Here is a 57,671-nt window from a genome sequence, read left to right as displayed (position 1 = left end):
ACTTCATCTTCAAATGTAGGTTGATGAACAAACCCTGCTAAGATTCTGTCGTAGCCGGTATATAAGTTGATCCAAAATCGTTCAGGTATCGCATAGGTTTGAGTATGACTCCATAATTCACTGAATTGCCCCAAATGCGCATAGGGCGCTGTTAATGCGACATTAAATAATGGTGCGGTGCGAAACTTGGCTCTGTCGTTAGAATTACCCGTGATCCGTTCACGTCCAAAATCTTCAAATCCTGAATTTCCATCCCCTTTACCCGGCCCAAATTGCGCCACCGATAAGCTGTGAAAATCAAAATCAGACATGACTGCACCTTTGTGACAATTCACACATCCAGTTTCAAAAAAGAAGTGAGCACCACGAGTAGTATCTTCATCGAGACGATCTGGATTATTCAATTCACCATTATCGGCGACATCAGCAATTACTGCTTGCCAAGGATTTCGTCTAAAATCAAACCCTCGGATCTCAAAAGCTGCAATGGCGTTGGCGGCATGAGCAAACGTCATATCCTTGAACTCAACACCGGGATAGGCTGTTTCAAACATTTCTACATATTGTGGAATATTGCCCAGCCTAGTCATTAAGCCTTGCCAAATCTCAGTAAAATCTTCGGCATCAAAGCCCGCCAATTCATTCCCGTCTTTGGCTTCACCTCTCATTTCATGGGTATCAGCTACTGGAAACATAGCTTGAGCTGCGACTACACCATATCCCTGAAACCCTTCTTCAGCTTGATTTGCAAAAAATACGGCCTCCATTTCTGGTGTCAGGTCGCCTGTTGCATCGGCGGGAGTGCTAAGCTTGTTTTGATCATCCATCTGCACTCGGCCATCCCAGAACATGTTTTTAAACAAGTCTAAATTAAACAAAGGTTGCGCATGGCGGGCGATCACTTCACCTCCTGTGCGATTTTGTCCAAGCCCTTGCCCACCAGCACCTAATGATAAGGCCCGAGCATCACCCGAGGCTAACAAAGGGTGATGGCAACTCATGCATGAAGTATCTTTATTACCACTCAATATTTTATCAAATGCCAACGCCTGACCAAGTTCAAACATACTATCCGTTACCAGTGGTGCATCGGCTAAAGGTTGCAGATTGTGTGATCGAATATGGTTAACCAGCTCTTGTCTGATCACTTCTATCTCTTTAATAATTGAGGTGGTTTTGATGGGATCGGCTTCTGGCAAAATCAATTGCGCATTATCGATGATCATACGGCGCACATTCGTACCTTGTAACGCACTATTGATAATGCTGCCAAACGCCGTAAAGTAATCGGCTCCCTCACCAATTTGTTGGCGTACATTTTCAGAGAATACTGAGCTATCACTAGAAAGCTGAGTTGCTAAATCCTTCGCTAGTCTCTGATATAACTCACCTTCATTATGGTGATTATGCAAATAAGCAATGAGTGCGAGAGTAAAACCGTACTCGGCTTCTGGGCTGCTCTCCCCTGCAACCTTCGTTATTAAATCTAAAGGCTTGAGTGTTGCTATATTAATTTCTGAGTTCAAACCAAAGGCCATGGTAACTTTTTGATAATATTGACCATTGATGACGCTGTTCAATCCACCCCCTTGCTCCACGGCCAATTGCACTGCGATTTCAGTTAATGGGGAGACAGTAAAGGCAAATTCTGAACCATCATCTCCTGACAAGTTTGCCATCATTCGCATAGGAGAAGTGTCTTGATTGGTTTGTCTTTCAGTAAACTCATCAACATAGCGCCCGCCTGAGCAGGTAATTAACACATCGCCTTGAAGTTGAATGTTATTGCCAAAATCGACAAAACCGACATCGTCTGTTTCAGCGGTTGCCACAGGCTCTCTTAACTCTCCACTACTGATTGACGCCAGTGTGCAACGCCCTCCTGACACAGGACCTTTTACAAAAGTGGCTGAAACTTGATATTTGGGTTGATTTTGAATGGGAGGTTCAGAGGGATTATTGTCGTTAGCAGAGTCACTACTGCTGCCACCACAGGCTGATAACGTAAAAAACAGTCCAAGATAAATTTTACGGAAATGTATCATAGGCAAGGTACCACCATTTTGTTGTTTTTTTGTTAACCGTAGTGGATTTAGCCGCTGATGTATTTAGTCTTTACATAGATTTACTTTTGGCATTACCTCGTTGAATATGGCAGTCTTTACTAATACTTCGAGTAAAGTAGGTTCTTATGGCTAATATCGTCTTTATTGCTACTAGTCTTGATGGCTATATTGCAGATAAAAATCGCAGTGTGGATTGGCTTCACACTGTTCCAAATCCTGATAACTTAGATATGGGGTTTGATGCACATATGGAAAGAATAGATGCACTGATAATGGGGCGAAATACCATGGAGTTGGTGCTGAGCTTTGACTGCGATTGGCCGTATAACAAACCTGTATTTGTGCTCAGTAACACCTTGGAACAAATACCTTCTGGATATGAAGACAAAATCCAGCTGATCAAAGGTGAACTGTCAGAGATCATCAAGCAGCTTAAACTTAAAGGATATGAAGATATTTATATTGATGGCGGCATCACTATTCAGCAATTTTTAAAACAAGATTTAATCGACGAAATGCTAATTACCACCATTCCTATCGTATTAGGTGGCGGTATTCCTCTTTTCGCAGAATTAGCCCACCCCATAGAATTTCGATGTGTTGAATCAATACATTTCAATAATGGCGTAGGTCAAAATCGTTTTGTTCGTTATCGTGGAAGTGAATGAGAGTAAATAAAACATAAACCAGAATAAAATATCACCACAAAGTATTTCACTAAACCTTTTGAATTTGAAAAAGTTAAGCGAAGTACTTTGCAAATCGGCACTTCCAATGGCTGTTCCTTCAACGTCTGCGAATCTGGACACGCGTTTTTTATCTGAGCTATGCGCTTATGAAAAGCCAAAAATGCTTATTCAAAATGGCCACCAATTTGAAGTGTCAGAGAGCAGTACTGGGGAGTTTAGCGTTAAACATGCCACATTCATGGAACAAAAAAGCAAACCTGCCAATCCATCAAATACCCGAAGGTTCGTTTTATGGGTGGTGAAACTTCTCCCCGATAGTCTTGCATCTAGACTTCCATTTCATCACAAAAATAGCCCTTTTAGTTTAGCGCACCAAGCTAAGCAACTTGAAAGGAAAATGAATCAACAACCTAACCTTTTATTGCGTGGTTGCCAGCAAGGCAACTTAGCTGACATACAAAAAGCCATCCGACTGGGCGTAAACCTCAACATCAAAAATAAACAAGGGGACTCACCCCTTAAACTTGCCACTATTCATAAGCATCACGGAGCCATTTTCATGCTTTTAAAGCATGGTGCAAATGTTGATATCACTGACGAAAAAGGCAAAACACCTTTAATGCTAGCAGCAAGGTGCGGCGAAACAAAAGCAATAGCCACACTCATAAACTATCGGGCTAATATCAATAAACAATGCAAATATGGGTGGACACCACTCATGGAAGCCCTTAAATATAATCAGCCTGAAGCCGCCAAGTTACTCATTTCGAACAACGTTAATCTTGATATACAAGCAAAAAATGGTTGGACTGCAATCATGGTTGCGCTGAAATATACCACTACTGAGGTTGTAAGGCTTATTCTGACGCGCCAGCCTAATCTTCGCCTAACAAATAATCATGGCTGGTCTCCCCTTATGATGGCATCAGTATACTTCACAACTGAAATTCCACAGCTTATTCTAGAGAACGCGCCTGAACTTCTTACTTTACAAAAAGATGATGGCTGCACAGCGTTAATACTTGCGGCTTCATTTGGCCATTTAGAAACTGTACAACTTTTACTATCAAAACACCCTGACCTCAATGTCCAAAATTCAAAAGGCATGACAGCGATAATGGTAGCTGCGAGATACGGTCAGATAGAAGCCGTTAACCTGTTATTGAGACAAAGCCCAAATTTAAATTTACAAAGTAATGCGAAATACACAGCATTAATGCTGGCCATAGATGAAGGTCACCTTGACATTGCTCAGGCTTTACTCACACAGCAGCAAGACTTTACTTTACAAGATATTGATGGTTGGTCAGCGTTTACATTTTCGGCTAAATATGGCCACACTGGCATAATGAGTTCAATACTCACACAGCAACCAGACTTAAATATCGATGAACCATGCACTGGTGGTTGGACAGCATTAATGATTGCTACACATTATGGTCGATTGAGTGTGGTCAATGATTTAATTAAATTGAATGCGAATAATAATCTGCAAAATTCAGAAGGAAAAAGTGCCTTGCATCTCGCTGTTGAGCAAGGCGATATCGATATTGTTGAGAGGTTACTCACTCGTAAGCCAAATCTGGCTCTCAAAGACAACACTGGGTTCACCCCGCTTCATCTAGCCGCCAAACATGGGCACCATAAAATAGTTAAAATGCTGCTTGAGAAAGGAGCAAATAATAATATAAAAAGTCCTTCAGGTTTAACACCTGAAGAACTCGCCTTCATTTATAGGAACTTTAAGTCACTCGCCTACATCACGACACACTGATATAGCTATAATGAGCTCTCAAGTTAAAACGTCTTTCCTAAAAAGAAATAGACCGTAGAATTACCACCATCGGCATAACCAAAACCTAACGCCGCAGGGCCGAATTGCGTTTGTGTCCCTAAAAATACACTGCCGCCATAAATCAAATCGCTAAATGAGACGTCACTGCGATTCAACCACACATTACCAGCTTCAACACTAGTGCCCAGATAGAGTGGCAAAGAGTTTAACCCGAGCACACCTCTGCCTAAATCATATTGGTACATCAATGCAGCGAATGCTTTATGGTTTCCAAGTAACGCATCACGATGATAGCCAGAGAGATTCAAAAAGCCACCTAGTTCAGCAGGCTCTGCTACCAACTCTCCTTTCGTATTATTGGCACTTTCAAAATCTAATTTACCTACAAAAATATGGTTACCAACATTTATCGCGCCTTTCCAGTTCAGTTGGTAATGCAAATTAAAGTCCGAAGAGAAATTTTCATCCTGACGAGTAACATCACTACGGCCAAATTCTACCCCTATAGTCAGCCTATCTCCCTCGGTTGGAAAACTGATACTGTCTAAATCATCATAACCTAGGCTAAAATAGCCACCATAGCCTCTTATATCAAAGCTTGATTTTAGAACTGCATTGCTAGAGATACGCCCATATAACGCTCTCATTCCTAGTTCAGCAAATCCAGTATACCCAAGAGTTACACCAATTCCTGACTCCACGTTATGAGTACGACGAGAGACATCAAGCGTAAGTTTATTGTTATCAAATACACCTTGCTTCTTTTTCGTAAAGGTATAGCGACTTCTGAAGTACAGGTTGTGTGAACCATCAATAGGTTGATAAAACTCGGTCAAAAATCGTTTGTTATCTCCCACTTTTAACTCATTGCGCCATTCCCCACCATTATCAGTGATATCTGTCAAGGTATAAGCTAAATCAACACTGACATATGAGCCAATCTCTAAATCATCTTCCCAGTTCAACCCAAACTGAAAATAATTCGGCCCCCACGATTTCGCTTTTGTTGTTAGAGTGAGGATTCGACCTTGTGGCGTATCGGAAAACTCGGTAATAACCTTTTCAAACTTGTTCAGTGCATATACCCGTTTAATGGCATTTTGCAACTGCTGCTTAGTAACGGGTTTCCCCTCATGAATATCAAAAGCGTTTAAAATGATATTCGCACTGGTTTGTGAGTCATTATTTAATACTATCTTGTAAATAGGTTGGGTTAATGGTGAAGCTATATTTTGTTTTATTTTAGCTTTATGAGCTTGATAACTGGCATATTGACTAGTTGGCATAGACAAACGCTTAAGCTTCACGAGTTGTGTTTTGGCTGCAGTTTCACCCAACTGATACACCTTGGGTAAGATACTAAAATCTGTTGTACTTAATGAACCAACTTTAGGGCGGATCAGTATGTCTTTCTCGTTCAATAAAGCGATTTGTTTTTGAGTGCTGGCATTGGTCATCATTGTCGATAGTTGGTTTAATACTGCTACCGCATCATTAAGCTTGGATTTCTTTGCTAATGACGAACCTATATCAACTGCAATAACAATGTCCGCTCCCATCGCTTTTACTACATCAACCGGCATATTGTTGGAAATTCCGCCATCAACCAGTAACTTGTCACCGTAAGAAAGCGGTTGCAATGCGCCAGGAACCGTCGCTGAAGCTTGCATCGCAAATACCAAACTACCTTTATCAATCACCACAGCATGACTTGTGATCAAATCAGTCGCGACAGCACGGTATGGGATCGCTAATTGATCAAAGCTGTCAAATTTATGGACTAGCCCTGTTGAGTTACGTAATAACTCTGACATGGTTTGCCCTAGCAATATACCAGCTGGGGATTTTAATTTGTCATCGCTGTAGCCCAAAAACAAAGGAACATTGAATTTATCTCGATTCTCTTTATCCCTGAAACTAAGATCCTGACGAGGAATAATGTCTGAATATCCCTTATCCCATTTGGTAGACAGCATGATTTTTTTTATTTCATCAGCACTGTAACCCAGTGCATACATGCCACCAACGTAAGCACCAATACTCGTTCCAGCAATATAATCAACAGGAATGTGGTTTTCTTCTAATACTTTTAAAACACCAATGTGGGCTGCACCTTTCGCTCCGCCACCACTGAGAACTAATCCAATTTTAGGACGGGCAGAAACAGACTGAACCATAAGACTAATGGTAAGCAATAGACCTATTATCAGTGTTTTTTTCATTGATTAGATTTCTCTTTCAAGTTCGTCGGCATGTTCAAGATATTGTTCGATACCTTTAATATCAAGAGGCCTAGAAAAGTAGTATCCCTGCATAAGGTAACAACCACGCCCTATTAGGTGCTCAAGTTGTTCGTACGTTTCAATACCTTCTGCCACCACTTTTAACTTCAAGTTACGCGCTAACTCGACAATACTGTTAACAATAGCTTGGTCAGCACGATTGTGGGCAATATCAATGATAAATTTACGATCGATCTTTAAGGTATTCACTTTAAAGTTTCGCAAATAAGCTAGGGACGAATAGCCCGTGCCAAAATCATCAATCGCCACTTCAACGCCCATGGCATGTAGCTCTGACAAATGCGATTGGGCAATATTCAGTTCATTCATCAACACACCTTCGGTAATTTCTAGGCCAACACTGCTAGGCGAAACACCTGTCTGTTCGATAGCTGACTTAACGGTTGCAACATAATCTGGCTGACGGAAATGTGCGGCAGAAACGTTAATAGAAAGCCTAAATTTACGTTGATATCTTCCCTGCCATTTTGCCAACTGCCTTAGTGAAGCAAACAGCACCCAGCGATCAATATCAACAATCAAACCACACTTTTCAGCGACAGGGATGAAAATATCAGGACGAATATAACCTTTTTGAGTATGATTCCAGCGCAACAGTGCTTCCATACCTACAATCTGATCGTCATCCAATACACTGATCTGGGGCTGAAAATTCAGTTCAAACTCATGCTTTTTAAACGCATAACGAAGATCATGCTCTAACTGCAATTGATATTGATTTTCTTGATAACGAGATAAAGAATAATATTGATGGTTACCGCGACCTTCATCTTTGGCATGATACATAGACAAATCCGCATTTTTGATCAAGCCTTCCGCGGTTAAAGCATGATCGGGAAACAAACTGATACCAATACTGGTGCTGATATAAAACTCACGACCATTAATAATAAACGGCGTTTCAATTTGTTTTAAGATAATGCTAGCCAAATGATCAAGTTGGGCGATGTCCGTCACTTGCTTAATCAAAACAACGAACTCATCACCACCAAAACGACATAAAATCGTATTTTTACCGATGGAGTCTATAAGCCGTTTAGAAGCTTCCATCAACACCGCATCTCCCATGCTGTGTCCATAGGTATCATTGATGTCTTTAAACCGATCAAGATCTAAGAACATCAAAGCTAACTGCTGACTTTCTTGTTTCGCTTCATGAATAGCTTGTGCAAGCTCACGATTAAACAAAGTTCGATTGGGCAAACCCGTTAAGCCATCGTAGTTTGCAAGTTGCCTCAGCTCTGCTTCAGTACGCTTACGCTCTGTAATGTCGGAGAACACAGCCACATAATGCGCTTCTGTTTGCATTCGAGACTGCATTGCTGACAAGTTTACCCAAACAGGACAAGATGGATTGCCATCGGTAATAAAGGCAAGTTCACCATGCCAGTATGGATTGTCTTCAAGCAATGCATCCATACAGTATTCTTCTCGCTCTAAGGCAAGCAAATCACAAAAGTTTCGATGTATTAGTGCCTTTTCTTCAACACCAATGATGGACTGTGCCGCTTTATTAGAAAGAATAACTTGTTGTTCGGAGTCAAAAATCAAAATGCCTTCAGAGGTATTTTCGAAAGACTCTCCTATCATACTTAATTTATTTTCAAGGTTTCGAGTACTGGTAATATCGGTTGAGATACCGGAAACAGTGTTAATCGTTCCGTCTTCAATATCTACTTTAGTTGGCCTACCTTTGGTTCGGATCCAACGCCAGCTGCCATCACGGTGTTGAAGACGATATTCCAGCTCAAAAGAATCTTGCTTGCCTGTGAGCATTCTCTCCCAATGCTCTAGTACATATGCTTTATCGTCTGGGTGTATATTAAGTTCATCTACTGAACGAATTGAATGATTCTGATCTTTATCAAAAATCTTGTTGTAGTTACCCAGCTTAACTTGCAGATTCTTGGGCTCCCACTCCCACAAAAATGAGTCACTGCTCTTCAATGCTTGATGCAAACGCTCTTGGGTATTCAGTAATTCTTGGTTCAATACCTTAGTTTTACGAGTTCGCGCTTGATGGCGCATTAAAAATATCCCTAACAGCACAAAGATGCTGAAGCTCACAACAGTCTTAAACTGCTGAGACTGCCACCAGTTTTGTAATATGGTAAATGAGTAAATATAAGGCTTTTTGTTCTGCATCCCATTTACATCACCATATAACTCTAAGGTATATTGTCCTGGTGCGAGGGAGGACAAATTAATGACAGAATGATTTGAGAGCTGAATAAATCCTTGTTTGCTTTCTACCCCTAATTTGTTAAACCGATAGGAAAGGTGATTTAAATTTGCTTCAAGGTAATCATGGGTGGCGAGCTTCAAACTCAATAAACTGACATCAGGTTCAAACACCTCAGTTTTTGTCGGGCTCAGTCTAATTTCTTCTCTATCGGGATAATACGCCGTAATTTGCGCTAGAAAAACACCGTCATTAATCAGTCGGTTTTTGATCTTATCAGGGTCAAGTAACATCACACCTTTAGTAGTACCGACATAAAAGCCAGCATCAGGGTGATAAAAAGCAGAGCCTTCATTAAAGTCAGCTTTCAACAAACCATCACTCTGTTCAAGCACTGTTACTTGTTGTGTATTGAGCATGTTGCTGGCAATCAATTTGTCATCACAGCCGACGAATAACCTTTCTTCTACCTTGCGAATAAAATATACCGCTTCGCAATGAGTACCCCAACGCTGATTTAATGACTCAGCCCGTGTATCATTTGTTTTATATTCAAATACGCCTCGGTTAAAAGTACCAAACCAAAGGGTATTATTATCGACTTGAATGATTTCACTGATGGTAGGAATCGTTTTAAAACCAAAAAAATCACTATCAAACTTCGTCACTTTATCATTTTGGATAAAACCAAACTGTTTGAATCGAGCAAACCATAGTTTGCCGTCTGCTGCTAGATGTAAGCTCCTGACTGATTCCACTTGATCAGGCAATTTTTGAAGTATGCTCGATTTAACAACTTGAGACGAATCAATATCCCAAAAGTACAAACCAGAAGAGGTTGCAAACCAATACCGACTTTTCTCGGGATCAAACACCACATCATAGGTGGTTTTGTTTTCTAGCGAGCTATCTGTTCCAGCCCAATCCGCGAATCGAGTGATGTGCTTGGTAAGAGGGTTTAGAATAAACAGGCCATCAGTACTGCTGAGCAATAATTGACTACCTTGAAATGGTTTAATAAAAAATACGGTTTCATTTGCTGCGAGCTCAGGCAACATTATGGGTTCAACTTGATGGGTTTTCCTATTAATGTGAACGACATAATTGGCGGTGGCCACCCATAATTCATCATTATCGCCATACATATTCCAAATGTCCTGAGACGGCAACATGTATTCGGACTTTCTAGATATTTCATCGGTAATAAAGTCTGGAGTCTCATTAAAAATAGCGACGCCACGATGATTACCAATACCCCAAATCAAATTGGTTTTGTCAGCAAAAAGTTTTTCTACTTGCTCGCCCTGCTCAACATCATGTAGGTGCTGTTCAGTTAAAGACCAAATTTTCATTCCCTTTTCGGTAACCAACCAAAGCTCATCGTGGGAATCAGAAGCCACTGAAAATACGGCTTGTTTCAAATGTTGTTTGTGGCTGATCTTACTATCATCATACTGCAGTCGATATAGACCATTATTGGCAGCTAACCATACATGCTGTTTTTTATCTGAAATGATCTGATTAATAACAGCATCTTTACCAGACCAAGATTGAATTGTGACTTTGAAGGTTTTTGTATCTATTACCGCAATTTGGTTTTCGCTGTATGCCAATAAATGCTGCTCATCCATTTGCACAAGACCAATAAATTTGAAGTCATCATTCGTTACTAAACGCGCAATTTCGGTTGCTGGCTTATCCAAACTTTCAACAAAATAAAGTCGTCCTTGTTGAGTTAATAGGTGAAAGCTACGATTTCCATATTTAACCACCCCAGCTAACCCATTTATCGGTTTACCTTGAAAAGCACGAAAATGATTGAGTTCGGTAAATCGATTCGTACGTTCATCAAAGACAAAAAGCTCGGATAACGTACTCACCAATATTTGTTTATCGTCTAAACAGGCACCATTTACAAAAAACTCGTTATAAAAGTGTTCTTGTTGTCTACTACCGACTTTTTCAATACCGGTGTTCATTGCTCTAAACAAGCCTTTTTCAGTTAACAGCCAGCTGAAACCATCACCATCAAAAATGACTTTTTGAACCATGGTATCTAAGCCATCATTTTCATTCATCATGCGCCGAGAAGCGTGCTCAGAATGAGCATTAGATAAGCCTGAAAAGACCATAAAAAATAAACAAAACAACAACGCAGGTATTTTGGTCATAGCGAGTCCGACAATCTTCTTCTCTGATACTCTTTAGGACAAACCCTAGTAGCACCACCTTTTATTCGTGCTCTCTGATGATACAGAAACAAACAGAATGAGACGATAATACGACAAATTTATTACAAAGGTTTTAAAAACTTGAGAAATCTTACAGCACAACATTCTATAAAATCAAAGTTTTATAGTTTTTGTCTCAATTTATTAAACAATCTTATTATATAAGACACTTTACAACCTGAAACTCTTCATCAGTAACATTGCTCATCACTAAAACAACTTGAGTGTTCGGAGTGTTTTTAGGGAGTTCTGATAAAAACAATTCTTGAATATGTAATGAATTGTTCTCTCCTAAATATTTTTCAATTTGTTCCCCGATTATTAGATAGATATTTTTCACTTTAGATTGCTTTAAAGCATCGAGCCATTGGACTGGCGGACTACAAACAAGGTAGAGATTCTTTAAATCATCTTTGCATAGTATTGTAAAAGCATTAAGTTCAGTTAGTTCTACGTTCCGCCACGCCTTTTTTTTGCCAAGGCCGTAGTCTGTTGTGGTCAACTGCAAAGAAGTTGAAGCTTCAATCAGAGAAGCAGACATCATTCCTTTACCCGCACACAATTCAACTATGGGTCGGTCAAACTTACTCAGTAGTATTGCCAATTCATCAGCAAAGCATTTTGAAGAAAACGTGAAAATACCCAGCTCGCGGTGAAGATGAAGCAACAGTTTGTAAAAGCATTGAATTTCAACTGGCTCAGTTAATTCATAATGTGAACATCCATGAGGACAATTAATCCACTTACCAACTATGCTGGTTTTTTGCGCTAAATCATAAAATCCATTAAAAGAATCTGGAATGTCACACAAAACCATTGCTTTAATGTTATCCAGATGCAGTGATAACACAGAGTAATCCAAATTTGATATTACTTTGCTTTCCAAAAGCTCTCTGAGTTCAACTACGGCATGTGAAAACATTGTCCAAAATTTTTTATGGTCTTGAATCAGGAGATCTTCTAAGGTGATGTTTTTACTTAACAAATTTTCGATTAACCATTGCCGTTGCTCACTAAGTATCGGTATTTGTTTGTAGCAGCGCTCAACAATAATTAACTTCTCAAGCGATTCAACCAAATCTTCAATGGTCTTAACATAAAATTGCACTTGCTCTGTCAGTAATATTTGAACTTCATATTTCTGCTCTATGCTATTGGTACCTTCTTGTGGTCCAATTGAAGGATGAGAATGAAACTCTTGGTTTTTCTGCGTTTGTTGGGGATTACCTTCTGATTGGCTAAAGCATTGCCCTTCTTTTGGTTCAAAAAGCGCTACAACTTCTTGAGACTGTTCAGGTAAAACTTGGGGTTGCACATTACTTGAGCCGAGAATCTCTGAAGTCATAATCATTCGACTGAGTTAATGATTTTTGACAAAATAACAAATTCATTCTTCATTATTAGTTAAATTTCGTTAATCTCAGGCATAAAAAAGCCCCGACTATGTCGAGGCCTTTAAAGTAAAGCTAATTATTAGTCTTCAGCAACAACTGAAACTTTAACGATAGCTTTAACTTCAGTGTGAAGTTGAACGTCAATTTCGAACTCACCAGTGTGACGTAGCGCACCGTGTGGGAGACGAACTTCAGCTTTAGCCAGTTCAACACCAGCAGCAGTAACTGCATCAGCGATATCGCGAGTACCGATAGAACCGAATAGTTTACCTTCTTCACCCGCTTTAGAAGCGATAACAACAGCTTCTAGAGCAGCTAGCTTTTCAGCGCGCTCATTAGCTACTGCTAATTCACCAGCAAGTTTAGCTTCAAGCTCTTGACGACGCTCTTCGAAGAATTTTTCGTTTTCTTCGTTAGCAACAACTGCTTTACCTTGAGGTAAAAGGAAGTTACGAGCATAACCAGCTTTAACTGATACTTTGTCACCTAGGTTACCTAGGTTAGCAATTTTATCTAGTAGAATTACGTACATTATCAAATCCTCTATATTTGACTGCTATTACTGATGTAGATCAGTGTATGGCAGTAGAGAAAGATAACGAGCACGCTTGATAGCGCGAGCTAGTTGGCGTTGATATTTAGCACTAGTACCAGTGATACGGCTAGGAACGATCTTACCGCTTTCAGTGATGTAGTTCTTTAAAGTGGCAATATCTTTGTAATCAATTTCTGTCACACCTTCAGCAGTGAAACGACAGAACTTACGACGACGGAAATAACGTGCCATATTGACAGTCTCCTAAGTTTTCAATTCGACTTGTTCGGCATGAAGTACGGTCTTTTGTTGACCATTGCGACTGGTTTGTAATGAAATAAAACCGTCGACTTTAACTTCCATGCCAGCTTCTAAACTTTCAGCGATGAGCGCAAAACGCTCGCCACTTAAAACCACCTTCATTTGCAGATAAATGTTACGGAGCATATCGGCTTCATAACGCTGCGATTTGTGTTCCAACAGAAACACCCAATGTGGAATACCTGATGGACTCTTTAAGCGTTTCAAGCGAGCAATTTCACCTGATAGGCTTAAGTGGTTAGTGGTCACTTAGAAAGTTACTCAGCGGCTGCTTCAGCGCTTTCTTTGGTTTCACTTGCTGGCTTTTCTGCAGCTGGAGCACGACGAGAATCACGCTCTTCTTTTGCTTTAGCCATTGGTGAAGCTTCAGTCACAGCATGCTTAGTACGCATTACCATGCTACGCAGTACAGCGTCGTTGAAACGGAAAGCTGTTTCTAGTTCTTCAATCGCTTCTGCAGTTGCTTCAACGTTCATAAGAACGTAGTGTGCTTTGTGCAGCTCAAGAATTGGGTAAGCCAATTGACGACGGCCCCAATCTTCTAGGCGGTGAACGGTACCGTTTGCAGCGGTGATAACACCGGTGTAACGCTCAATCATACCTTGAACTTGTTCACTTTGATCTGGGTGAACCATAAATACGATTTCGTAATGACGCATTTATTGCTCCTTACGGTTAATTAGCCTCTTGTTGGGATCAGTCAAACCAGTTTGAGGCAAGGAACGGATTATTTGGACTGAATTAGGCGCGAGATAATACAGAAACCCAGTCAAAAATACAAGGATAAAAATAATTCTTGAGGTCTTCTCAGATGCTTAGATAAGAGTTACTGAGTTATTGGAGGATCAAAAAGAATACCGGCATCCGCCCATAAACTTTCATGTTGAGGTCTGTAACTTTGCTGGATAAAAAGAATCGCACTGTCATCGGTCACCTGAACATACTCTATCGTCCATCTGGAGTCATCACAAGAACCGTTCTTACAACCCCATTGACCCACTTTCATGCGGGTTAATAGCTTTAATTCAATGTCATTACTTATCCCCAAATCATTTTCTAACACATCTTTTGGCAATATTAGCTTTAAACATTCGAACTCGTCTTTATCCCCTAAGCAGGTTTGTCCCTCTGGTGAAGTCCAAGAATAACTACTATTCCAGTGCACATCGATATCAGAAATTTTATATTTTTTTAAAGGGTTAAACATTGCTTTTAAATTCAATTGCTCACTTAATTGACTTGCAGCACTTTGAGCTATCTGAGCAGTTTGAAGATTAGAAAGCACTGGAGGGTTTCTGAAGCAAATGATCTAAAGCATGTTAATGCCAGCGGCATCAATAGCATTGGAACAAAAAGATATTCTCTAGACATATTCACCTCATGACTTTTCCTCGAACCTATAACAATTCACCATTGAGGTGTAATATTCATTTTTTATATCTCATTTAAGATAGAGCTAATCCTGTTGTAGCTATTGGATATTTTTTGATAACGAACTAGTTGACCAATGGCGGTAGAAATTCAATACCCGCAGGGAACCAAAACTGATTGGAGGTGTTACTGTCGCCATACAAATCAACGCTACCATCATTCACCTGAACATAGGCGATACGCCAAACTGGGACACCTTTTATCTCTTCATCAACCGATTGAGAGAATCGAGTATTTAACAGCAGCTTGAAATCAGTATCATTGGTAATATTAAGGCGTTGTTTTAACGTGTCTTTTGAAAACTCTAATTCACTGCATGCTTGAGTAACGCTAGGTGAAGATTGGCAAACCTGTCCATCAGGCGTCTTCCAGTCGTGCAGACTACTTTTCCAATCAATACCTTTTAAATCCTTAAAAATATAGGTTTTCAGGGGGTTGTATATCGGAGAAAGGGTTAAATCCTTTCGCAACTGGCTAATAAGTCCTTGTGTAATTTGAGCCGTCAGTTGATTCGACATCGAAGGCGTGGGTGCGGAGTAAACCGAAAAAGTATGACTCAATAACAAGATAAACAACAAACTTTTTTTAGTTAACATTCTCATTTTCACCTCGCTTACTTGTTCCAATTACTCCAAATTACAATGAGTCTTCATTGTGGTGAAAGATTTATTTTTTATATCTGATTCTAGAGTGGTTACTTCCTCAAAAGCTCAAAAGAGCCGAATACGCAACAACCAATTGACTCAGTTGCCGTTTAGCTTGTTCGATCTCTAGGCTATAATTACCATTTTTTTGATTTTGAATAAGAAAGTCGACGGTATCTTTCTGCTTAAAGCAGCTATTCAGCACTTCAGCTATTTTTCTCTGAATTTTTGAATAGTTTTCAGGCAGTAACACATTTTCAGGTGTGAGCTTTATATCACCCAGTTCATATTCTCCCTTTTTCAAACATTCGTAGAGCATACGGGCAGAAATCGGTTGTTTACGACCTTTGATAAACACAGGATCTCGCAATGAATAGTTTGAAGCACTATCTCGTAAAACCGTTGGAAAGCCCTGCTGGTCAAGCTGATTTAATGCTTTAACTAGATCTTCAAGAGTCTGATCTTTATTCATTTTAACTCGCATTACAATTTCAGCAGTAACGCTTATGCCCACCGCTAATACGATACCTCCAACGACACCGCCCGCCCAAGCAATCCCGCCGACAGCCACACCACTAAGGCCACATATTTCCGTTGGATAAAATATCATACCAACGGTAGTAACCAGCCCTCCCCATATAGGACAACCGATTGATGTGCCATAGGTACAGACACAGAGATCTTGATCCCCAAAAAAAGTATGTCGTTGATAATTTGACAAAGCTAAGCTGTATGCATGAAGTCCGCGAGGTAATTTATCATCCTGAGTCGGCTGCTGACTAATGACAGGGCTTTTGGTATCTGTACCTGAAAATTGGGCAAATGGAGAAAAAGGAGCAATTTGTGTAGCGTCATACTTTTTTTGAGTTGAACCAGCAAAAAAAAGATGTTGTTTTGCTTCCGAGTCAGATACAGCTAATCGTTTGTCTGCTGAGGTCAGTCTTAAAAAGTCACAACATATATTATATAAAGCTTGAGCCATAACGTTACGCCCAGTGAACCTTGATTCACTGGAATACCAAACAGCTTGGAAATCAATGTGTAGTTAAAGTTAATTCACTAAAAATTATGAAACTTTTTTTCAACTAGTGACTCAAACGCGCGCTTGAACGCTCATATTACTCAATTGCCGCTTGTCTTTGCCTTACTGCTTCAAACAAGCAAATACCCGTCGCCACCGACACATTCAAACTCGAAACCGTTCCCGCCATAGGGATCGAAATCAAACTGTCACACGCTTCACGAGTTAAACGACGTAAACCTTTACCTTCAGCGCCCATAGCAATGGCTAACGCACCTTTCATATCGGCATGATAAATATCGCTATCCGCTTCACCAGCGGTACCTAAAATCCAAACGCCTTGTTGCTGAATATGGCGCATAGTTCGGGCAAGGTTAGTCACCTGAAACACTGGTACCACTTCTGCCGCTCCGCATGCGACTTTACTCACTGTTGAAGTTATAGAAACAGAGTTGTCTTTTGGAATAATAATACCGTGTACACCAGCGGCATCTGCATTCCTTAAACAAGCACCAAGGTTATGAGGATCGGTGACACCGTCTAAAATCAATAAGAAAGGCTGCTCGGTTTTCTCAAGCAATATATCGAGGTCTTTTTCAATTAACGCTTTTGCAGGTTTAACCCTTACAACGATACCTTGATGTTGATGAGATTGCGCTTTGTCATCTAGCACTTTACGGGATGCACGCTGCAAAGTAATACCAAAGTTTTGGGCCAATTTAATCACTTTGTGCAAGCGATCATCGTCACGACCTTGTAGTAGCCAAAGCTCTAATACACGTTCAGGGGATTGTTTTAACAAGGATTCGACGGCATGAAGGCCGTACATGATTTCAGACTTTTTCATAAAAAATCGCTGCACTCAAAAAGAATGCAGCGATTGTAGTGTTTTTTTACTCGAATACCAAACGAAGTAACGACAGATTTGTATGTCGGTCAACGAAGTAACGACAGGTTTGTATATCGGTCAACGAAGTAACAACAGGAGTGTATCTCAGTCAACACATCTCTATTTTTTTTTCTTGCTATTAGTTAGACTATTCTTTTCTGCTTCAACAACCCACAAATATACAGTTCTCATTATTAATTCAAACTGATTTTGGGTCTGAACGCTTGATGGCCCTCGTTGGTAGCGAAGTTTCATCACGGTTTTGAAAACAATCTCTTGATAATTTTCACGATTAATTTCACCGTTCTCGAACTTACGATGAAGCTCTAATCCAGCGCAAAGGGTCATCGTTCTTCCAACCCCAGCACGGCAATGAATGATAAAGTTTTGATATTTATACTTCGCTAACTCTTTTATTAACTCGTCAAATTCTTCAGTTGAAACGGCACCGTGATCTCGCCATATTTTGCAATGAAATCTTCTGATTAGCTTGACTTCACGATTAAATGTCACTTTATACACACTGGTGCTTCTAACCTTTGATTCCGTAGGTTCAGTAGCAAGTTTTACAATCAGCTCAGGAGAAACTTTGTGATCTTTATTAGAAGGTTGGTCAATTTCATCATGAGCATTCTTCGGCTTTACACCAAAAGAGAAAGCAACTTGCGAATCCATGGCCTTTTCCCTTTCTTTCCTGGTTGCCTTTGCTTTCACATTTTTAGGAAGTGGGTAGTAAGGAACACAATCTTTGTCCCCCTTTTGTGTTAAGTCGATAATTATGTCGGTATTATTTTGCATCGCCATCAACCAGAAATGTGCTGCTTCCTCTTTATTAATAGGATACTGTGTAGCAATGTGCTTTTGTTGATCGAGCAAATCAACATAATTAGAATGCATTGCATTTTGTTTTATATCAAAACCATCAACACTATTTAATATCACATGAGTTTTAAGGGAACAGCTAATATCTGTGAATCGAGCAAATGGAGGATTTGGCAGGCAAACTTCCAATTGTTCCCTTTCACCAGATGCTTGGCGAACTAGATAACTAGTTACATCAGTGAGGTTCTCAAACAGCACTTTGATTCTTGGCTGTGTTGGCTCAAAATTTTTGGCTCCCCCACTTGTTTTGTAATTTTTAAATAGATCACTACCGACCATGTCTTCTGTAGTTAAAGGGAGCTGTAAAGATTTGAACTCTGGTTCTTCCGAATTTTGACGATGATATTTGACTAGTCCTGCGTGGCTCTCATTCTGTTCGCTGCATTGATTAACATCATGCTCAAATAATTTTTCATCCCTCTGCGAAGGTTCATCAGCAGAATCCAAACGTTCAGTAAGAGGAGTTAAATTCGGTGGCACCCTTGAAGCCATAACACATCCTATTTATAACATTTCAATAAACCTATACAAAAAGTTTATGTTACAAATATGGAAGTACAACTTAACAATTATTAATAAATAGTTAAAAGGCTGTGTCAGGGTCTGTTGAACCAGCTTATAACCATGCTAACCAGCAAAGTATATTGCGAAGGTGATTGAACCATGTTTGGACTTCGGTCGCATCTTAAAGACTGAATAACACCATCAATAAAATCTAAGTAATTCTCTTCGTTAATTTCGTGGTTTTGAAATTTCACTTTCACTAACTTTCGCACTCAATACTATGCCCTCAGCTTTAAGATTAACAATAAAAAATATGATGTAAATGTTTTACTAATTAATGATCAACTAGAGTTTTACATATTCTGTTTGGAAAAAGTAGTATTCATATGGCAACTCAATTCTCTCCCAATACACCTAACTTTACTGCTATTGTCGAGCAGTGTCCCGAATTAAGTGAATTAGCCAAAAAAGAAAGACACAACGCTGTAGTTACTGGTGTTTTTGACTCCCACGTAGAATTTGAACATAGTGATGCAACAAGCTGCACTTTTCGTTATCACGTGTCCTCAAAACAACTCTGCATGAATGGATATAACGAATCTAATCTAAAACTCAGCGAGTTTCATACCTATTCATCGGCCATAGAAATGAATGTTGATCGCCAGCGAGTCAGATTTTTCTTACACCGAAATAAAACAACCCCATTAGTGCTACTTTGCGATGCAGGATCTCATTATATTGATGATAGCAATTTATGTCTAAGTGATTCATTCGATTCTAATCGTCTTGACACCTTTCACTCCCCTGTACACTTAACTTCATCAAACACAATCTCCGAGAAAAAATCTTGGAATAGAAAAGTCCAGTGTGAACTCACATTAATAGGCAATTCAGATAAAGAGCTTGCCCATAAAGGCGACATTACCTTTGTCTATTGTTTAAATACATATCTATGGGGTGGTACTAGCATGGATGGAATATGGTTCCCTGATATGAGTCAACATAGAAGTCATTCAGCCGGATATCGGTATGAAGAAAAATGGTTTAAAGAGGGATATGCCAAACTTCAAAATCAATGGCTGACAGCCGACGATGAGGTATATCACGACCATCGAACACAAATAAAGGATTTCCTCACATCACATTGCAGTCATTGCCAAATAATTCTCAAGAGATATAGTGCTCTTAATCAGTTTCATAAGGAACTAGAGGATGCATACCAAAGACTATCTGAACAAGAGGAGCAAGATTTAGTTATTCGTTTTAAGGTAAATTTGAGAGTATAAATGAAGAAATCAAACAGCCAACCAATATTTACAAACGCTCTGGCCATGAATAGCTTACATCTCAAAAAATATCTAAATTAACAGCACTGTAAATACAATTTACTGTTTTTATTTAAATCAGATTGTTAGAAACTATGAAGGGCAGTTTTTCAACTACCCTTTAGTAATCAAAACACAGAGGTAAAATTATGAGCATTGTCCTTCATAGTTTTCAATAATTCAGTTACGCAAAGCTAAGGTTAACTAAATAAAACGTGGTGTAAACTATCTGTTAATGCTCATTAGCTAAAGTTAATTACACCTATATGACAAACAGCAGAGCCAACTCATGGCAATGACATCTGTAACTCACGAAGCTCTGAATAATTTAGATGATCCAAAATTTATGGCGTCTTTATCTGAAGGTGCAAGGCAAGCAGCAGAGCAACTATCTGGAATATTAGAAACAGGAAGAATTAACGCCCAGTATACAGGTGTATTTGAACGAGAAGTAACACAAACAAGTGCAAATTCCGCAAGCTGTACATTTTGCTATCGAGTATCTTCACACCAACTCTCTATGAATGGTTATGACAGCAACGATAGAATAGTTGCTGGTTTTCATGAAAAATCCACAGCCATTCAAATCAAAGTCGATAAAAAAACGTAACGCTTCTTTCTTCAGAGAACGAATGAGGGTGAACCGCTTTTACTTCTTTGTGATGCTCAATCTCATGGCTATTCAAAAAATTTTGCATATGATGAAAAGGCATGCTTTAACTCTCAGGTTCTTCCTACGTTTCACTCTCATAATACTTTGGTTTCATCCAGTCAAAGTCAAACAGAACAGCCATGGCAAAATAAAGTCGAATGCGTACTTGCCTTAAAAGATAGTCAAGGAAAAGTTTTAGCGTACAAAGCCAACATTGGTTTTCGACAACTCACAGATACTGTTTTATATGGCGCCAATGCGATGGATGGATTTTGGTCGATAGATGTCTTTGACCATCGGCCACACGATTCTAATTTAAAGAATTCAACTAGTGACTTTGGAGAGATAGTCGAAAAAATCCAAAGTGGCCAAATGACAGATGAGGAATATCTGAGCCCACGCTGCAAAATTTGCAAGGAAGAAATCGAACAAAACAAGCAGCTTATGCATTTTTTTGACACTGTAAACGCTCAGTATAAATTGCTGGCTTCTCAACCTGAGCAAGACGTGTTTATCGACTTAACTGTTAAATTAAAATCATAAGAAAAAAATTAAACCGCTAACCAATATTCAAAATGTTGGCTGTTTAAATTTATAGCTCCTTCCTTGGTTTTAGCCATACTCAATACTCTCAATGAATGAATTTAACCAAGCGTATCAATCCACCTATATCCCCGATAAAATAATAGTTCTTTATTAACAATATTAAACAATAACTCAATCTTTAGTTAATGGCCGTTTATTACAATTAATTTAAATATCTAGATTAGATTGAGATTCTAATATGGCATCTGTATCTGACTTAACAACACTAACTAGTTCACCAGCATATCAACAGCTGACACAAACGGATAAAGACGCTTGTATGGCTTTCTTGCAATTAGAAGCTATTGCTAAGAAGGAAAGGCAGCCCAAAATTGTTTCTGGTGTTTTGGATTTTAGAGTGAGGGAAGTAGAAAGCACCCAAACAAGCTGCCAATTTCTTTATGTTGTATCTTCAAAACAGTTGACGATGAATGGGTACCCTCGTGGAAATAAACTAAGAGATTTTCATGAAACATCAACAGCGATAGAAATGCATGTTGATGGAAAGCCAATACGCTTTTTCTTAAAGCGAGGTAACGGTATTCCACTTCTGCTTCTTTGTGACGGGAAAACCCACGGTTATATGGAGGGTAAATGTGTATCTTTTTCAAATGATAAATATAATACTGATGAGAACCCAGTTTTTCCTTCTTCTTACCACCTTACCTCTGGCTCACCTATTCAGAAGGGTTTGGCTTGGCATCAAAAAATAACATGTAATCTCAAGTTAACTCGTGCAAATGGAGAGGTTTTAGTAAGTGAAAACAACATTGGCTTTAAACTTCAAACTGACACTTACTTATGGGGTGGAACTTCAATGGATGGATTTTGGGATGCAAGCTTGGGTTCGCACTTGAGCCATGCACCAGCAGGAACGAGTAGAGACCCTGCATTCCGAAAAGTAGTCGAACAATGTAATGACGATCTACTCGATGAGACAGAATACCTCAATTCACATTGCCGTATCTGCAAAAGTCAAAACGATCAGCATGAGGTCGTAAAACAATTCCATCAAAAACTAGACACTGCATTTAAAAAGCTTTCTGAAGAGCCAAAGCAAACTGTTTTCATCGATTTGGCAGTAAGGTTGAGCTAAGCGACCTCAGCTCTCTATAAGCCAACTACAACTAATGGTAGTTGGCTTATAGATTTAGATGTTGATTACTTTCTTTGTCTTGTCTTAGTTTTCTTACGCTTACCCGTCTCTTTGTTGGATTTATTACTCTTGTTGCTAGCAGTGTTTCGTGCATTTGTGCCCGACTTATTAGTAACAGCTTTACGCTTGGAGCCTGACTTTTTGCTATCTCCTCGCTTAGCCCCTTCAATATTCACACGCTCTCTGGCTGTTAAAGGTTTACGTCTTGAGCTTTTACGACGTTTAGGTTGAGCCTCACCGTAAATCACAAGATCGATCATTCGATCGTCAAGATTGACACTGGCCACTTGTACTGTCACTTCATCACCGAGTTGATAAACTTGACCTGTACTTTCACCCACCAGCTTTTGACGTTCATGATCAAAATGGAAGTAATCATTACCAATGGTAGACACATGCACTAAGCCATCAATGAATAGATCGTTCAAACGAACAAACATGCCAAAGTGAGTCACTGACGCAATCACGCCGTCAAAGACATCTCCCACATGATCTTGCATAAACTCACACTTGAGCCAATCGGACACGTCACGTGTGGCTTCGTCGGCGCGGCGCTCGCACATAGAGCAGCTTTCGGCAAGCTTATCTAATTCGTCTAATTGATAATGGTAGCCACCTTCTGGTGTCCACTTTTCCTTAACATCACCTTGCTCTTTGGCGAGCAAATAGCGAATCACTCGATGCAAAATCAAATCAGGATAACGGCGGATTGGTGACGTAAAGTGTGCGTATTGCTCTAACGCTAAACCAAAGTGACCATTGTTATCTGGACTGTATACCGCTTGACGCATCGAGCGCAGCAACATCACTTGAATCAATTCTGCATCAGGGCGGTCGGTAATTCGCTCCATCAAGGCTTGGTAGTCAGCCGGTTGCGGCTCTGTTCCACCACCTAAGCTCAAACCACGCTCTGCTAGAAAGCTTTTGAAGTTGGTGAGTTTCATATCAGACGGTGCATCATGCACACGATATAACACTTCACCTTTGTGTTTTTTCACAAACTTAGCGGCGGCTACGTTGGCTAAGATCATACATTCTTCAATGATCTTATGGGCTTGATTGCGGTGGCGTGGCTCAATGCGCTCAATTTTACGTTGTTCATTAAAAATGAATTGGGTTTCCACGGTTTCAAAACCAATGGCACCGCGCTCTGCACGCTTTTCTTCCAGCTTGAGATATAAACTTTGCAAGCATTCAAGGTGAGGAAGTAAGGCTTGTTGTGGATGATCTGTCACCTCGCCCTCTAACATGGCAGCTACGTCGGTATAGGTGAAACGAGCATGGGAGTGCATCACCGCTGGATAAAACTTAAACCCAGATAAATTTCCGCGATCCGAAATGGTCATTTCTGCCACCATACACAAACGATCCACTTTGGGATTGAGTGAACATAAGCCGTTAGACAGCTTTTCGGGCAGCATAGGGATCACTTGTGATGGAAAGTATACCGACGTTCCGCGAGCCTGTGCTTCTTGATCAAGTGCAGAATCGGTACGCACATAATGGCTCACATCGGCAATCGCTACCCATAAACGCCAGCCCCCGCTTTTTTTGCGTTCACAATACACAGCATCATCAAAGTCACGGGCGTCTTCACCGTCAATGGTGACTAACGGCAACTGACGTAAATCGACTCGTCCTTGTTTATCGGCTTCGGTAACGTCATCGGGAATACGGCGCAGTTTTTTCTCAATCAAAGGTGACCATTGATGTGGTAGCTCATAATTGCGCAGGGCGATTTCAATTTCCATGCCCGGCGCTTTGTCTTTGCCGATAATTTCAGTGACTTTTGCGGCTGCCTTGACATATCGGCTCGGGCGGCGAGTTAGCTCCACCACCACGACATCACCGTTTCTAGCGCCATTTTTATCTTCAGGCGCAATCAAGACTTCTTGAGTAATGCGTTTGTCATCTGCGACAAAAAAGCCCATACCTGCATCAAGATAATAACGACCCACTAATGGTGCTGTGCGTTCTGTGGTTAGGCGTACAATACGGGCATCTTTTTTGCCACGGCCATGCTCTGCTGCTGGTTGCGCTAAGACTTTATCGCCATGAAAATACATCTGCATATCACGGGCTGAAATGTATAAATCGTCTCCCCCCTCATCAGGCTGAAAGAAGCCAAAGCCATCTTTGTGACCAAGGACAGTTCCTGAAAGTAGATCCATGCGTTCAGGTAAGCCATAACAACGGTTTCTGGTGAAAACCAACTGGCCGTCACGCTCCATGGCTCTCAGTCGTCTTCTTAACGCTTCAAGCTGTTCTTCATCAGTAATATTAAGTGCCGCAGCGATCTTTTCGCGGCTCATTGGGGCAGTTTGCTTTGTTAAATGGTCAAGAATAAACTCTCGACTTGGGATAGGGTTTTGATACTTTTCTTGTTCTCGCTTTAAATGCGGATCTTGTGTCATTCAGTTTCCTTTTTGGCGCTTATCTTCTTTTTTGCGCCCTTTTTACAATGCTGGCCGGCATTTTAGTGGCCAGTTGTTTCAATAGCTTTTCAGCTTTTACTTTACTTGCTTGGTTATCGAACACATTGTGATACAAGAGTCGATAACTGTGTTCGTAATCAAATGGACTACCGTAACCTTCGTTAAGTAATTTCACCAACAACATTTGCGCGGGTATGTATCCGCCAGATGCCGCAGGTAATGCATATTTTACTGCGGTTTCGTTATTTTCTATGACGCGTTCACCTTCATCATAGTATCGTGCTAAACGAAATAACGCCTCATTACTGCCTTGGTTTGCGCTGGCGGTGAGTTGCGTCATACCTCTGCGACTGTCTTGTTGTACACAAGTGCCTGTCAGCAGCATCTCTCCCCATAAAAACTGGTACAGGGGTTCTTTCAGCACTTCGGCTCTGGCTTCAATATCTTCAACTAACTGGCAATCATCAAGTTTCACTTGCTGCAAATATCGATTTTGATGGATCAGTTGACTTAACTGTTTTACCGAATAGATATCAACCGCTTGAATCTGGGCAAAAGCAGGTACTGTGAATATTAGTACTAGAATGGTGGAGATACTACGTAACATAAATGAATTTTTTTACAGTCATCATAATGAATGCATCGGCATTATATCCTATTTCTTAAGAGATGCTGTATATATTTGTGCATTTATCGTTCAGTGTACAAAATATCCGGCAGGGGCTAATAAGTCATAGTGAATTGAATTACCGTCCCGTTTATAAGCAAATGGAGATTGGGTGGCTAAAATTTGCTGATAACTCAGTCCTTGTTGAACAGCTATGCCAAGTTTGTTGATAATATTATGCGTAACGATATCGGCAAAGGTATTAGCAAACTCGTCTTCTTTAGTTACCCGCCTTATTTTATTTTCTTCACTCATTGCTGTTTCATTTGCTGAAGGGTTCAATCCCAGTACTCTTTGATAAACAGCACCAATACAATAAGTAAACTGTGCTTGTCCAAATGTCCGCTCGTAAAACGCTTCTGCCAGCGCTTGTGGCTGCTCAAATCGCCGAGCGTACTCTCCAATGTCGTTGACTAACCCAGATTCATAGACGAATCCTATCGACTCAACAAAGGCTTGTTTAATCAATGCTGTGCTCCCTTCTTGCTGTAATTGGTCAATCAGATTTTCTTTCGTTGTGTACTCCTTAGAACACCATGTTAAATCCTTGAGCTTAATGGCTAGGTGTGCACGAAATAGACACGCACCATCGTCTGACACAGAGTATTTATAGACTAATGTTGGGGTATGTTTATTTTGCTTGTAAGAAATGAAATCGATAATACAGGGTGGATCTGAATAGGAAACAGAATCCCTTTCTTGCCCTTCAATTGGAGGGAGATACTCTTGCTCATTTCTACCAGTCATTGTTTGTTGCTGTTCTCGCAGAGGGGCAGGAGCAAGAGTTGACATCGTTTCTAAGCGGCTTTTGTTGGCCTCAGCTTTATGTTTTGCCAAAAACTGCCTATATCCTTCTAATTTATTATCTGAATCACTAGAGTAATCTGGATCACTGGAGTAATCTGAATCATCCACAAGTTCAACAGTCCTATTCCTTTGCCATTGCCCAGCCTGTTGATGAGGAAGTGCTTGATTCTCTGTTGCTGTGAACAAACGAGAATCCACCGTTGCTTTCCCTGTTGAAGCCACTGTTTTTCTTCTAGGTAGAGGGATTGGTTTTTCTTTGATTGCAGGTAACTCTTGCTGTTGTATGGGAAGCTTGCTCGTAACTTGTGTTTTATTCACAACTTTGTATTTAGTACGCTTTTTAGGGACTGGGGGAAAAACTTTAACATCTTCTTGGTTCATTAAGGCAAATGCTGATTCATACGGTGCATACCAATGAGTCAGTAAAAAGCCACCTTCTACTCTGAGATACACACTTTGTTCTTCGGCATCTTTAAGTAAGGCATCAAACTCTTGTTTGACAGGAATGATAAGTGGGGTGGCATATTTGACGTATTCATTAAGCGCATAGTTGTGACGAATTAATTGCGTCTCAAGTTCCTTTAGAGCATGTGAAAATTGCTGTTTAAACGCTTCAGCATAAATCAATTCAGCTAGCTCTTCCCAAGCTGTCAATTTAGCTTGGGTTGTTGCAAAATTCTTTTCTTTCAGCAATCGAATTAAAGCGCTAACTTCCTCAGTAAATCGTTTTTTAGATTCATCACCATGGATAACAAAAACGCAACTATTGAGAAGCCCGTTCAAAGTATTTTTCATGGTTTCAAATTGTTTTAAATTAAAGACATAAGCAGCCTTACAAGCATCAATATCGGTTTTGCTTCCTGTAGGTTTAGTCATTCCCACCATACTCTGGATATGAGCAATAATGCGCTGCTCAAGCTCATCATCCCCATGAGGAGGGGCAATTGATTTTAATGTCTCTCTTATTGACGTTAGCTTTTTGTGTACTTTACGTAGAGTCAGCAACCCATTTTGCCGTCCCTTTAATACAATTCCTTCTTCTTCGATAGTTAAATGAGGATCGAATGACGTGGTTTTCCATTGATTGCTTTGCGTCGTTCGCATCGCTAAAGCAACATCAATTTTTGGCTTAACAGTACATGGACCAGCTTCTTTTGGTGCTATGGCCGTTGATTGTTTTACTTCATTTTGACTTACCCATTCTTTATATCCATCTTGCCAGTATTTTAATATCTCATTATTTGATACTGTAACAATAATCCCCCCTTTGTCCGTCCTTTCTAACAAATTTACAAAACGACACCTTGTCGGCTCAAAATAGTAGTCCAAACATCGTGCGTATTCACTTTCTGCCTCTTGTTGTTGGTTAAGCGCCGCTTCAAGTGAAGTTACAATTTCTGTAAACGATTCGGCACTTCGTAAAAAGTGGCTCACTGGATAACGCTGCACACATGCAGAGATCTGAACTAAAGCACCCCTAATATTTTTATGTTGAATATGTTGAATAAGTCGCTGAATATCTTTTTTGAATTGAGTTTGAACCCTTATAGAAGAGAATAACAATGACGCGTGTTCGGCCATTGTTTGTAATTGAAAGATAAATAGAGAAACCTCGTCAGATTTTACGCGGTAGTTTCTTTTACATAACTGAATGTCTGATTCTGAAACTTGCACTCTAGACAAGTCTGTATGAGAGTCGCTCATAATAACTTTTGATTTTTCAATTAAGAGCTGAGTAGTAAAGGCATTGAGATTAAGTGAGACTTTCTCTTTAAACTCTGTCTCAAATTCATTAACTTTTTTATCAAGTCTCTTAAACGTCTGAATTTGCGCTCTTCGACATTGGAATGTTATCCACTCATGTCCCTTCTTTAAATTTGGGTCGAGTGGCGCATTCTTTATCCAATCTCCGTAGTTTTCACCAGACCGTTCGGGAATATAAAGTTGATCAGAAATATCAAAACCAAAACAATTCCTGACAAGATCAACTTGTTCTCTTTGCATGTCTTGATCGATGCCATCCATGACAGGATTCTCGTTTGGATATAAAGAATCCAATGGCTGACCATTAGCTCGACCTGCATCCCACGTCATAATTTCATCGTCAAATAAAAATGCTTATACACCATTATCAACACAAAACTCATCGGCAGCTAGATTATGTATGAGGATTAATTTTCTGTTAACGCGGAACCAACACGTCCTACCACCAACGCTGTTTTTTGTGAATAGCTCAACAATTTCATTAATTTAATTGGATTGGCTGTAATAAATCAGGCATTGTCCCGTTCAAATTCATTGCTGATTGCTTTTTAGTCAAACCTCCCATATGGTTGAGTTGGTTTACTTGGAGTAATTTAAGATACAAAGTTCAATCAACAATGTTTCCTTCATATAGAGAGTCACTATGCTAATTGGAATCCCCAAGGAACAAGGCGGTGAACATCGAATTGCCACCTCTCCCAACAGCGTCACGCAGTTGATCAAATTAGGTTTTGATGTTGTTGTTGAAAATGGTGCTGGAATAGATTCCAGCTTTACCGATCAAGCTTTCATCGAGGCGGGTGCTAAAACCGCTTCTAAAGTTTGGCATGCCGCGATGATTTTTAAAGTCAACGCTCCTACTCCTGACGAAATTGAACAGATACAAGCTGGCACCATCTTGGTCAGCTTTATTTGGCCCGCACAAAATCCTGAATTGGTGCAATTGTTGGCTGACCGAGACATCACTGTACTCGCTATGGATATGGTGCCTCGTATTTCACGAGCTCAATCCCTAGATGCGCTATCGTCGATGGCCAACATCAGTGGTTATCGAGCCGTTGTTGAAGCAGCTCACGAGTTTGGCCGCTTTTTTACTGGGCAAATTACCGCAGCCGGTAAAGTGCCACCAGCCAAAGTGTTGGTTATCGGTGCTGGTGTAGCAGGGCTTGCTGCCATTGGTGCCGCTGGTTCATTAGGCGCCATCGTTCGTGCATTTGATACTCGCCTTGAAGTGGCCGAACAAATTGAATCCATGGGCGGTGAATTTTTAAAACTGGACTTTAGTGACGAAGACGGTGGTAGCTCAGATGGCTACGCCAAAGTCATGTCTGATGAATTTATCGCTGCCGAAATGGCACTGTTTGCTGAGCAAGCCAAAGACGTCGACATCATTATTACTACCGCACAAATTCCGGGAAAAACGGCGCCTAAATTGATCAGCCAAGAAATGGTGGATTCAATGAAGCCAGGCTCTGTGATTGTCGATTTAGCCGCTGGCTCTGGTGGTAATGTTGAACCCAGTGTCGCTGGTCGTAAAATTGTTACTGACAATGGCGTCACAGTCATTGGTTATACCGACTTAGCCGGACGACTCTCCACTCAGTCATCGCAATTGTATGCCACGAACCTTGTTAATTTAATGAAGTTGTTGTGTAAGCAAAAAGATGGAGAAATCGAGCTTGATTTTGATGACGTGGTGACTCGTAATATGACGGTATGCCACCAAAAATCCATTATGTTCCCGCCGCCACCGATTTCAGTGTCAGCCGCTCCAGCTCAACCTAAGCCAGAAGCGGTAAAACCTGCCGAAGTCAAAGAAGATAAGCCTTCTTCGATGAAATATTGGTTTGCAGGGCTTGGTGCGCTTGCCTTTACCGCCATTGCAGCTACGGCTCCAGCGGCATTTTTATCGCACTTTACTGTATTCGTATTATCTTGTGTGGTGGGTTATTACGTAGTGTGGAATGTCTCTCACTCTCTACACACACCACTGATGTCGGTAACTAATGCGATTTCCGGCATTATTGTCGTTGGTGCTTTATTGCAAATAGGTCATGGCTCAGTGGTGATTAACATACTAGCCTTTTCCGCCATTCTCATCGCCAGTATCAACATCTTTGGTGGCTTTACCGTCACTCATCGTATGTTGAAAATGTTCAGAAAAGATCAGTAGCGGAGGTATTTATGTCTGAAGGGATCATTACAGCCGCTTATTTGATTGCAGCGGTATTATTTATTTTTAGTCTGGCTGGTTTGTCTAAGCAAGAAACGGCTAAGCAAGGCAATATATGTGGCGTTTTAGGCATGAGCATTGCTCTGCTTGCTACTGTTTTCCGCCCAGATACATTAGGGCTGGAATGGATTTTAGTCGCCATGATCATTGGTGCGCTAATTGGGGTTCACTTTGCCCGCAAAGTCGAAATGACACAAATGCCAGAATTAGTGGCTATGCTTCACAGTTTCGTGGGGCTGGCCGCCGTATTCGTTGGCTTTAACAGCTTTTTGGATATTCACCCAGCCACAGGGGCGATTCAACATGCCCTCAATGGTGCAGAATACACCATTCACTTAGTAGAAGTGTTTTTGGGTATATTTATTGGTGCAGTGACCTTTACTGGCTCAATAGTGGCTTTTGGTAAGCTGCGCGGCATCATCAATTCCAAAGCTCTTGCCCTGCCTCATCGCCATAAACTGAATCTACTAATACTTGTAATAAGCTTTATTATGCTGGTTCATTTTGCCGCATCAGAACAAAGCGTAACGACCTTGGTCGTGATGTCTATCTTAGCGGGATTATTTGGTTGGCATTTAGTGGCTTCGATTGGTGGGGCCGATATGCCAGTGGTGGTGTCAATGCTGAACTCCTATTCGGGTTGGGCTGCAGCGGCGGCAGGATTTATGCTGTCAAACGACTTACTGATCATCGTCGGTGCTTTAGTGGGATCATCAGGGGCAATTCTGTCATACATCATGTGTAAAGCCATGAACCGCTCGTTTATTTCGGTGATTGCTGGCGGCTTTGGTAACGATGTGCAGATATCTAGTAGCGATGAAGGCCAAGGCGAGCACAGAGAAACCCTTGCCGAAGAAGTGGCTGACATGCTGAACAATGCTCGAAATGTGATCATTACTCCGGGCTACGGCATGGCTGTTGCTCAAGCACAATATCCAGTCGCTGAGATCACGCAAAAGCTTCGAGATAAAGGCATTAACGTTCGTTTCGGTATTCACCCTGTTGCTGGTCGGCTGCCGGGGCACATGAATGTACTGTTAGCAGAAGCCAAAGTTCCGTATGATATCGTATTAGAGATGGATGAGATCAACGATGATTTTTCTGATACCGATGTGGTATTGGTGATTGGCGCTAATGATACCGTTAATCCAGCCGCAATGGACGATCCCAACAGCCCAATTGCTGGCATGCCTGTGTTAGAAGTGTGGAATGCTGATCAAGTGGTTGTGTTTAAACGCTCAATGAATACGGGTTATGCAGGGGTTCAAAATCCTTTGTTCTTTAAAGACAATACTCAAATGTTATTTGGGGATGCGAAAGCGAGTTGCTTGCAGATTTTAGATAAAATTTAATCGAGTTCTGTTCAGCTGATCTTCAATACAATGTTGAATAATTGGGTACTGTTAATAACGATAGTATCCAATTATGAAGCAATCACTCTCTAAATTATCAACTCAACTCATCGGTAACCAAGCAAATATCTCTGTCAACTCTACTCAACATAACAACTTTTAATGAGGTTATTATGACAACAAGTGCCACCTCTACATCGAGACTACCACCAATCAGCCCTGATGTTTTGCCAATACCAAATGAGAAAACATACCGTGTTTCAATGATATTCCCTTTTATAAAAGGAAATCTTAACCAAGTCTTTTTCCAACTATTAGGGATCGAATTTTCTCAATACAAGAGCTGGCAAAGCCAGTACAAGCGCAATTCAGTCTATGTTGGTGCAAAGGCATTAACCGCAGCCATTAACAGTGGAAAAAACATTGGTGACATCACTAACGCCTTAGACTCTGCGGGTAATAATAGAGAAAGTGCAGCGTTAAGACTTGCTTTCCAAAACGACCCTGATCAATTTTATCTCGAAACATCAAATAGCTACCTAAATCCTACAAACTCCTCCTCTACTCAGGCACAAACAATAAACCATGATTTAGTATTTCAACATTTTAAACCTGAACGAGATAGTTGGTTCAAACTGGGCCTGTATTTAGATATCGATGTGAATGAGTTATTTACATACGATGATGAAGAGCGTGGTAATTGTGAACATTGCCTCCAGCGAGTACTAAAAAGAGCTTGTCAGGCTCACGCTCAATTATCTGATCTCCACCAAGCTATGGATAAATTCAGCAATCTAACCGCATCAAATTTTTTAAAGGCTTTTCAAGGTAATGAACAAAAGTTTTACCTAACGGAGCCAAGTAGTACTGAGATACGATCCGCAACAGGTATAACCGCTTCAGATACATTCATTCAAAAGTTAATCACTGAAAACCAAACTCTTAAGCAATCCGTTACTGATCATACCAACGCCATTGCTCGTCATACTGAAATGCTAGAAAAACTCAATCAACAGGTGTCACTTTTGATGCAAAAAATTCAATCACATGAAAGGTCGTTCGCTAGAGCAGCTAAATATGCAGAAGATAAACTGGGAAAAAGCTAGGGCCTGTTGATCTTTCGTGCTTATTTTTGCAGCGATAAATTGGTTATCTTATGCAAGGCGGAGTTTGTGCTGTGTAGTTATTCTACATAAACAAACGATAACGAAGCAGAAGTGACCAATTTACGCTGTCTTCGATGCTTTTGAGCACTTCCTGTTCTGTGTTGTGACCAGCTTACTTAGATGGCTAAGCTTCACTGCTCACGCCTTGACCAGAAAAATGCTCAAATAGCACAAAATTTAAGCCTGAAAGATCAACAGGCCCTAAACATAAGTAACCTGAACTTTGCATAAGCAAACCTCTACAGCACAGCTACTTATGCGTATTTCTGTGTTAGAACAACTCGAAATAGAAACGAAGTAACGACAGTTTTGTATGTCGGTACTGGCTATTACGAACTGTTCTGCCTTGAACTACACAAAATTAGCCGCACTGTAGATTGAATTTATATTTTATCAATAAAAACAAAACGGTACTGATTTCGTTAACAGAGCTCGATATGTGGTTAAGTAATAACCTTGTTATTAAAATTAGGTATGTATGAACCTAAAAACATGGCTTTCATGACTGCCCGATTCAGCTCGTTTTAAGGGTATTACAAAATAACTCTCGTTCAGCTAATTTTCAATTAGGTAAAGAGATACTTCGCTTACCAATAATGATTTTGGGTCATAAACAATGAAATATCCGCTTACTCATTGGTTATCAATATCGCTACTGATATTGATAACCAATACAACATACGCAAATAACACACAGCAAAGTATTAACGCATATCCTCGCCCATACAATATACTGCTCGCCAATAATACCCTTCAACCTCAGTGCTCCGTCCCTACTTTACAAGAGGAAATATACATGAGCATTGATGATGCAGGCGCGAATACTAAAGAGTGCGTTCTTGATGGTATTAAGCTTTCTTTTAAGCTTTCTATCGCTAACAAAGTGATAAGCGCTGGCGTATCATCGCCATCAGGTAGCTTACCACTCTCCAATGCGAGAGAGCGTAGAAGCATAGAAGTTAAAACTGACAACGGAAGTTACGAAATAGCTGAACAAATCAATGGTGATAATGCCGTATTTGCCGTTACCCCCATTAAAGATCACCCATTGGTTTCAGAGGCGAACAAGTTATCCATCTTAACCTATGATCTTTGGGGGATGAGCGTTAATGGCTCGAAAAGGGTACAAGCTCGTTTTGATGAAATGCCCAAATTTTTTCATAACTACGATGTACTTGCCCTTGAAGGACAGTATGATCGCAAACCGACAGACTCGCTGCATACTGCATTTAGAAAGGAATATCCCTACCAGACCGCAAAAATTAGACAACGTGGTATACCAATGGAAGCAGGAATTTATCTCCTTTCTCGTTACCCCATTGCAAAGCAAGATTTTATGTTCTATCGAACATGCAAAGGCCTTCAATGCCTTGCGACCAACGCCGCTATCTATATAGAAATAAATAAAAAAGGCCAAAAGTACCATATTTTTGATACTCATATTCAATCAGGTAACACGGACGTTCAAGTACAAGCGAGGATGGATCAAGTGACTGAGTTATCAAGATTTATTCAATCACAGCATATCCCTAAAGACGAACCCATCATCATTGCGGGTAATTTTAATATTGATATGATCCATCAAGAGCCCAATTATCAAGATATGTTGACTCTATTGAACTCTACTCATCCCGACAGCACCGGTTACCCTATGACCTTTGATGCTGATGTCAACAAATGGGCGAATCCTATTAATCCTGACAACAACAAACTTCTTCATGCTTACTTTGACTATTTGCTATACGATAATAATCATCTAACGCCCATTTCAGCCAATCTAAATGTAATCACACCAAGAAGTACGATCTCGACACTTTGGAATTATTGGGATCTGTCTAATCACTTTGCTGTTGAAGGTCTATTTGAATACGCCACGCCTTCTCAACATTAATAAATTTACACAAAAGCTATGAAAGTCTCATAGCTTTGATTTTATTGTTATTTTGCTCAGCTTCTTGTCCGCATTTTGTTATCAAACGTTGTTTATTTAAATGATAAATTTGGAGTTTATTATGGCTTTCCCGCTCACATCATCACCAGTGTCATCTCTCTATTCTTCAATCCCCAGTGATGACGAAATGATTCAAAGTGATGACGATATGATTCAAAGTGATGACGATATGAGTCTAGATGATCATCTTGAAAGTCCTAGTGGCTTAAATGAAAAAACAATCTCTCGGTATCTGAGGCAAGAGCCCGCAAGGTGGCAAGAAATTGCAATACAGCTAGAGGTACCTTTTTCTAATTGTGAGGCTTGGGAAACGCAGTTCAGGAATGATTGTTCTCGCTGTATTTCAGCACTAACTCACTACATCTGCAAATTACCCGATATGACCGTAGATAAATTCATTGAGGCTATTAAAGATGCCGGTAATACTGCGTTATCAGATAAAGTGAGAGACGATTACATTAGCGAACCGAGTGCTTTTAGAAAAAAAGCTTCGGCCCCCCTTTTACCGCCTACTTTTGAATATCCAGCACACTCTTCATCGACTAGAGTTAGAGCCCAGCAGACTGTTAACTGGGAAGACCATAAAAGTTTACAAAGTCAATTTAGGCAGTTACAAAAACAGCTTGCAACTCAAAGTAAAGAAAACCGAGCGCTACAAGCACGGCAAACGAGTACAATTAAATCATTTCAGGAGGAAAATAGGACATTAAAAGCTACAGTAGGTTCAAAAGTGTCAGAAATAAAAAAACTAAAGCAACAGCTATTTGAATTAACTACAAAAACAGAAGAGCTACAACGTCAAAACGAAGCGTTTAAACAAAGGTTTTTGAGTCAACATTCACAAACAGTTACCCATTCAAGTGCTGACCTAAATATCAAACACGTCCCAGCTGAATTAATGCCGAATATCGAGGTTATTCCTGATACTCTCCCTGGAAATTACGCAAAAAACATGATGCACTTAGGCAGTAAATTAGAGATTATTTCTTCGTGGGAGTGCATAGGAATAGAATTAGGACTGAATCAAGATCAATTGGAGTCAATCAAGGACGAAAATCGTCAGACCTCTCATCGATTAAATCGAGTATTTGATATAGCAAAAAGAGCAGCGCTTTTAGATCCTAATGACAGCTCCAATACTGTAAGGGACTTAGAGCTATATATGTCGCCGTAGGAAGCGTTTTAATTGCCCAAGGAAGACAAGGGCAAATTCAACAGTTAACCAAAATTTTATTAGATATGAAATAGCGGTTGGCTATGTCTACATTCTATGGGCTTAGCTTACGCTTAATGCATAAGCTAAGCAATAATCAACAATTACGCTTGAGGCCGCATAGCTGGGAATAAAATCACGTCACGGATCGTGTGAGTGTTTGTAAATAGCATCACCAAACGGTCGATACCGATACCTTGACCTGCCGTTGGCGGCAGTCCGTGTTCTAGTGCCGTGATGTAGTCTGCATCGTAGAACATGGCTTCGTCATCGCCCGCATCTTTCGCTTCAACCTGTGCCTTAAAACGGTTGTCTTGATCTTCTGCATCATTAAGCTCAGAGAAACCATTCGCCACTTCACGACCACCAATGAAGAATTCAAAGCGGTCTGTGATGAAGTGGTTCTCATCATTACGACGAGCCAATGGAGAAATATCCGCTGGGTAACCAGTAATGAACGTAGGTTGCATCAGCTGAGGCTCAGCGGTTTCACCGAAAATCTCTTCAAGTAGCTGACCACAAGTCCAGAATGACTCCACTTCAATGTGTAGGCTCTTGGCCAGCTTACGCATGAACTCCACATCTTTCACTTCTTCATAAGTCATCGACTGGATGGTTTCATTGCCTGGGTTGTAATGTTTAATGGCTTCGAGCATGCTCATACGAGCAAATGGGCCACCGAAATCAACTGTGTGCTCGCCGTAAGGTAGCTTAGTTGAACCACACAGCTCTTGTGCGATTGAACTTAGCATTTCTTCGGTCAGATCCATCAGATCTTTGTAATCCGCATACGCCATATAGAATTCCATCATGGTGAATTCAGGGTTATGGCGTGGAGACAAACCTTCGTTGCGGAAGTTACGGTTGATTTCAAACACACGCTCAAAGCCACCTACAACCAAACGCTTCAAGTAAAGCTCTGGTGCAATACGCAGGTACATTTCGATATCCAGCGCATTGTGGTGAGTGATGAAAGGACGCGCAGAAGCACCACCTGGAATGGTGTGCATCATTGGCGTTTCCACTTCCATGAACTCTTTTTTCACCATGAAGTTACGAATAGCAGTAACTACTTTAGAGCGCATTTTGAACGCTTCGCGTGATTCTTCATTAACGATTAAATCAACATAACGCTGACGGTAACGCATCTCTTGGTCAGTCAGACCATGGAACTTCTCAGGAAGTGGACGCAGTGCTTTAGTAAGCAACTGATAGTCTTCCATGTTCACGTATAGGTCGCCTTTGCCAGAAAGGTGCAGTTGACCTGTAACACCAATGATGTCACCGATATCTAACCCTTGGTATTTGGCTTTTAATTCTTTTTGAACAGGCTTGCCTGCATAGGCTTGAATACGGCCAGAAACGTCTTGGATCACCAAAAACGGACCACGCTTGGCCATCACACGACCTGCGATTGAGCGTTGAATGCCCATTTCTTCTAGTTGTTCTTTGCTGTACTCGCCATATTCAGCTTGAATATCAGCGGCCTTGTGTTTTCGATCGAAGCTGTTTGGGTGACCATTAGCAGGACAAGCTTCGCGAATATGCGAAAGCTTTGCACGACGCTCAGCAATGAGCTTATTTTCATCTTGGACGTGTTCAGTCATTTTCTTCTCTCGTTAACAATTACAGGCCTGATTTCAGGCTGGCTTCAATAAATTTATCTAATTCGCCATCAAGGACAGCTTGGGTATTTCGGTTTTCAACACCTGTACGCAGATCTTTAATTCTTGAATCATCAAGAACATAAGAACGAATTTGGCTACCCCAGCCGATATCCGATTTCGCATCTTCTGCCGCTTGTTTATCGGCATTTTGCTTCAGCATTTCCAGCTCATACAATTTTGCTTTCAATTGCTTCATGGCTGAATCACGGTTTTTATGCTGAGAACGATCGTTTTGACACTGTACAACCGTGTTAGTAGGTAAGTGAGTAATACGAATAGCGGATTCGGTTTTGTTTACGTGCTGACCACCAGCGCCTGATGCTCTGTAAGTGTCAATACGCAAATCGGCAGGATTGATATCAATCTCAATGGAATCATCCACCTCTGGATAAACGAATACAGAGCAGAATGAAGTATGGCGTTTACCCGAAGAGTCAAACGGTGATTTACGTACCAAGCGATGTACGCCAGTTTCTGTCCGTAACCAACCGAAAGCATACTCACCAGTAAACTTAATGGTCGCCCCTTTAATACCTGCCACGTCACCATCAGTGACTTCGATAAGCTCTGGTTTAAACTCGTGTGCTTCACCCCAACGCAGGAACATACGTAGCACCATGTTCGCCCAATCTTGAGCTTCTGTACCACCAGAACCCGATTGAATATCAAGGTAACAATCAGAGGAATCGTTCTTGCCAGAGAACATACGGCGAAATTCTAATTCTTCTAAACGAACTTCAAGGTCAGCGAGTTCACTGTTAGCATCATCGAAGGTTTCTTGGTCGTCTTCTTCCACAGCAAGCTCCAGTAGACCTTCAATATCTTCAAGGCCACTGTCCATATCATCAATGGTTTTCACTACTGCTTCGAGGGAAACACGCTCTTTACCAAGCGCTTGGGCATTATCTGGATTATCCCAAACTTCTGAACTTTCAAGTTCTCGGGTGACTTCTTCTAGACGCTCTTTCTTAGCATCATAGTCAAAGGTACCCCCTAAGAAGATCTGTCCGCTCAGACAACTCCTTAATTTTGGTTTTTACTGGATTTACTTCAAACATGAAATGGGTTCTTTTATCGAGTACTGATCAACACAAACCTAGTGTAGATAGCTGAATAATATCAAACCAATAATTCTACCCTAAGCAATTAGCGCTGAAAATAGTTAGATGTAATATTCATGGTTATTATTTACTCACTTTCCTCCCTTGAATCCATATAGTAATGAAAATTAAACTTTCTTAACTTTGCGACTTAGCTCTTTACTCGTAAACGCAGCTATGAAAAGTTAACCACAGAGATAACTAACTTATTGAGTTTTAATGGCAAGGGCAACTGTCGAAGTAAATGAGATCAGTGGACTTACAGCAAAAGGTAGATCCAATGGCGAACCACTATGGAGTTGCGACTCAGCTAAAGTCTCTATTAAAACATCTAGCCGTTGGCATACAACAAACACAAAAGAGTTTTTAATTCGTATTTCCCGCAATCAGATCATTTCTGCTTGGCATGAGGGAGCTCCTCCCAAATGCTTCCCAACTTATCTTGACAGGCAAAAAATAAAAAACGGTGACTATTTTGCAAAAGACTTACATGTGGCTATCAGTAAACACGAACAAACAATTTTAAGAATATTCAACTCCAAAGCTGCGGAACAATATCAACCAGCACCCTCATCTCAATCCACGAATAGTAGCAACCTTTCGCAATGGAGAACCTATACCTCAACCGATCTTTCCAGCTCTGAGATAGCTCACTCTCAGTCTAAAACAACGCATGCAGTTGAGCAATCACAGGGCGAAAGTGTTCAAAATAACGCGTGGGTTTCTCCAAAAAAAGTCACTGAATTATCATGTTTATACCGCCCTAAATCAACGAAGCCAGAAATATCAGTTGATGCACATCTGCCAATTCATTCCTCAAAACGCTGCGCATCACTTTCTCATGCTCCACAGCATAAGCCATATACCGCATCCAGTTACTTATCACAACCTATAGATGAGCCACTCCTATATGATTGCGAAGTTTCACTATGTGGAGAGGAAAAACACCACACTCAACTACCTGTACGTCCAATCAAACCCAAAATAAGCACTCCACCCGCTCAGTCAAAAAATAAAGTGCTTATTTCTGCTTCTCAACCCATAGAGGTCGAATACCCAACCATGCTCTATGATCCTAGAAAAGGAGGTGCGCAACCACTTAATTACGAGCAACTTTTATCTGAAAATAAAGCACTCAAGGAACAATTAAGACAGACTCGGCTCGAAATAGCTCAGCTACAGCAAGCTACTAGAATACAAGAAATTAAAAGAATTCAATCTCAAGTTTGGCAATTACAGAGGGGTCACCAAATTCAATCGAAGCATCACGCAACACACCAACAACATCAAACAGCCGCACTCCAGCAATTTTTCAAAAAGCAACAAACCCGAGTCAAATTAGCTGAAGAAAAACTTAATGGGCAATGGGAATTGTTCCACCAATTGATGAAACAAGCGAAAATAAGAAATCAAGAAGCTGATCAAGCCTACCAGCGAGCTCAAGAATTAGAAGAACAAAATAAAAAGCGAGCAATATATCTCGACAGAAAAGCCAAAGAGCTTCAATGCCAAGATCAACAATTTAAGAGAGATCGAGCAGCTTTAGAAAGCGAAATTTACCATGAATATGTTGAAATATCGGAAATTTATCAGCAAATGAAGCCACATAAACATAAAAGTGCGACCAAACTCACTGCAAGGCTAGATAGTAAAATACACACATACCAAACAAGATCCCGTCCTAATCTACAGTGAATGCTAGAGGCTTACGATAACGCCCAACGCATGCACAAAATTGATGTTCAGCTAACGCTGTGCAATAACCAAACTAAGAGCAATAAGAATTATTCCAACGATAAATACATTAAGCTTTGCAAGACGGAGTAACAAGAAGCCAAGGGTGACAATGATAATTTCACTAATACTATTAACTGCCGAAGTTACCACAGGGTTAAACCATGCGGCTGACAGTACCCCTACCACACACGCATTTACCGCCCCTACAATACCTTTAATTTTTTGATTATTCGCCAAAGTAAACCAACCATTGATCACCGAAAGCATCAATAAAAAGCCCGGAGCAAAAATAAATAAGGTGGCTAATACGGCGCCAGCTAACGCACTGCCCTGCCATATCGACGCGCCTAAGAAACTCGATAACGTAAACATCGGCCCAGGGACCATCTGAGCAAAACCATAACCACTTAAAAAAGTTTGAGGATCTATATAACTACTCAGGCCATTTTGCAATAATGGCAACACCACATGACCGCCACCAAAGACCAAAGTACCAGATAAATAAAACTGCTTAAGCAGCTCTCCATTAACTGAACTTGGTAGCATCACCAATGCCAAAAGTACGACAAGAAACAGAATTAAAGGCATAAAACAGATAGATATATTTTGCTCAAGTTTCACGCCTGAATGTTGCCAATAACCAATTCCTGCCGCTGTTAACAGCAGCCCCACTTGCACCGCAACCGACGGCATCAATACCAGTGCCGCTGTCGCCCCAATTGCTATAGCCTTGTGTATGAGACTGTTACAAAAGCTTTTTGCCATAGATAACACTGCATCAGCTACCACCACCACCGCCAATAATTTTAATCCAGATATTAAGGTGACAACCCACTCAGAGGATGTCCATGCATCCACTTTCAGTAATAGGGCTAACCCATACATGATAAAAAATGACGGTAAAGTAAAACCAATAAATGCAGCAATCGCCCCTACAATTCCTGCTTTTTGGTAACCAATACCGAAACCTAACTGACTAGAAGCAGGACCTGGAAGAAATTGGCACAGCGCTAATGTATGACCAAATCGATCTTCATCAACCCATTGCAATTCATCAACAAAGCGACGTCGAAAATACCCAATATGAGCAGCCGGACCTCCAAAGCACACCCAACCTAGTAAAAAGAATTGCTTAAAAATTGAAATAACCACAAACACCCTTCCTTAAAGAGTTAACGCTGCTAAAAACAAGAAAATAATATGACGAAATCATTTCAATATAATGTCTTTGATAAGCAGTAAAGTGAGCAACACCCGATAAAAATCCACCACAACCAAGCTCATCTGACCAGTTAAATTTTACCCACTCTATTTTTCGATATTTTTCATTGTGGGATCTCTTATCCTTGAACTACGCCTTGCACGATTTGAAGACTTAAACAATAAATCAAATTTAGTGTCTATACTAAAAGACTATATAAGATCTAACTCATCAATAAGTTGCGTTCACTTATTCTTAAAATGAACGCCATAACAATAATCAAATTCGCGCTAAAGGTTAATAGTTACAAATGATTTAGCTATGAACAATGTTGGTAATTGATTCATAAGCATCTTGGCCCTAAGGAGAATTTTGATGGAACATGAAGATTTTGATGTTTTACAGAGTTTTATTTCACAAGGCGGAACATTAAAAATGCTTGCCGATGTGGATGATGAAGAGTTAGGTACCTTATATCAATACAGTCTCCAGTTACTTGCAGGTCAAGACTTTGAAGGCGCCAAACGCATTTTATATCTGTTATATCGTGTTGATTCATGGAACTTCGATTATTGCTTTACCCTCGCCCAAGTCTATCAAAACCTTGGTGAACACCACGAAGCTATATTTTTATTTGGCCGAGCAGGCATGATTCAAGTTGATAATCCACTTCCTGCATTTCAAGCTGGCCAGAGCTATTTAGCTTGCAAAAACTTGGAGTTTGCAGAGAAAAGCTTCAATGCCTCCATTCGTTGGAGCGCAGGGCGTCCGATATACGCAGAATTAGAAGCAAGCGCGCAATACGCACTTGAGCAGCTTGCTAAGGAGAATAAAGATGCCAGATCTTAACCGAGTAGGTCACGCCAATACTCACCACACTTATATGGATCCTTCTTTAGCTCAGAACCCAGAAGCAGCTCAAGGGGCACAACATGCCAAACTGCCTACTTTTAATCAAATTGCCCATGTGAGCTCAAATGCGTTTATGTTGGCTGATGAAATTGAAAAAAGGCAAGGCCTGATTTCTAGGCGTGAAGCAGACAGAGCTTTAAGGCATATATTCACTCAATTTGGTGAAAATGCAGCACCATCTATTGATGACATACCAAAAGCCAGCATGAAAGCTATGGTGTTGATGGCGACTAACCTGAGTATTTCGACTTTTAGTGATACCGCGCAAGCTAAACTCAAAGCTCAAAAAATCATGACGGATACTCAAGCTTATTTGAATGACCAAAAAGTGAAAAAGTATCAAGATCAAATGAAAGCCCAAGCCGATCAACAGGCAAAAGCGCGAAAGGCGGGAATTTTTACCGCAGTATTTGACTGGATAATCAGTGCAGCTGAAGCCATTTACGGCATATTTAAACTTGTCGAGGGTATCGCCTCTGCGATTGTTACTTTTGGTGCTGATGCCGAAGCTTATTTAGAAATCGCTGGTGGTGCCACCTACCTTGCAGCTGGTGCTGCCGGACTTGTAAAAGCCGCAGCCGAAACCTGTGCTCTAGCCGGCATTGGTAACAAAGCTATTGAAGATAAAGTCGCTGAAATTGCAGGTTATGTGCAATTAGGCTGCGAAATAGCTGGCATGTGTGTCGATGTGTTTGGTGCAGGCTTAGCCTTTAAAGCGGCTCGTGCAGGCGCAAAGGCCGCTGAAGAAGGGGTAAAAATTGCTGCTGATGTCATCATTAAAACTGGTACTGACTTAGCCGAAGCGACAGCTGGCGCATCTATAGACGCTGGAGCAGAAGGCATGGTGGAATTAGAAAAAATAGCAGCTAAAGAAGCTGTTGAGCAAGTATCAAAAGAGATCGCAGAACAAGTTGCATCAGATGTTGGCAGCTCAATCGTCCAGAAAATCTCTTCACAAGCCGCAGAAGTGGCCTCAGAAGAAGGCACAGAAGAAGGTGCAAAGATTGGCAAGAAAATACTCGTTAAACTCACAAGGCGTATGTTCAAGCGCGTATCTAAAGAGTTTGGTAAAGAAGCCATCAAAGAAATGACCAAAAAAGCCGTTCAAGAAGCCATAGAAGAAACCGCTAAGCAAGCAGCTAAAGAAGGTGGTGAAATCACTGAAGATACAGTAAAGGATATTGGTAAATTGGTCGGTAAGAAAGTATCGAATCGTTTACTGCGTGGAGCGGTAAAAATTTCAACTAATCTTGCTTTTGATTTGGCTCGAGGCGCGGTTCAAGGTGGCCAGCAAATCACAAAAGGAACTATCGCAGAAATTAGAGCTGTCACGGAGAAGGCGATTCAAGAGCTTATTGTTGAACAAGAGTTTCTTGAGTTTACCAGTGACTGGTACGACAAAACCAAACAAGATGAAACAAAATCAGCAAAAGACTTGATATCAAAATCAGGCACAGCTTTACAAGGTGCTACAGACGTCATCACCCAAACCGGTTCGATTCAAGCTCGAATCGCTGGATCAATTGCAGGATAAAGAGGTAACTATTATGTCAGGAGTAGGTTCAGTATCTGCAGGCGCATCCAGCGCAGCTGCAGCAAATACGCCCAACGTTGACGAAATGCATAAACACATCGATGATCTTGGAAAGGGATTAGACGGTGTTGACAAACACATGAGTAAGATCCACAAACATTATGCAAACATTACTAGCCAAATGAAGCCAGTTAAAAACCCAAAACATCAAGATGATAAAGATCTGAATGATCTGGCTAATGAAAGTGTGGACGATAAAAATTATGATACAGGTTCACTTGACGGCAGTGCCAGCATGGAAGGGGCCGCGGCGATTGAAGAAATCAACCAGCTCATGATCAAACTAGCCGATTTATTCAAAAAGCTGCGTAATATTCTACAGGATTTCAACGTAGTTCAGGACAAGCTTGCGTGGGATATTACACTCGCATCAATGGCTCAAAAACGGGATGGTATTGAACATGCCATGATTGGTATGGCGATATCTGGTGCGGCGAGCATCGCCGGTGGTCTATTCAGTGTAGGCTTCGGCTTAGGTGGTGCGGCAAAAGGCAGTGAAGCCCTCGGTATTTTGGGTCAAGGCCTTGGCCGTATGACTGATGGTGCCGGTTCCAGTGCCAACGCGTGGCAAACTCAGGTAAGTGAAAACGCCAAATTAATCGGTTCATTGGATGAAACCAACGCCAACACCTACATGAGAAAACTGGGTGAAACCATGGAAAGAGCACGTAGAACCTCTACCGATATGGTATCACTTCTCGTAGAACTTACTCAGTTACACAGAAGTTTAGAAAACGCACTAAGCGTGAAATAACCTGACTAAGGCTCTCACAAAGTGACATTTTGCGGTGAGAGCTTCTTTTATTAAGGAGTTACCATGGACGAAGTCACCCACTACCTCCAGCAGCAAGGCATTGAAGTGCAGCCTGCTTACTTTGGTGAAAGCCAATTTGAGTACGGAAAAACCTTAGAAACTGAACAATGGCGGTTAATTTATCGGGTTGACGATCATATTATGACCGTTTGTGAAATGAGCAGTAAAACCGAGCCTGAGGGAATAGGTGGTGCTCTTCTTGAATTAATCCGCCAACTTAAAAAATTCAAAAAAGAAGTTAATTCTTTAAAGCAGGTTCGAGGGAGAGTCTTTAAAGACTTTGGAACTCCGCAAGAGCGAGAGCAGCACCAAATGCTTGAACAACTTCTTCTAAAGCAAGGAGCAAGGATTCAAGATGATGTTGAAGGGCCTTGGTTGGTTTATTAGCCCAAAGTTATTCTTGTTCAGATACAACAAAGCCCCGAATTCAGTCGGGGCTTTTTGCATCTTTATAAAGATAAATGGTCGGTGATAGAGGATTCGAACCTCTGACCCTCTGCTCCCAAAGCAGATGCGCTACCGGGCTGCGCTAATCACCGAAATAGGTGTAAGCTGAAATGTTCAACTTAAAAGAAAGTGGTCGGTGATAGAGGATTCGAACCTCTGACCCTCTGCTCCCAAAGCAGATGCGCTACCGGGCTGCGCTAATCACCGAGAGGTGGGGTGACTGATGGGACTTGAACCCACGACAACCGGAATCACAATCCGGGGCTCTACCAACTGAGCTACAATCACCACATTTACATTTGCTAACAGAATATTCGGATACCGCTTGATTCCAAATGGTGCGCCCAGAAGGATTCGAACCCTCGGCCTCACCCTCCGGAGGGGTGCGCTCTATCCAACTGAGCTATGGGCGCTCAATCCGGTTAGCGCGGCATATACTAGGGATAACTGATGCCGCTGTCTAGCACTAGTTGCATATTTTTAATTATTTGCTCATCTTTTAGCAGTTTAACTCAAATTTTAAACACGGGCTGGTTAAAATTTGTCTTGGCAGTGTAACAGATTCATGTAATTCTAGGGGGTAATAGAAAAAAGATAATATGACTGGAGAGAGCGTATAAAATGGAATTTGACGTTATCGAGCCCCAATTACCAGAGCAAGAACATCTCGACGGTCGTCTTGAAAAAAGAATCCAACGCCTCAAGGGTATTCTTCATACCTACAAACACGCAAAAATTGCTCGTGATGTTTTAATTGAGATATCCAACCTCTCCGAGCGAACCTCATCATTACAAGACTTCTACAAAGAAGTGCACTTATTGCTAAAAAAAATTATTGCTGCAGATAATTTCTATGTCGCCAGCCTTTGCCCATTGACCGAAGACATTGAGTTGATTTTCTTTATTGATGAAGAAAAGCCAAATCGAGACTTAATAAAACTCGAAAATATTTCAGAATTACTTAAATTGGGGTTAACCGGCTACGTCATTCGAACAGGGCAAACCTTACTTTGCGATCGAGCAAAGTTTAAGGAAATGATAGCCGCGAATGAAGTTAAACAAGTCATGGATCCATTAGTTAACGTTTGGCTGGGAACCCCTATCATTCGCGGAGAGCAGGTACTTGGCGCACTCGTGGTACAAAGTTATCAACAAGGTGTGACCTACAGTGATAGTGACATTGAGTTGATGAAGTTTATTTGTCAGCACATTGCTGGCGTTTCTGAACGCATTGAACATCAGCACAGTATGGAACAGGCCATTACGATTCGCACTAATGAACTTATCCATACCCATAATGAACTTAAGCAAGAAATAACTGAACGAATTCAAGCAGAAAAACTGCATAAGACCCTATTTGAAATTGCTAGCCTATGCCATGATGATTTGGATGACGAACACTTTTATCAAAAACTCAGTAAGATATTGAAGCAGTTTTTAGGAGATGGAAATTGCTACATTTCCTTATACGATCCAGAAAATCACAGTTTATTTTTTCCATTTTGTGCCCAAGATGATAAAAATAAACAAGTCATGCCGAAGCAGCGTCCATTTTCTGATGGCTTGACTGAATACTTAATGAAATGCGAGCAAGCACTGTTGCTTGATAAGTCAGATTTGAGTCACCTTGTCGAAGATAAGCAAATTTACCAAAATATGGACTGCTGCCCTATTATTCTTGATATCTCACAGTGGATGGCGGCTCCACTCTATATCGATAACCAAATCAATGGTGTCCTAGCACTGTATCACTCCAATCCGGATATTGAATACCATGAGTCAAATTTAGAATTACTTAATTTCGTGGCTCAACAAATTGCCATTGCCATTGAGCGCAAACGTGCGGCAGGCATTATGCAGCAAAATTACCAAAATCTTGAACGGGAAGTGAAACGACGCACCAGTGAGCTAGCTAAGGCGAATAGAGAGCTTAAAAAAGAAATCACTCTACGCCGAAAAATGGAATTACAGTTAATTTATGATGCCAACCATGATCCTCTAACAGGCCTTCCTAATCGTGCTATGTTTATGGAAAGATTGGAGCAAGCCATCAGCCATATACAACGCCACCCAGAACGACAATTTGCATTGATGTTTATTGACCTCGATAAGTTCAAACGAGTCAATGACACCCTTGGTCATATTGAAGGTGACCGATTTTTGATAGAGACCAGCGATCGTTTAAAAATGTGTGTTCGACAAAACGACACCTTAGGCCGATTAGGTGGAGACGAATTTGTGGTGTTATTAGACAGCATACAATCGCCACTAGATGCGATTGAAATTGCTGATCGCATTTTACAGCTGCTCTCTAACCCTTATATGTTAAGTGGAAAGAAATTCTACTCAAGCGCCAGCATTGGTATTGCGATAAGCTCAACAGAAACAGAAGAAACTGAAAAGCTGTTACGCTCTGCGGATCATGCTATGTATCAAGCCAAGGCCAAAGGCCGTGGCCGTTACGAAATTTACCAGTCTCCACATTAAGTGAGCTTAATTAAAGAAAATTAGCCTTTTAGCATATTTCTCAGATTAGAAATATTCGCTTTACCCGTTTGCTGACGTTGCTGCTCACTTTGTTTTGGCTTTTGGTTTTCCCATTTCACATCATCTTGTGGCAATTCCATTAAAAAGCGACTCGGCTCTGTACGCATGGTTTCACCGAATTGTCGACGCTCTCGGCAAATCACAAACCACAACTCTTGTTGGGCGCGAGTGATCCCTACATAAGCTAAACGTCTTTCTTCTTCAACATTATCCTCATCAATGCTAGTTTGATGGGGCAATAATCCTTCCTCCATACCTACCATAAACACATATGGGAACTCCAAGCCTTTGGACGCATGCAAAGTCATTAGCTGTACCTGATCGCCCGCTTCTTCCTCACTGTTGCGCTCCATCATGTCACGCAGTGTTAGTCGAGTAACGACCTCTGGTAAAGTCATAGGTTCATCTAAATCATCGCCATTGAGCATTTCTGTCACCCAGCGATACAGCTCAGAAATGTTCTTCATCCGCATTTCTGCTGCTTTAGGGCTGGTGCTGTTTTCGTACAGGTAATCTTCGTAATTAATATTGCGGATCAACTGCTTGATGGCATCAATTCCCTCACCTCGCTTAGCGATTTCCCCAGTATCAACGATAAACCTTCCGAACTCATACAGCGCCTTACAAGCCGACGGATTAAGGATGTGATTTAATTCCGGCTCGAAAATGGCGCTAAATAACGAAATGTGTTTCTCATTAGCGAAGTTACCTAAATGCTCCAAAGTCGCTGGTCCAATACCTCGCTTAGGTAAGTTAACCACACGCAAAAACGCATTATCATCATCAGGGTTCACCACTAAGCGTAAGTAAGCCATGATGTCTTTAATTTCAGCACGAGCGAAAAATGAAGTTCCCCCACTGAGCTTATAAGGAATACGATTGGTCATCAGTGCCCGCTCTAGCAAGCGAGATTGATGATTGCCACGATACAAAATGGCGTATTCACCATAACGAGTTTTCCCCATAAACTTATGGCGAACAATTTCCGCCACAACGCGCTCGGCTTCTTGCTCTTCATTGCCGGCCATGATCACTCGCAGCGGCTCACCATAAGCCAGCTCACTAAACAGTGACTTTTCATATACGTGGTCATTATTGGCGATCAGAATATTGGCAGCTTTTAGAATCCGCTGGCTAGAACGATAGTTTTGTTCAAGCTTGATCAATTTTAATTGAGGGAAGTCTTTGCCGAGTAGCACAAGGTTTTGTGGTTTTGCTCCACGCCATGAGTAAATTGACTGATCATCATCACCCACCACGGTAAAGCGCGCTCGCTCTCCAACCAATAACTTTACTAATTCATATTGGCTTGAGTTAGTATCTTGATATTCATCCACCAGCAGATATTGAAAACGCAATTGCCAACGCTCTTTAGCCACTTCGTTATGTCTAAGTAATAAAGTAGGCAGTAAAATCAAATCATCGAAATCGAGCGCATTATAGGCTTTCATGTGCTGAGCATAACGCTTGTAGAGTAAAGCAAATAACTGCTGTTGTTCACCCTTAGCGGTTTTAATGGCATGGTCAGGGATCATCAAATTCCCTTTCCAATTTGAAATCGCTGACGCTAACGCTCGCAGTAGGTCTTTATCTTCTTGTAATTCTTTTTCGGTGAGCTCTTTTAGTAAGGCAAGCGTATCTTGATCATCAAACAGCGAAAAACCCGCTTTTAGCCCCAGCGTTTTATATTCTTTTTTGATGATCTCAAGGCCAAGAGTATGAAAAGTTGAAATCCATAATCCACGAGAAAGTTGCTTACCAATGGATTGCGCTACACGTTCTTTCATTTCTCGTGCAGCTTTATTCGTAAAGGTTACTGCAGCAATATTTCTGGCTCTGTAACCACATTTTTCTAAAAGATAAGCAATTTTATTAATGATCACCCTTGTCTTACCACTGCCTGCGCCAGCTAACACCAGACAAGGGCCAGAGACATAGTGTACCGCTTCATTTTGACCAGGGTTGAGTTTCATTAATCGTAATTTACCATGCTAAAACTCAGATCCTAGCGTATTTTGGACACTGTTTGCTACGATTTTATATCCTGCCAACCTGTATTCAACAGTGTTTTTTCATGCCATGAAGGTATTCAAAACAAGGCACAGCTCACCGTAAGTAGTTATTAACTATCATATAAACGCTAGGGGCCGTATATATACTCGTGATACTTGAAGATGCAACTTTCAGGGCTTGTTCAGCATTGCATTATTCGAGACGTGAAAGTGAAGAACTAGCGGGCTAATTTAAGCTTTCACAACAAAGAAGAATCAATGCTGAAAAGCCCGCACAGTGCGAGTTTAATTGCCATTTATACTGCGTTACTTACCCTTGAAATAGAATAACTATTACTGCGGGCAAGTGCCTTGTCTAAATGGCAATTAATTCTCGCTGAAATCCTGCATCTTCAGGTATCACGAGTATAGCCTCTAGCAACTAAAAGCTGTTCGTTTTAATCACCTCACAGCTTCTCAAACAAAAAAATTTAAACACCTTTATGATTAAGCTTTCAACAAGGCTTGCTTATACTCTTCAATCATTTGCTGTTTGTCTTGAGTTACACCAAAGTGCAGTTCCATTTTTTCGAATAAATACTCCCAAGAACGAGGAACGTCAGTGTTATTCAGCCATGACTGTATACATTTGTTTGTTTTGGATATCACTCCATCATGAACAGTATCTTTTTTATTTAGTTCATAAAGAGTCGTAGTAATGAACTCTAACCAAAATTGCTCTTGAAGCCCTTCATCTTGCGCAGAGATAAATTTTATCAATGAATCGTGCCCTACTCTCAGAGAAGCCATTTTAAACAATGAAACTGTCGCTGCCAGCTTGTCAGGTATACTTGCTGCGACGACTTTAGGCTGTACAGCTTTTTTAGCCGTAGCTTGAGGTTGCATTGCTGGCTGAGAGGAAAATGTTGGGCGCGTACCTAGTGCAAACCGATCAGTGTTTACGGGTTGAGATGCTGTTCTAGACTGTTGAGGGTCATGTGAGTGATTTCGTCTATAAGGATCAGAATATTGTTCTGAGTAAGTTTGGCGGTAGGGGCTTCTAGATTCTGAAGGGGCTGAAGGTTCAGTGCTCCCAGTTTTCAGCATTCGGCTTAGCTCTTCGCTTGCGGCTCCCATCTCAGCATCCCTCATAGACTTCAAAAAATGCTCTGTCGTTCTAATATGTTCATACTGTGACTCAGTAAGCCATTTTTGTATAATTGTTGTAGTGATTTCTTCCAATCCGCCCCCCTTCGACATGCAATTACTCCTTATATTGTCTACTTCCTGTCCATTTGGATCCCTTAGCAAGTACATTCCAAACGTCTTGTAATGATTACTAATAGTCGTAAGGAGCTTACTAGTTCTTAAATGGGTTCTTGTTATAAAATCTAAAGTTAATTCCGTTGTTTTTGCAACCGATGAACCCCGCGCTTGCTCGCCAAAATGCCTTCTACTATATTGAGTAAATGAACCATGAGTAGTCGATGGAATAGACATAATATATTTACCTTAACATTGTACGGTCGAAATTGTAGTTTTCACGACAACTCAACACATTGAAAATATTAAGGTATATAATATTGATTGAATTCTGTACACAAGTTGAATTGATACAGAATTTATACATTTATTAATTTCCATCTAACATTCTTGACGGCTTGCCTAAATCGATTGGCGAGAATGGGGTTAGCTTCAAAATTAAAACTATCCGTTAGCAATAGAATAAAGTCATTCCATGTTTTATTTGGATTACCGTCCAGCCATTTTTGAATGCATTGCATAACGCATTCCTTCATATCATCTGGATGATTGTTTTTAAAAAAGTCAAAGCGTTCAGCATTACCATATAACTTCTCGCAGGTTACCTTTAGATACGGGTCTGCTTGTTCAACTATAATATCAACCAGTAGAGTGACTTCTTGCTGTGTGTTAATCTCACGTAAAGTTGGTACACGGTTTAAACCATGAGCTTCTTGCCATTCACATTGACAAACACCTTCAATAAGCGGATTGTTCTCACTTGGGTCGATGCGAGGTGAAGCCGCTTCTTTTTGGCGCTCTTCTATAGAAACAAAGTAGTCAACTATATCTTTAGCAATATCTCCCATATTTGCACTGTTCAATATATTGAAAAAGTCAAACCAGTTTCGGGTTCTCGCATATTTCTCTTCAGTAAGCCATATCTTAATGTATTCCTCGACCAACTCCTCTTGATCTAGGCTGGAATGACTTTTTACAATGAAATCAACATACTGACGATTAGGATCATTCAACAATTTCATCGCAAACCATCTACTGTCCCCAAAAGCAATTCTTTTGGGTATGGAGTACTGACTGTTCCTAAGTGCTGTATGTAAAGATTTTATGGTTTGAAGTGACAGTTCAGGGATTTCTAGTGGCGATGATTTTACTTCTGATGATATAGAAACCAGTGCTTCGGTAAACGATTTAGCTTTTTTGCTTACCGGAGGAGCTAAGTCAACTTGTAACTGCTCTTGCACTACGGTTGCTATAGGATAAGGGTTTCCAATAGGTGATGTTGAGGTGGGTGAAAACACCGTATACTGAGAAAAATCTGTTACGTCACCTGTTTCATTCGGATTATGACAAAAATAACCGCCCTCCTCCCCTTGTAACTCAGGCTGTATGCCACTTTGCTCAACGGTGTATTGATTTGTCGTAGTAACAATACAAGTTTGCTGAGGTATAAGGGGAGGAGCTGCTTGCATCTTCTGCGTTCGCCACGGAAGACTTGGAATTAGGTGTTCTAAAATGCGGCTAACGGCCATTTTAATTCTTAACTATTTAATCCATATAATAATTTTAGAAATAATGAGCTGAATTGTTGCTGAATGATAACCGACTTTATTTTTTCCTAACTTATGCCATTAATCCGAATTGAAGAATGCTCTCTATGCAAGAAACAATGAGTTTAAGAGCATGGCACAAATTTCCATAATATCGGGGTAATTTGAAACATAGCTTTGGAAGCCTTTGATCTTGTCCTTCGGGGCTGACCAGTTGCCCAACAAGGATTGGGGGATCCACAGTCACACTGAATAAAGCTCGCTTTTAAAAGCATCAACTATGACTTAACGTGTTTAAGGAAATCTATATAGTGGTTTAGAGGCTTCTAATTAGATTTTTGATTGACCGACATACAAAGCTGTGGTTACTTCTTTTTTACACCGACATTTGACAACATCGTGTAAACCAAAAAGTCTTTAATTTGGTACGCACCCTAGCCCATTTCAATTGTGATGCGCCACGATTTTAATGAGTTATACCAATTACAGTAATTAATCTCTCACTCAGCAAGAGCTAAAGGTTTTCAGAACAAAGACAAGCCCGAAGTACTATCGGGATAATTCAAGAGCTTGTAATGCAGTAATCGAAAGCTTTAGCCTTACCCTTTGGGAGCTTGTATGCGGTCAAATTCCTGCTCAAAATTGCTTTGACGTAGAAAAACTATGTCTACATCAATTTCGATTGTACTTTGACCGCATTCACAGCTCTGAGTTGAGCATTTAATTACTGTAATTGGTATTACCTTTAACCCTAAGAACATCAGTTGAACGCTCAATAAGTTAACATCTACCTGAGTTAGCGATAATTTCAACTTTTTCATCATTCACCGAATGGATGAAACGCTCTACGTTCACAAGCTTGCTAAAATGCCCGCTAGCAGCGTTGTAACTTTTGCAAGTAGAGCATTTTTTACCGCCATACAAAACTGGCGTTACAGCTTTTCTACGCTTGAGAACGTAGCCAACTGATGTTTTTAGGTTAACTGCAAGGCGAAGATAAATATGGGGGCATCAACCATAAGCAGTTGTCATTTTCATATTGATATCTTCAACGCTTCCCAGCCAACTTTTTTGCCTGTTGGTCTTTATAAGTACCTATTTGGTCAAGCTTCGTTGGAAAGTGGGTTTCTAACCTAGAAAAAAGAACATCCCAAGTTTGAGGAATGTCTTTTTGATGATCCTTCCACCAGTTGATTGCTGCTTCTAACACTTTGTCTTTGCTGCCACTATTCTTAACTAACTGATAAGGGGCATCACCGATAATTCCCTGCCAGAACTCAGTGATATTAGGTTCATCTTGAACGAGAAGAAATTGCCAAAAATTCACACTGCAACCTTCTACTTTCAATTTTTTTAAGTCTAAATTCCAAAATTTCTTTTTTAAGACTGAATAATCTATATTTTTACTAACTTGTTGGGCACCTGATGCAGATGTACTTGTATTTTCAGGGACTGAAGTACCTGAAGATTCACCTACTGCAAATTTTTCATCTTGTTGCCAACCCGCTTCTGTTTTAAAAGGACGGGCGGCGGGTTCCATCGTTGGTGGAACTTCATCTTCACTTTTTTCACCACCAGCAGCATTGTCACTAATTTGCAACGATTCTAAACTTAAATCAGTTTGAGTTTTCGGCTCTGCCATTGCGTTTAGGCCGTATAAACCTCTTGCATAACTGTGCGCCCCCTCTACAGCCATAGTGTCTCCTTAGTAGCATGAAATATCAAACTTCAACCAATTCCCATTAGAGTTCGATGTCGATGTCTATCTCATATTGATATGACCTTTGCTCTTTAGCTGCCAATTTACATTTTTTAGGCTAAGTGTAAGAGTTCTGGTTTTGATATCCTTTCTATGATTTTTTCTGAAAACTATCCTATTCGATGAGTTTCTACTGATATATGCTATAAATTTTCATCAATTTGATTCGTTAAATCTATCAATTAGCGACTGAATATAAAGTGAATGAAACGATAACAAAAATGAATTACGATAGGTCTAAGATGAAAGTTGCAGCTTTGCTTGCGCTATCGTTGCTGTTAACTCTTCATCAACAGTTAAGTGCACCGCCATTATTTCAAAGAGGTCTTTCCATGTTCGCCCTTCATGACTTAAACATAACCATTTTTCAATTACCGCTTTGATTAGCTCGACTCTCTGCTTGTTCTTATAGTCTACTTTCATTAATCTTAATCCAGACTTTGAGATAAGCTTACTAAGAAAAGGGGCCAAAATAGGATCTTCGAAGCTCGCAATAACACTAACAAATGACACTTCAAACTCTGCGCTTTCTTTTATTTTGATATCAGTAAATGCTTTTAAGGTGACTCGTTGCTCTAGACTACGGAGTTCGTTAACTTGATGCTCTGCTACAGGAATTAGCTGGTGTTCAAAGTGGCAACTTGTCAATATTCCCTGTTGCACTAGAGACCATACTACAGCCTCTAATGATTATCTACCTCAGCTTAGTCATAACCTGACATTTCAAACGAGTGGTCATAACTCGGCTATTGATTCCCAACTGTGCCACTTGGGTACACTGGATATATTTCTTCCCAATAGGGGGCTGAGTTGTACTGCAAGCTCCCCTCCTCTTCCTATTCGAATATCACTACAATATTTTTGCAATTTGTTCGTTTTTCTATCACCTAAATCAGCACTGTTTTTCTCGAGAAAACGCTCCACAATGTCTAGAAAATGTCCCCATGATTTATCACCTGTTTCATCTTCTTGTAACCATTGAGTAATGATCTCTCTCATTAAATATTGATTACTTTGATAAAGGCTTTTGCAGTCTTTTAAAATAATTACTATTTTCAACCTACCACCTTCAAGAAACAGTTCTTCGCCGAACATTTCTAGTTGTGAATCATTAAGAGAAGATAAGGCTAAAAACAAACTATATTCAGTCTTGTTAGTAAGGTTTGATATACTTTGTACAGACAGCCGTCCCCCTAGCGTTCCTTCGGCACTTGCCATAGGCACTTCAGAAGGCTGAGTTACAGAATTCAAACTGTTTTGTCCTTCCACTTCGCCTATATATTCTCTAATTTACCCGCTAATGCTTGTTGTTTTGCTCTTCTTAGGGCGAAAAAAAAGTGTTGCCACGTTCGAGAACTTTGGTACTTATCATCCGTTAACCAAATTTCAATGTATTTTTCTGCACGCTGTTCGAATTTTAAATAATGATACTCACTTTTAATTTTATCTTTTAGCTCACCATTTTTGTCATCAAGTAACGTCATCACAAAACCTAGCTCATCTCTCATAACGGCCAATGTTGAGACGGAATGTTCGAGCTCAGGTATTTGCTCATGAAGGTATTTAATGGTTTGCAGCGTGAGTTTGTGCTTTGTTGAAACAGGACACGTTGTTACTGAGGCTGCTTTTTGTGTTGAATGTTTATCAACTTGAAGCACTTCGTGTTCAACAGGCGGCACACAAACGTGTTGCGGTTGCGGCTTAGAGTTAAACCCTATGTGCCCCATTGGATAATGACTAACATTTGTAGGCATTTCGCCTTGATGATAGTTAGCGGGGTATGGTTGTGGACTAGGCTCAGCCTCCCATACTCCTTGCGGCAGAGTTTGATTTGGCTCATAGGAGGGACATGGATGATATGAATGTGAGTGCTCAGAGTGTGAATTAGAGGTTACAAAATACCAATTATCCCCTATACCAACAACTTGCTCATTGCCATTGCTAACATGAGAAGTCAGCTTTACCATTGTTACAGTATTCGGCACTACGGATTGACGGCGACGCCCCACCGACCAAGGTTTATCCCAAGGAGCAAAAGGAAATAATGATTTTAACACTGCAGTTGGACTAAACGTAGAGCTCATACCAAACCTCATAACACAAAAAATCGATATAGAACGCTATACCCAATAAACACTATTATGGGTTTGTTTACTGAACAAAGGCAGAACCTCTTTAGGGCTACTGAATTAAATTATCTTTACCTGTTCACAATTAAAGCAACAACCCCATAAAAATTATCCTTTACCTTACAAAAACTTGCTTTCACTCTGGGCTAAATATTTTTTCGCATTAACCAATATCAAAAGCAGTATTTCATCTTCGCGTTTTTTTCCTACCTGTTGCCAATAGCGGTCAAATAAAGCAAAAAAATACTCCCATGTAGGATTAGAATGTTTTTCTAACCAATAGCGAAATATTGCTGCTGGCAACCCCGCAGGACAGGGTCTTCTAAGAGGTTCAACAGCTAATGAGTCATAGTAAATATCCATTTTACCTGTAAATATTTTGCATAGTTCCATTAGGTGAGGGATTTTTTGTTGTTCAAAAATGCCATAAAATTAATGACACTGTTGGTCGGTTTTCCTAACTGTTGAAGTGCAGACATGGTTACCCTCCGCTGCAAACCTGTTGGTGGTAAGTACCTAACTAAAAGTTATCTCATATTTTGAGCAATAATTATCCAAAATGGTTTCGACTGCTTTTTTGAGTTTCGAGTAAGTTTCGTAAGCACTAATGGATAACCACTCGTATTTGATTTTTCGCCAGAGAATTTCTATTGCATTAAGTTCAGGTGAATACGACGGCAAATATCTAATCTCTAAATTGTATTGCTCTGCCCATAACCAAGCATAATTTATAAATTTTTCTGATGTGTGAGTTGGAGCATTATCAACAT

The 57,671-nt window shown here is 40.6% G+C and carries 45 protein-coding genes and 4 tRNA genes (1 of these 49 running past the window's edge); 17 read left to right on the top strand and 32 right to left on the bottom strand.

Features of this window, described 5'->3' with window-relative positions; translation table 11 throughout:
* Positions 1-2,045, bottom strand: partial view of a cytochrome-c peroxidase gene (locus D5018_RS09355; RefSeq protein ID WP_121838745.1) — the 5' portion only. It extends 301 nt beyond the left edge of the window; the window shows 2,045 of its 2,346 coding nt (coding positions 1-2,045); it begins with the start codon at positions 2,043-2,045; the stop codon falls past the left edge of the window.
* 146 nt (positions 2,046-2,191) lie between these two features.
* Here D5018_RS09355 and D5018_RS09350 point away from each other — a divergent pair, with 146 nt between their 5' ends.
* Together D5018_RS09350 and D5018_RS09345 are read left to right on the top strand one after the other, a co-directional pair.
* Entirely contained in the window at positions 2,192-2,734 is a 543-nt protein-coding gene (locus D5018_RS09350; RefSeq protein ID WP_121838744.1) for a dihydrofolate reductase family protein, read from the top strand.
* Between the two features lie 106 nt (positions 2,735-2,840).
* Positions 2,841-4,529 carry an ankyrin repeat domain-containing protein gene (locus D5018_RS09345; protein WP_121838743.1) on the top strand — a complete coding sequence of 563 codons (1,689 nt, stop codon included), beginning with the start codon at positions 2,841-2,843 and terminating at the stop codon, positions 4,527-4,529.
* Positions 4,530-4,552: 23 nt separating this feature from the next.
* On the opposite strand, the gene D5018_RS09340 is transcribed toward D5018_RS09345, so the two are convergent.
* The 12 genes from D5018_RS09340 to D5018_RS09285 form a co-directional block, all read right to left on the bottom strand.
* Positions 4,553-6,772: a patatin-like phospholipase family protein gene (locus D5018_RS09340; RefSeq protein WP_121838742.1), complete on the bottom strand. Its 2,220-nt coding sequence runs from the start codon at positions 6,770-6,772 to the stop codon at positions 4,553-4,555.
* A gap of 3 nt (positions 6,773-6,775) precedes the next feature.
* Positions 6,776-11,206 carry an EAL domain-containing protein gene (locus D5018_RS09335; protein WP_121838741.1) on the bottom strand — a complete coding sequence of 1,477 codons (4,431 nt, stop codon included), beginning with the start codon at positions 11,204-11,206 and terminating at the stop codon, positions 6,776-6,778.
* Between the two features lie 217 nt (positions 11,207-11,423).
* Positions 11,424-12,611 (bottom strand): hypothetical protein, encoded by a 1,188-nt coding sequence (locus tag D5018_RS09330; RefSeq protein ID WP_121838740.1) that lies wholly within the window; start codon positions 12,609-12,611, stop codon positions 11,424-11,426.
* Between the two features lie 128 nt (positions 12,612-12,739).
* Entirely contained in the window at positions 12,740-13,192 is a 453-nt protein-coding gene (rplI, locus tag D5018_RS09325) for a 50S ribosomal protein L9 (RefSeq protein WP_121838739.1), read from the bottom strand.
* A gap of 27 nt (positions 13,193-13,219) precedes the next feature.
* Positions 13,220-13,447 (bottom strand): 30S ribosomal protein S18, encoded by a 228-nt coding sequence (gene rpsR / locus D5018_RS09320; protein ID WP_025009344.1) that lies wholly within the window; start codon positions 13,445-13,447, stop codon positions 13,220-13,222.
* 12 nt (positions 13,448-13,459) lie between these two features.
* Positions 13,460-13,765, bottom strand: coding sequence for a primosomal replication protein N (gene priB, locus D5018_RS09315; protein ID WP_121838738.1), 306 nt, complete (start codon positions 13,763-13,765; stop codon positions 13,460-13,462).
* Positions 13,766-13,773: 8 nt separating this feature from the next.
* A complete protein-coding gene (gene rpsF / locus D5018_RS09310; protein WP_121838737.1) occupies positions 13,774-14,175 on the bottom strand; it encodes a 30S ribosomal protein S6 in 402 nt (133 codons plus the stop codon).
* 167 nt (positions 14,176-14,342) lie between these two features.
* Positions 14,343-14,801 carry a hypothetical protein gene (locus D5018_RS09305; RefSeq protein WP_121838736.1) on the bottom strand — a complete coding sequence of 153 codons (459 nt, stop codon included), beginning with the start codon at positions 14,799-14,801 and terminating at the stop codon, positions 14,343-14,345.
* Between the two features lie 211 nt (positions 14,802-15,012).
* Positions 15,013-15,543, bottom strand: coding sequence for a hypothetical protein (locus D5018_RS09300; RefSeq protein WP_121838735.1), 531 nt, complete (start codon positions 15,541-15,543; stop codon positions 15,013-15,015).
* A 106-nt stretch (positions 15,544-15,649) separates the two neighbouring features.
* Positions 15,650-16,573 carry a hypothetical protein gene (locus D5018_RS09295; RefSeq protein ID WP_121838734.1) on the bottom strand — a complete coding sequence of 308 codons (924 nt, stop codon included), beginning with the start codon at positions 16,571-16,573 and terminating at the stop codon, positions 15,650-15,652.
* Positions 16,574-16,709: 136 nt separating this feature from the next.
* A complete protein-coding gene (gene rlmB / locus D5018_RS09290) occupies positions 16,710-17,459 on the bottom strand; it encodes a 23S rRNA (guanosine(2251)-2'-O)-methyltransferase RlmB (protein WP_121838733.1) in 750 nt (249 codons plus the stop codon).
* Positions 17,460-17,621: 162 nt separating this feature from the next.
* The gene (locus D5018_RS09285; RefSeq protein ID WP_121838732.1) at positions 17,622-18,875 is read right to left on the bottom strand and encodes a protein-tyrosine phosphatase family protein; all 1,254 of its coding nucleotides are present in this window, start codon (positions 18,873-18,875) and stop codon (positions 17,622-17,624) included.
* Positions 18,876-19,273: 398 nt separating this feature from the next.
* Here D5018_RS09285 and D5018_RS09280 point away from each other — a divergent pair, with 398 nt between their 5' ends.
* From D5018_RS09280 to D5018_RS09265, 4 genes are all read left to right on the top strand, one after another.
* A complete protein-coding gene (locus D5018_RS09280) occupies positions 19,274-20,173 on the top strand; it encodes a hypothetical protein (RefSeq protein ID WP_121838731.1) in 900 nt (299 codons plus the stop codon).
* Between the two features lie 328 nt (positions 20,174-20,501).
* Positions 20,502-20,822, top strand: a complete 321-nt coding sequence (locus D5018_RS09275) for a hypothetical protein (protein ID WP_121838730.1) — start codon at positions 20,502-20,504, stop codon at positions 20,820-20,822.
* 147 nt (positions 20,823-20,969) lie between these two features.
* Positions 20,970-21,407, top strand: a complete 438-nt coding sequence (locus D5018_RS09270) for a hypothetical protein (RefSeq protein ID WP_121838729.1) — start codon at positions 20,970-20,972, stop codon at positions 21,405-21,407.
* A gap of 241 nt (positions 21,408-21,648) precedes the next feature.
* Positions 21,649-22,545 carry a hypothetical protein gene (locus D5018_RS09265; RefSeq protein ID WP_121838728.1) on the top strand — a complete coding sequence of 299 codons (897 nt, stop codon included), beginning with the start codon at positions 21,649-21,651 and terminating at the stop codon, positions 22,543-22,545.
* Positions 22,546-22,610: 65 nt separating this feature from the next.
* On the opposite strand, the gene rnr is transcribed toward D5018_RS09265, so the two are convergent.
* From rnr to D5018_RS09250, 3 genes are all read right to left on the bottom strand, one after another.
* Positions 22,611-25,019 (bottom strand): ribonuclease R, encoded by a 2,409-nt coding sequence (rnr, locus tag D5018_RS09260; protein WP_121838727.1) that lies wholly within the window; start codon positions 25,017-25,019, stop codon positions 22,611-22,613.
* Positions 25,020-25,038: 19 nt separating this feature from the next.
* On the bottom strand, positions 25,039-25,647 hold the full coding sequence (locus tag D5018_RS09255; RefSeq protein WP_121838726.1) for a tetratricopeptide repeat protein: 609 nt from the start codon (positions 25,645-25,647) through the stop codon (positions 25,039-25,041).
* A gap of 90 nt (positions 25,648-25,737) precedes the next feature.
* Positions 25,738-28,608 (bottom strand): hypothetical protein, encoded by a 2,871-nt coding sequence (locus D5018_RS09250; protein WP_121838725.1) that lies wholly within the window; start codon positions 28,606-28,608, stop codon positions 25,738-25,740.
* 313 nt (positions 28,609-28,921) lie between these two features.
* Here D5018_RS09250 and D5018_RS09245 point away from each other — a divergent pair, with 313 nt between their 5' ends.
* From D5018_RS09245 to D5018_RS09225, 5 genes are all read left to right on the top strand, one after another.
* On the top strand, positions 28,922-30,451 hold the full coding sequence (locus D5018_RS09245; protein ID WP_121838724.1) for a Re/Si-specific NAD(P)(+) transhydrogenase subunit alpha: 1,530 nt from the start codon (positions 28,922-28,924) through the stop codon (positions 30,449-30,451).
* A gap of 11 nt (positions 30,452-30,462) precedes the next feature.
* Positions 30,463-31,863, top strand: a complete 1,401-nt coding sequence (pntB, locus tag D5018_RS09240) for a Re/Si-specific NAD(P)(+) transhydrogenase subunit beta (RefSeq protein WP_121838723.1) — start codon at positions 30,463-30,465, stop codon at positions 31,861-31,863.
* A 173-nt stretch (positions 31,864-32,036) separates the two neighbouring features.
* The gene (locus D5018_RS09235; protein ID WP_121838722.1) at positions 32,037-32,969 is read left to right on the top strand and encodes a hypothetical protein; all 933 of its coding nucleotides are present in this window, start codon (positions 32,037-32,039) and stop codon (positions 32,967-32,969) included.
* Between the two features lie 856 nt (positions 32,970-33,825).
* A complete protein-coding gene (locus tag D5018_RS09230; protein WP_121838721.1) occupies positions 33,826-34,920 on the top strand; it encodes a sphingomyelin phosphodiesterase in 1,095 nt (364 codons plus the stop codon).
* A gap of 121 nt (positions 34,921-35,041) precedes the next feature.
* Positions 35,042-36,154 (top strand): hypothetical protein, encoded by a 1,113-nt coding sequence (locus tag D5018_RS09225; RefSeq protein WP_121838720.1) that lies wholly within the window; start codon positions 35,042-35,044, stop codon positions 36,152-36,154.
* Between the two features lie 143 nt (positions 36,155-36,297).
* On the opposite strand, the gene lysS is transcribed toward D5018_RS09225, so the two are convergent.
* Positions 36,298-37,800, bottom strand: a complete 1,503-nt coding sequence (lysS, locus tag D5018_RS09220) for a lysine--tRNA ligase (protein ID WP_121838719.1) — start codon at positions 37,798-37,800, stop codon at positions 36,298-36,300.
* Positions 37,801-37,819: 19 nt separating this feature from the next.
* A protein-coding gene (gene prfB / locus D5018_RS09215) for a peptide chain release factor 2 (RefSeq protein WP_165905031.1) occupies positions 37,820-38,918 on the bottom strand; the annotation gives its coding sequence in 2 pieces (ribosomal slippage) (positions 37,820-38,842 and positions 38,844-38,918; 1,098 coding nt in all).
* Positions 38,919-39,179: 261 nt separating this feature from the next.
* On the opposite strand from prfB, the gene D5018_RS09210 reads away from it, so the two are divergent.
* The gene (locus D5018_RS09210) at positions 39,180-40,655 is read left to right on the top strand and encodes a hypothetical protein (RefSeq protein ID WP_121838717.1); all 1,476 of its coding nucleotides are present in this window, start codon (positions 39,180-39,182) and stop codon (positions 40,653-40,655) included.
* A gap of 51 nt (positions 40,656-40,706) precedes the next feature.
* On the opposite strand, the gene chrA is transcribed toward D5018_RS09210, so the two are convergent.
* Positions 40,707-41,849 carry a chromate efflux transporter gene (chrA, locus tag D5018_RS09205; RefSeq protein WP_121838716.1) on the bottom strand — a complete coding sequence of 381 codons (1,143 nt, stop codon included), beginning with the start codon at positions 41,847-41,849 and terminating at the stop codon, positions 40,707-40,709.
* Between the two features lie 424 nt (positions 41,850-42,273).
* Between chrA and D5018_RS09200 the strand changes: the two genes are divergently transcribed.
* From D5018_RS09200 to sseE, 4 genes are all read left to right on the top strand, one after another.
* Complete coding sequence (locus D5018_RS09200) at positions 42,274-42,747, top strand: CesD/SycD/LcrH family type III secretion system chaperone (RefSeq protein WP_121838715.1); 474 nt, start codon at positions 42,274-42,276, stop codon at positions 42,745-42,747.
* Positions 42,734-44,344: a type III secretion system translocon subunit SseC family protein gene (gene sctE / locus D5018_RS09195; protein WP_121838714.1), complete on the top strand. Its 1,611-nt coding sequence runs from the start codon at positions 42,734-42,736 to the stop codon at positions 44,342-44,344. The genes D5018_RS09200 and sctE overlap by 14 nt, the downstream gene beginning before the upstream one ends.
* A gap of 13 nt (positions 44,345-44,357) precedes the next feature.
* The gene (gene sseD, locus D5018_RS09190) at positions 44,358-45,158 is read left to right on the top strand and encodes a type III secretion system translocon protein SseD (protein WP_121838713.1); all 801 of its coding nucleotides are present in this window, start codon (positions 44,358-44,360) and stop codon (positions 45,156-45,158) included.
* A 63-nt stretch (positions 45,159-45,221) separates the two neighbouring features.
* On the top strand, positions 45,222-45,605 hold the full coding sequence (gene sseE / locus D5018_RS09185; RefSeq protein WP_121838712.1) for a type III secretion system effector protein SseE: 384 nt from the start codon (positions 45,222-45,224) through the stop codon (positions 45,603-45,605).
* Between the two features lie 75 nt (positions 45,606-45,680).
* On the opposite strand, the gene D5018_RS09180 is transcribed toward sseE, so the two are convergent.
* From D5018_RS09180 to D5018_RS09165, 4 genes are all read right to left on the bottom strand, one after another.
* Positions 45,681-45,757, bottom strand: a tRNA-Pro gene (locus D5018_RS09180).
* Between the two features lie 38 nt (positions 45,758-45,795).
* Positions 45,796-45,872 (bottom strand) — tRNA-Pro (locus D5018_RS09175).
* A 5-nt stretch (positions 45,873-45,877) separates the two neighbouring features.
* Positions 45,878-45,953 (bottom strand) — tRNA-His (locus D5018_RS09170).
* Positions 45,954-46,001: 48 nt separating this feature from the next.
* Positions 46,002-46,078: transfer RNA gene (locus tag D5018_RS09165), tRNA-Arg, on the bottom strand.
* Between the two features lie 208 nt (positions 46,079-46,286).
* On the opposite strand from D5018_RS09165, the gene D5018_RS09160 reads away from it, so the two are divergent.
* Complete coding sequence (locus D5018_RS09160) at positions 46,287-48,152, top strand: sensor domain-containing diguanylate cyclase (protein WP_121838711.1); 1,866 nt, start codon at positions 46,287-46,289, stop codon at positions 48,150-48,152.
* Positions 48,153-48,172: 20 nt separating this feature from the next.
* On the opposite strand, the gene rep is transcribed toward D5018_RS09160, so the two are convergent.
* From rep to D5018_RS09110, 9 genes are all read right to left on the bottom strand, one after another.
* On the bottom strand, positions 48,173-50,185 hold the full coding sequence (gene rep / locus D5018_RS09155) for a DNA helicase Rep (protein WP_121838710.1): 2,013 nt from the start codon (positions 50,183-50,185) through the stop codon (positions 48,173-48,175).
* Between the two features lie 525 nt (positions 50,186-50,710).
* Complete coding sequence (locus tag D5018_RS09150; protein WP_121838709.1) at positions 50,711-51,463, bottom strand: hypothetical protein; 753 nt, start codon at positions 51,461-51,463, stop codon at positions 50,711-50,713.
* Between the two features lie 362 nt (positions 51,464-51,825).
* Positions 51,826-52,995, bottom strand: a complete 1,170-nt coding sequence (locus D5018_RS09145; protein ID WP_121838708.1) for a hypothetical protein — start codon at positions 52,993-52,995, stop codon at positions 51,826-51,828.
* A 1,066-nt stretch (positions 52,996-54,061) separates the two neighbouring features.
* A complete protein-coding gene (locus tag D5018_RS09135) occupies positions 54,062-54,709 on the bottom strand; it encodes a hypothetical protein (protein WP_121838706.1) in 648 nt (215 codons plus the stop codon).
* 300 nt (positions 54,710-55,009) lie between these two features.
* Positions 55,010-55,420 (bottom strand): hypothetical protein, encoded by a 411-nt coding sequence (locus D5018_RS09130; protein ID WP_121838705.1) that lies wholly within the window; start codon positions 55,418-55,420, stop codon positions 55,010-55,012.
* A gap of 87 nt (positions 55,421-55,507) precedes the next feature.
* Positions 55,508-56,023: a hypothetical protein gene (locus D5018_RS09125; RefSeq protein WP_133309269.1), complete on the bottom strand. Its 516-nt coding sequence runs from the start codon at positions 56,021-56,023 to the stop codon at positions 55,508-55,510.
* A gap of 23 nt (positions 56,024-56,046) precedes the next feature.
* Positions 56,047-56,856, bottom strand: coding sequence for a hypothetical protein (locus D5018_RS09120; RefSeq protein ID WP_121838703.1), 810 nt, complete (start codon positions 56,854-56,856; stop codon positions 56,047-56,049).
* A 165-nt stretch (positions 56,857-57,021) separates the two neighbouring features.
* Positions 57,022-57,264 (bottom strand): hypothetical protein, encoded by a 243-nt coding sequence (locus tag D5018_RS09115; RefSeq protein WP_121838702.1) that lies wholly within the window; start codon positions 57,262-57,264, stop codon positions 57,022-57,024.
* A gap of 153 nt (positions 57,265-57,417) precedes the next feature.
* Positions 57,418-57,633 (bottom strand): transposase, encoded by a 216-nt coding sequence (locus D5018_RS09110; protein WP_243637416.1) that lies wholly within the window; start codon positions 57,631-57,633, stop codon positions 57,418-57,420.
* Between the last annotated feature and the right edge of the window lie 38 nt (positions 57,634-57,671).

It is taken from the genome of Parashewanella curva (assembly GCF_003675895.1).
GTDB classification, from domain to species: Bacteria; Pseudomonadota; Gammaproteobacteria; order Enterobacterales; family Shewanellaceae; genus Parashewanella; species Parashewanella curva.
Note: the sequence above shows the minus strand (reverse complement) of the source record. Positions and strands in the feature narration are given on the sequence as shown.

What these genes read in the sequence shown, in the direction of transcription:
- D5018_RS09350 (WP_121838744.1), top strand. Translation starts at nt 2,192, where the DNA reads ATGGCTAATATCGTCTTTATTGCTACTAGTCTTGATGGCTATATTGCA.
- D5018_RS09345 (WP_121838743.1), top strand. Translation starts at nt 2,841, where the DNA reads ATGGCTGTTCCTTCAACGTCTGCGAATCTGGACACGCGTTTTTTATCT.
- D5018_RS09340 (WP_121838742.1), bottom strand. Translation starts at nt 6,772, where the DNA reads ATGAAAAAAACACTGATAATAGGTCTATTGCTTACCATTAGTCTTATG.
- D5018_RS09335 (WP_121838741.1), bottom strand. Translation starts at nt 11,206, where the DNA reads ATGACCAAAATACCTGCGTTGTTGTTTTGTTTATTTTTTATGGTCTTT.
- D5018_RS09330 (WP_121838740.1), bottom strand. Translation starts at nt 12,611, where the DNA reads ATGACTTCAGAGATTCTCGGCTCAAGTAATGTGCAACCCCAAGTTTTA.
- rplI (WP_121838739.1), bottom strand. Translation starts at nt 13,192, where the DNA reads ATGTACGTAATTCTACTAGATAAAATTGCTAACCTAGGTAACCTAGGT.
- rpsR (WP_025009344.1), bottom strand. Translation starts at nt 13,447, where the DNA reads ATGGCACGTTATTTCCGTCGTCGTAAGTTCTGTCGTTTCACTGCTGAA.
- rpsF (WP_121838737.1), bottom strand. Translation starts at nt 14,175, where the DNA reads ATGCGTCATTACGAAATCGTATTTATGGTTCACCCAGATCAAAGTGAA.
- D5018_RS09300 (WP_121838735.1), bottom strand. Translation starts at nt 15,543, where the DNA reads ATGTTAACTAAAAAAAGTTTGTTGTTTATCTTGTTATTGAGTCATACT.
- D5018_RS09295 (WP_121838734.1), bottom strand. Translation starts at nt 16,573, where the DNA reads ATGGCTCAAGCTTTATATAATATATGTTGTGACTTTTTAAGACTGACC.
- rlmB (WP_121838733.1), bottom strand. Translation starts at nt 17,459, where the DNA reads ATGAAAAAGTCTGAAATCATGTACGGCCTTCATGCCGTCGAATCCTTG.
- D5018_RS09285 (WP_121838732.1), bottom strand. Translation starts at nt 18,875, where the DNA reads ATGGCTTCAAGGGTGCCACCGAATTTAACTCCTCTTACTGAACGTTTG.
- D5018_RS09280 (WP_121838731.1), top strand. Translation starts at nt 19,274, where the DNA reads ATGGCAACTCAATTCTCTCCCAATACACCTAACTTTACTGCTATTGTC.
- D5018_RS09275 (WP_121838730.1), top strand. Translation starts at nt 20,502, where the DNA reads ATGGCAATGACATCTGTAACTCACGAAGCTCTGAATAATTTAGATGAT.
- D5018_RS09265 (WP_121838728.1), top strand. Translation starts at nt 21,649, where the DNA reads ATGGCATCTGTATCTGACTTAACAACACTAACTAGTTCACCAGCATAT.
- rnr (WP_121838727.1), bottom strand. Translation starts at nt 25,019, where the DNA reads ATGACACAAGATCCGCATTTAAAGCGAGAACAAGAAAAGTATCAAAAC.
- D5018_RS09255 (WP_121838726.1), bottom strand. Translation starts at nt 25,647, where the DNA reads ATGTTACGTAGTATCTCCACCATTCTAGTACTAATATTCACAGTACCT.
- D5018_RS09250 (WP_121838725.1), bottom strand. Translation starts at nt 28,608, where the DNA reads ATGACGTGGGATGCAGGTCGAGCTAATGGTCAGCCATTGGATTCTTTA.
- D5018_RS09245 (WP_121838724.1), top strand. Translation starts at nt 28,922, where the DNA reads ATGCTAATTGGAATCCCCAAGGAACAAGGCGGTGAACATCGAATTGCC.
- pntB (WP_121838723.1), top strand. Translation starts at nt 30,463, where the DNA reads ATGTCTGAAGGGATCATTACAGCCGCTTATTTGATTGCAGCGGTATTA.
- D5018_RS09235 (WP_121838722.1), top strand. Translation starts at nt 32,037, where the DNA reads ATGACAACAAGTGCCACCTCTACATCGAGACTACCACCAATCAGCCCT.
- D5018_RS09230 (WP_121838721.1), top strand. Translation starts at nt 33,826, where the DNA reads ATGAGCATTGATGATGCAGGCGCGAATACTAAAGAGTGCGTTCTTGAT.
- D5018_RS09225 (WP_121838720.1), top strand. Translation starts at nt 35,042, where the DNA reads ATGGCTTTCCCGCTCACATCATCACCAGTGTCATCTCTCTATTCTTCA.
- lysS (WP_121838719.1), bottom strand. Translation starts at nt 37,800, where the DNA reads ATGACTGAACACGTCCAAGATGAAAATAAGCTCATTGCTGAGCGTCGT.
- D5018_RS09210 (WP_121838717.1), top strand. Translation starts at nt 39,180, where the DNA reads ATGGCAAGGGCAACTGTCGAAGTAAATGAGATCAGTGGACTTACAGCA.
- D5018_RS09200 (WP_121838715.1), top strand. Translation starts at nt 42,274, where the DNA reads ATGGAACATGAAGATTTTGATGTTTTACAGAGTTTTATTTCACAAGGC.
- sctE (WP_121838714.1), top strand. Translation starts at nt 42,734, where the DNA reads ATGCCAGATCTTAACCGAGTAGGTCACGCCAATACTCACCACACTTAT.
- sseD (WP_121838713.1), top strand. Translation starts at nt 44,358, where the DNA reads ATGTCAGGAGTAGGTTCAGTATCTGCAGGCGCATCCAGCGCAGCTGCA.
- sseE (WP_121838712.1), top strand. Translation starts at nt 45,222, where the DNA reads ATGGACGAAGTCACCCACTACCTCCAGCAGCAAGGCATTGAAGTGCAG.
- D5018_RS09160 (WP_121838711.1), top strand. Translation starts at nt 46,287, where the DNA reads ATGGAATTTGACGTTATCGAGCCCCAATTACCAGAGCAAGAACATCTC.
- rep (WP_121838710.1), bottom strand. Translation starts at nt 50,185, where the DNA reads ATGAAACTCAACCCTGGTCAAAATGAAGCGGTACACTATGTCTCTGGC.
- D5018_RS09150 (WP_121838709.1), bottom strand. Translation starts at nt 51,463, where the DNA reads ATGTCGAAGGGGGGCGGATTGGAAGAAATCACTACAACAATTATACAA.
- D5018_RS09145 (WP_121838708.1), bottom strand. Translation starts at nt 52,995, where the DNA reads ATGGCCGTTAGCCGCATTTTAGAACACCTAATTCCAAGTCTTCCGTGG.
- D5018_RS09135 (WP_121838706.1), bottom strand. Translation starts at nt 54,709, where the DNA reads ATGGCTGTAGAGGGGGCGCACAGTTATGCAAGAGGTTTATACGGCCTA.
- D5018_RS09120 (WP_121838703.1), bottom strand. Translation starts at nt 56,856, where the DNA reads ATGAGCTCTACGTTTAGTCCAACTGCAGTGTTAAAATCATTATTTCCT.
- D5018_RS09115 (WP_121838702.1), bottom strand. Translation starts at nt 57,264, where the DNA reads ATGGATATTTACTATGACTCATTAGCTGTTGAACCTCTTAGAAGACCC.